Consider the following 57,671-nt stretch of genomic DNA (forward strand, 5'->3'; position numbering starts at 1 on the left):
TTTAAGCCGACTTGTCTAGATAACTCCATTAAAGAAGGAGGATTTTCTAAATTTTGGAGCAAAATTTCTTTGGCGTGGTGAATACGTTCCACATCATCAGGTTTGAGTGCAAAGGTATCATTTTTACCTTGACGTGCAGAGACATCTTCTTCAACCAGCAATACCATTAGTTCTAAAACCTTACTTTCTAAGTACATCCGTTTCATCATTCCCTGGTAGGGACAATTTAAAATTTGTTGTAATGCAATTTGCATTGCTGGAGTCGTAGTACCAGGACGAGAATAATATTCTTGATGATTGTTTCTGACTAAATGAGTTAATTCTTGCGGAAGCTGATTTTTTTCTTTACCCATAAAAAGGCAAAATAGCTCCGTTTCCATGTGAACATTAATCTCAATGATTTTTTCTGATTTAAATGTTTTATATTTCTCCTTTGGTGCTAGTCCACTACCCCACAATCTATTTTGTCCGCTACTAACAGCAAAATGATTATCTTCGTAATAGCCTGCTAGATAAAAGCTGTATTCTAAAGGATGTTGTCGCTCAGGGAGTTTTATAATTAAATCTTCATGTAATTGGTGTTCGGAAATAGATAAATATAAACCATCTCGTAGTTCTATTCCACCAGACAATCCTTGACCTAATTCTTCCGGGAAATAGCAAATAGTATCAAATATATCCCAGCGATCGCCTACGCTTGGACTTAGCCCATCGGACTTTTTTTCTGTTTCTGGTATCTCTACAAATAAATCCCAAAAAGCTTCTTGTGAAATTGTGATTGTCATAAATAGTGGCAATAAGTTATTATATTTGTTGCTAATTATTAGTAATATATTTTAGTAAATACTCAACGTAAAGTCACTTTGATCAGTATTTGTGATAAATACAGCAAGTAGCTGCTTACTGAGATTAATTAGCACTAACATAATTAGAATAGCTTATTTTTATAGCACTAATTTGTTATTAAACATACAAAATTTTTGCTAGATTTTCTCAACTACCGAGATTGCTTGGCAACCTCAAGAATATTACTTGCTGACATAGGGAAGCAGCTTGTCGTTAGACAGCACCAAAAAAATCTCGAATCGTCCAAAGAGGACGACAACAAGGGTGCAAGGTGAAAGCGATGGTTTCCGAACGACCGGAGGCGATCGCTTAATTCAAAATTTATTGAAAATTAGTTGCAATAAATTAAATCATTTGTTAGATTATTGTTATACAAATCTATTACCTCCAACATCAGGCTTTCTTGTGGGAGAACTACTCTCCCACTTATTTTCTGATTGCAAAAATCTCAATACATCACGATAGGTGTTGACTTTAGTGTCAATAACTAGATTTTATAAATTTGAAATTTAGCAACACAAATAATTAATTAAAATATGAGTAACTGCCCTTGCTGTCATGGAAAACTGCTGCAACACATTGGTAGCAGTAGAATTTACTGGTTTTGTCTCGATTGTCGCCAGGAAATGCCAAATATGAGTTCAGTCGTTCATACTAATTGCTTTTCGTCCGCAATATTGTCAGCAAAAGTAGGAAGAAAAGCCTTGTGATGTTTGCAGTCAAAATGCTTCTAAGTAGAAGTAGAATATCAGCTATGCTATTCTAGCAAGAGAATCTAATGCAAATACTTCCTATTTATGGTAAATTTAATTTCTCAAACGGAGTATAAACGCACATGGCAGCAAATTAACCAAAATACTCATTATCTAGAAGCAACTGATAATACCGATTTTATTAATTACTGTCCCCAGCACTTCGGTAGAGGATATCATCGCTGGATTAAGCTACGAGGAATTAATCTGCTGATTGTTGATGAAAAATTTGACGATGATTTGTATGTTGAATATAAAGACATTAATGATTATGAAGACGATATTATAGAATTCGGTTTTAATTTATCAGGCTCATACTCCCAAGGAAATGGTACAGAAAGCTTTTTTGATTGGATTTATATAGATGAAATAGACAAAGTAGAAGATTTTATTATTTTTGCTAACAAGCGACGGCTGAAAGTGGATATTCACCTAGATAATCAAAGTTTACTTCAGAGTTTTATCGTTAATCATCAAGAAAAATTACCTAAAAATTTAATAAATTTGATTGAAGGAAATACTAAAAAAAGATTTTATGAAACCAATATAATTACACCAGAAATGCAGTTACCACTAGAGCAGATTATCAACTGTCCATTTCAGGGAATAAGTAAATATATATATCTGGAAGGTAAATGTTTAGAATTAATCGCACTCAAATTAGAACAATTGGCACAGAATGAAAAGCCAATGGCTAAATCAGTAGTGTTAAAAAAGGATGATATTGAAAGAATTTATGCAGCCAAAGTCATTTTAATCAAAAATATCAATAATCCCCCCTCATTAATCGAACTAGCGCATCAAGTAGGATTAAACGATTACAAGTTAAAAATTGGTTTTCGTCAGGTGTTTGGTACAACAGTTTTTGGTTATTTACATCAACACCGTATGGAATTTTCACGTCAACTGCTTTTAGAACGACAGATGAGTATAAAAGAAATAGCCCGTACCGTTGGTTATATCAACCACGGTTGTTTTGCGGCTGCGTTTCGGAAACGATTCGGTGTTAATCCTAAACACTACCGGCTGAAAAGTTAGCACAGAGTCGCCCTTAAGCCTTCATTAAATCTCTGCGTTTAAAAATAAAACTAATTAATAAGCTAACTAACAGCAAATAGCTATCGATTTCTCCAAAAAATCCGTCAAACGCCGAAAAAAATCCGTCTTGCAGCTGAACAGGTATTCTAAATCATAGGGAATTTATTGTAGTCTTTTTGAAATGGATTCCTAAGTGGTGTGAGAAGAGATGTCAACAAAGCTACAATTATTTGCAAGTTTATGGTTAACTGGGGTAGTAGTTGCAGCTAAACCTGCTTGGGCAATTCCCCATGTGAGTGATGTGGAACTGCCTGCAAATACTGTCAAAGAATTAGTATCACAAACTGCAACTCCCCAATCTCTAATTATTGTCAATGAAGTGCAAGCCAATCCCACTGAGAAAGGTGTAGAGATAATTTTACAGACAACTGTTGGTGAACAACTGCAAATCAGCGATCGCAGTGGTGATAATAACTATATTGCAGATATTCCTAACGCTCAATTGCGTTTACCGAGTGGCGATGAGTTTAGATTCAGTTCCCAGCAACCAGTTGAGGGTATTACTGAGATTACCGTCTCCAACCTGGACGCTAACACTATTCGGGTGACAATCACAGGTGAAACAGGATTGCCGAATGTCGCATTATTTGACACTGATCAAGGGTTAATTTTGAGTTTGACACCTGCTACAACTGCAATGCAAGCACCACAGCAGCCTCAAGTTGAGCAGCCCACAACTGAAGCACCACCAGCAGAACCATCAACGCCAAGTGATCAGCCGATTGAATTAGTGGTGACGGGTGAACAAAATGGGTATCGTGTCAGAGATAGCTCAACAGCAACTAAGACAGATACCCCATTGCGTGATATTCCTGCCAATATACAGGTGATTCCCCGTCAGGTTTTGGAAGATCAAGGGGCTGTACGCTTAGATGAAGCATTGCGTAACGTGGGTGGTGTTACCTACTCTAGTTCTTTTGGTAATCGCGGACAAGATTTTCTGATTCGGGGATTTTCTGCCACCAATTACAGAAATGGGTTGAGAGAAGATACTGGTGGTGGCAGTTCTTTTAACAATCGGACTGCTCAAGAGACGGCGGATGTAGAACGGATTGAAGTTCTCAAAGGCCCGGCTTCTGTTCTGTTTGGACAGGGTGAACCGGGAGGTATCATCAACCTAGTTTCTAAAAAACCACTTTCAACGCCTTACTACAATATTGGCTTCACGGCGGGAAGTTATGACTTCTACCGGCCAACATTGGATTTTTCCGGGCCATTGAATGATGATGGTTCGCTGGCCTATCGCCTGAATATTGCATACGAAAGTGCAGGTAGTTTTCGAGATTTTACCGATTCCAGGCGTTATTTCATTGCTCCCTCCTTAGCGTGGACAATTAGCCCCAGTACAAAGCTGACTCTAGAAGCATCTTATCTCCAAGACAGAAGGACATTTGATCGAGGTCTGCTTGTACTCAATGGTGCAGATCGCCCGGCGGATTTGCCCTTGAGTAGAGCTTTGTTTGATCCCAGGTTCTCGAAAACTAATTATGATGAAACACGAGCTTATGTATACCTTGATCACAATTTTTCTGATGATGTGTCATTGCGTAGTGCATTCCGCTACACGACTAGCTTTGAATCTGACCGCGAAGGGTCATCAGGTCTTAGCGGCGGATTGCTAGACGATAATCGCACTGTAAGAATTGAAGCTTACACTGGTGATCAATTTTTTGAGACATATACCTTCCAAAACGATTTAGTTTGGGGGTTTAAGACAGGAGCGATCGCGCACAAGCTTTTATTAGGTCTAGAAGTGAGGAACTCCTTTGCTCGTTACACTGCTCAACCCCTTGCAGGACAACAGCAGGCCATAACTGGAGGATTGCTCGATATCTTTGAGCCAGACTATAATGCGATCGCCTACACTGGTGGCTATGATTTCTATTTTGGTGGTGAGCAGAAAGAGGAAAAACTCTTTGGTATCTACTTACAAGACCAAATTACCTTATTAGATAACCTCAAACTAGTGATTGGCGGTAGGTTTGATAGTGTTACCTCCAAGCAGCGTTTTGGAGACTTTCGTGAAGATATAGATGATAGTGCATTTTCTCCCCGTGTTGGTATTGTTTATCAGCCTAGTGAAACTCTATCGCTTTATGCCAACTACTCACGGTCATTTGTGCCACAAGGAGGTCAAAGTGCAACCAATACCCCCTTTGAACCAACGCAGGGTACACAGTATGAAATTGGAGCTAAAGCCGATTTTCTCGATGGTCGTCTTTCTGCCACTATAGGCGCGTATAACATCACCAGAAGTAATATTACAACAGCCGATCCTGATAATCCCCGCTTTTCCATTCAAGTTGGTGAACAAAGAGCTAGGGGTATTGATATAGATGTAGCTGGGGAAATTTTACCTGGTTGGAATATTATTGCTTCCTATGCTCTTATCGATGCCACAATTACTCAAGACAACACCTTTGAAGTGGGTAATCGCTTGAATAATATTCCTCAAAATGCAGCTAGTTTGTGGACAACTTATACACTTCAATCTGGTGACTTAACAGGTTTAGGCTTTGGTGCAGGAGCTTTTTTCGTCGGGGAACGAACGGGAGATTTAGATAACAGTTTTACATTACCAGGGTATACTCGCGTTGATGCGGCGATTTATTACAACCGTAATAATTTCCGTGCGGCGTTAAATTTTAAGAATTTGTTTGGTACAGAGTATTTTGCAGGTTCGCAAAATCGGCGCGCTGTTGTTCCTGGCGCACCCTTTGAGGTACAAGGAACAATTTCTTGGCAATTTTAGATAACTACAATCAATGAAGTTTTGGTTCAGAAATATCAAACTGTTGCTGCTGTCAGTGTGTACATTGATTTTAGTTGTAGCCTGTAATAGCAGCACACCCCAATTACCCAGCCGTACCAATTCGGAGAGTGTATTATCAGATTGTCGTGTGATTCAGCATGACGGTGGTGAAACAAAAATTTGCGGCCATCTGCAAAAAATTGTGGCTCTGAGTCCACCGATATTAGATATTTTGTTGTCATTAGGGGTGCAACCGGCAGGTTATGCGGAAGTGGATTTGTTAAAGCAAAAAGTATTTGATAATCCCAGTCAGCAGATACCTTTTTTAGGCGATCGCGTCACAAGTAAACCTGTGAATTTAGGCGATCGCCATAATCCCTCTATAGAAACATTAGTGCAACTCAAACCTGATTTAATTTTGGGTGAAAAATTTCAACTCCAGACCAATTACAAGTTATTCTCTAACATTGCACCAACGGCATTTTTTGACACTGGGGAAAAAACCGGATGGAAAACTGCGATGCAAGCGATCGCACAGGGGTTAAATCGAGAAGAACAAGCAAAACAGGCGATCTTATCCCATAATCAACTTGTGGAAACAGTCAAAAGCCAACTAGCACCAGTGATATCAGGGCAAACCATTATTGTTTTAGGCTGGAACGGACTTTCCAATGAATCATTTATCTTATCGTCTGGTTTAATTACTGGGTTGCTTGAAGATTTAGGCTTTCAGGTCATTGTCGGAAAAGCAGACAGACCGAATATTTCTGTTGAAACCATAGCAGAGATTAAAGCCGATCATATTTTAGTTATGCCGACTACTGGAAGTGACACGATCGATAATGCCAAACAGGAGTGGCAAAACAATCAAATTCTGCGCTTAATTCCCGCCGTACAAGCGGGAAAGATTTATTTTATGGACTATCAACTGGTTCGTATTCGAGGGCCAATTGCAGCTGAGATATTTATCAATCAAATTCGTCAACTGTTGCAGTCTTAATGTATCAGATTTTTAATTATTCATGAGATAATCACAATGCTTAACGAAATAGCTATCTATTCTCAATGTCCTTTGACAATCTCTGCAAACTCCTATCAGAAAAACACCCGCAAAAATTCGCCAGTTGGGTATTAGGGACACCCCAAACAGAGGTTACAGTCCTGAAAACCGAATTGAGTATTGAACCCATCCGCGCCGATTACGTCACCTTTTTACAACTACAAGGCAGGATTTTACACCTAGAATTTCAAACCAAAATCGAATCCACACCACCCCTATCTCTGCGAATGTTAGATTATTGGGTGCGGTTGTATCGGTTGTATCGTTTACCCATCACACAAGTTGTAGTATTGTTACTTCCTCCCAAAGATGAAAGCGAAATTACTACCACCTTTACAGTAGAAAACACCCATCATCAATTTCGAGTAATTCGGATGTGGGAAGAAAACCCCGAACCGTTTCTTCAGGATTCAGCCTTATTACCCCTAGCACCATTAACAGCGACAAATCAACCCCAAATCTTGCTAGAACAAATTGTGCAGCGAGTCAACCAAGTCCAGACAACCCAACGACCGGAAATTTCTGCCTACACCCAAATCTTAGCGGGGTTAAAATTTAAAAAGGATTTGATTAAAAAACTATTTCGGGAGGGTATGATGCGCGAGTCAGTTATTTACCAAGAAATTCTCGAAGAAGGCGAACAGCGAGGGGAACAACGCGGACGACAAGAAGGGCGACAAGAAGGGCGACAAGAAGGGGAACGAAGTCTGGTTTTGCGTCTACTCACTCGCAAGTTAGGAGAATTACCCCCAGAGATGCGCGAACAGGTAGAGACTCTGAGTTTGGAAGAATTGGAAAATCTGGGTGAGGCTTTACTGGACTTTAGCAGTTTGTTGGATTTGAACGCATGGTTAGCCCATCAGTAGAAACTTAACCCCAAGCAAACTAGGGATTCTTGGGGTTTGCTTGGTTATTTATTTTATGACTCTCTACGAGATAATAAAAATGCTTAATGAAATAGCCATGTAATCAATGTCCTTTGACAATCTCTGCAAACTGCTATCAGAAAAACACCCAGAAAGATTTGCCAGTTGGGTATTAGGGACACCCCAAACAGAGGTTACAATCCTGAAAACCGAATTGAGTATTGAACCCATCCGCGCCGATTACGTCACCTTTTTACAACTACAAGGCAGGATTTTACACCTAGAATTTCAAACCAAAATCGAATCCACACCACCCCTATCTCTGCGAATGTTAGATTATTGGGTGCGGTTGTATCGGTTGTATCGTTTACCCATCACACAAGTTGTAGTATTGTTACTTCCTCCCAAAGATGAAAGCGAAATTACTACCACCTTTACAGTAGAAAACACCCATCATCAATTTCGAGTAATTCGGATGTGGGAAGAAAACCCCGAACCGTTTCTTCAGGATTCAGCCTTATTACCCCTAGCACCATTAACAGCGACAAATCAACCCCAAATCTTGCTAGAACAAATTGTGCAGCGAGTCAACCAAGTCCAGACAACCCAACGACCGGAAATTTCCGCCTACACCCAAATCTTAGCGGGGTTAAAATTTAAAAGTGTAGTAAAGTGGCAGCACCCTCTTAGGAAAGGTGTAGTTAATCATATTCCCCTTTCTCAGGGACTCCGCACAGATATCTCGAATTTTGAGTATCCAGATATTTATGATCATGATTATTCTGGTGGTGAAGATTACCCTATGGCTCTGGTATTTCGGAGCGAAGGCGTTCTCAAAGAGCAAATATTTGGTATAAATAAAGACGCTTGTGAACAACCGGGAGAAAGTTATTTATTTTACTATCCTCCAGGAACACGAGAAATTGAGACAAGGATGCCGGGACGCAATGTTAGCGTCAGAATCCGTTTAGAACCGCATCTGGTGAGATTATTGAGCCAGGGTCAGGAAGACTATTTACCTTGCTTACTTAAACCCTGCTTAGAAACTGATACACCGCTTCCATTTTATCAATCACTGGGTAAGATGACTCCGGCGATGCAACTGGCATTACAGCAACTACTGAACTGTCCGTTGCAAGGAATTATGCGCCGGACTTATGTAGAAGCTAAGACTTTGGAATTAATCACTTTACAATTTGCTCAAATGTTGCAGGATGGGACATCCCCACAGCAGTTAACTAATTTGAAAAAACGCGATATCGAGCGGATTTATCAAGCCAAAGATATTATTACCCAAAATATTACCAATCCCCCCTCATTAATTGAATTAGCGCGACAAGTGCAATTAAATGAGCGCAAATTAAAACAGGGATTTCGGCAAATCTTCGATACCACAGTGTTTGGATATTTGCATGATTATCGTCTAGAACAAGCTTGTCAATTTTTGATGACAGGTCAAATGAATGTAGCTGAGGTGTCTTACGCTGTGGGATTTGCTAACAGAAGTTACTTTGCAGCAGCATTCCGCAAAAAGTTTGGTATCAATCCTAAAGATTATCAAGGACAGTGGCGAAAAAAGTCCGCCTAGTGTTCAAAAATGACCCTGTAGAAATCACTTGAAATAACAAAATGCCGTATTGTACCTAACAGTTATTGAAAGTTACTGGCAACTGTTCAGGGAATACGGTGATCATGGTGTGTGGAAATTTGGCTGAAAAATCTCATGTTCTTTTGGCTGTAGGTGTGATTTCAATGCTGATGATGCAACCAGCGCAAGCAGAATCAGATATTTCTAGCCTTCAGGATGTTGTTAATCCTCATAAAAGTGCTGCATTGCTGGCTCAAGAGTCTGGTGTGATAGTTATACAGGTGACAGGAGTTCAAGCAAATCCCACAGAGCAAGGTGTGGAGATAATTTTACAAACAACTCAAGGGGAAAAACTACAAATCACAAATCGCAATACTGAGAATAGTTTTATCGCAGATATTCCTAATGCTCAACTACGTTTACCTAGTGGTGATGGGTTCACATTCCGTTCGGAAAACCCAGTTGAGGGGATTACTGAAATCACGGTAACAAATTTTGATGGCAATACTATTCGGGTGACAGTGGCGGGTGAGGCTAGTGTACCATCTGTGGCTTTATTTGATAGTCCAGAAGAGGGTTTAATTTTCTCGATAGCGGGTGCTGTAGCTTCTACGCCATCACCACAGCAGCAACCAGAGAAACCTGAGAGTGAAATTCAAGCAGAACAACCATCAACACAAGATAATCAGCCGATTGAATTGGTAGTCACAGGTCAGCAAGATGGGTATCGTGTACCAAATGCGTCAACTGCGACTAAGACTGATACCCCATTGCGTGATATTCCCGCTTCGATTCAAGTGATCCCGCGTCGAATCTTAGAAGACCAAAAGACGAAGCGCTTACAAGATGCCTTGGAAAACGTCAGCGGTGTACGCAAACGAGATAACTTCGGAGGTTCAAATGCCGGTGGATATAATATTCGTGGCTTCGATCAAGCTGGAAATTTCCGCAATGGATTTTCTGACAATGACTCTTACTCTTCGGTAGATACAGCAAACATCGATCGCATTGAGGTTCTCAAAGGGCCGGCTTCTGTTCTATTTGGTCAGGCTGAACCGGGAGGAATTGTCAATATTGTCACAAAACAACCCCTTAGCACTCCCTATTATTCAGCTGAATTTAATGTCGGCAATTATGCTTTCTATCGCCCTAGTTTTGATATTTCGGGGCTTCTCACAGATGATGGTTCGCTGTTATATCGGCTGAATGTGGCTTATCAAAACTCTGAGAGTTTTCGAGATTTTAATTTTACCGAACGTATCTTTGTTGCGCCTGTAATTACCTGGAATATTAGCGATCGCACAGGAGGAAAATAGAGAAGAACAAGCTAAACAGGCGATCGCATCCCATAATCAACTCTTAAAAACTGCTAAACACCAATATCCGAGGGACGATTGCGACTAAAATATTTGTTAATCAAATTCGCCAATTGTGACAACCTTAAAAACTAATATTAATTTTTGCCCAATTGCTTGACAAACTCCCCATGTTCAGAGGAATTTAATCCCAACTGCAACACCTCCAACACCTGCGCCATCTGATTGTTTAACAATGCCTCCACCTTTAACCACAAACCAGGAAACGCCTGAGAGCGAATGATGCCATCGGCATCGGGAGATAGTAAGTGATAGTCGCCATCACAAAGGTAAAACCATTCGATTTGATTCTCGTAGGATTGCCAGATGACATACTCCAAAACCCCGTTACGGCGATAAACTTGTTTTTTGCTGCCCCTATCGATGGCGGCACTACTGGCGGCAACTTCCACAATTAACTCAGGTGAACCTTCAATATAATCATCGCTACTTAATCGAGTCTGTCCACCCACAGCAGGTTCAATCAATAGCACCGCATCCGGTTGGGGTTCATTATCTAAATCTAGTCTGACAGTCGGAGCATCACTCAAGTCAACGCCAGGAGTCATTGCTTGATAAACTCCTAACCAGGTCATGACTCGACTGTGAGGTTTACCATGCAGTTCATGTCTTAAGGGAGATGCCACGTAAACGATTCCTTCGATCAATTCTGCTTTTTTAATGTGGGGTGCAGCTGCATAACGTCGCTCAAATTCAGGGCGAGTCAAGCGATCGCCACTTTGAAGCGGGGGAAAATGTTCGTGAGCCGAATTGGATTGTGTTTCGGGCGAGTATTCTCTAACCATTGCTCAATCCTCACAGTTTCCGGATCATCCCCACTGTAGCAAACCTTTGTATATGGAGATTAGGGAAAATAATCAAAATATATTGGCAATAAATAGGCAGATTCGGCGTAGAATACGAAAATTAGCTAAAAAAATTCTCTCCTAAACTCTACGTGATTCTAAAATCAGCCTTCAAAATACGGCTTATTGATAGCTAAAGCTTTATGAAAATTGGAATACAGCAATACTGGAATTTACTTGTAGACTACCTTAAGCCGCAAAAGAGTAGGATGGTCAAATTTGCGATCGCACTACTCGTAAGCATCGGCTTACAAATCCTCAACCCCCAAATTCTACGTTATTTCATTGACACAGCTGTTAGTGGTGGGGATAGCCAAAAATTACTCTTAGCGGCCTTGCTATTTATTGGTGTAGCCTTAATCACCCAAGCAATGTCAATTACCGCCACATTCTACGGTGAAAACGTCGCCTGGACAGCTACTAATAATTTGCGTGCAGATTTAGTAGAGCATTGTTTGACACTAGATTTATCCTTCCACAAATACCGTACACCAGGGGAATTAGTGGAACGTATAGACGGCGATGTGCAGAATTTATCAGAATTTTTCTCGAAATTTACTATTCACATCTTGGGTAATTTACTCATGGTGTTGGGTGTGATAGTAGTCCTGTTTATAGAAGATTGGCGAGCCGGTTTAGCTATTTTATTGTTTGCTCTCACCGCCTTGTCTACTCTGATTAAGTTGCGTAGAATTTCAGTTTTCCATTGGGGAGGGTATCGCCAATTTAGTGCAGAGTTTTTTGGCTTCTTAGGTGAACAGCTAACCGGGATGGAAGACATCCGCGCCAATGGCGCAAAAAATTATGTCATGCAACGCTTCTATACAATAATTCGTAACTGGCTACCCATCTTTCATAAAGCCCGCTTTGCCGATACAATTCTTTGGGTGACAACCAACGGTATATTTACTTTAGGCAGTGTAATTGCTCTCATCGTTGGTGCTTACCTATGGAGTCAACAAACAATTACCATCGGTACAGTTTACCTATTGTATTACTACACTAATATTCTCAGCGAACCAATTGAACAGATTCGCAACCAATTTGAAGACCTCCAGCAAGCAGATGCGAGTATTTACCGCATCACAGACTTATTCCAAGTTCAATCTCAATTGCTTACAAGCGGCGAAAAATTACTTCCCCCAGGTGCGCTGTCTATAGCTGTCGAGAATGTCTGCTTTAGTTACAATGACCGGGAACATGATACTGAAGATTTAGTATTGCAAGATGTATTTTTTAATTTACCTGCGGGTCAGGTTTTGGGTTTACTGGGACGTACAGGAAGCGGAAAGTCTACTTTGGCGCGATTACTCTTGAGATTGTATGACCCACAATCAGGTTCAATTCGATTGGGGGGTGTACCTATCGACCAAACCCCACTCCAAGAATTACCGAGGAAAGTCGGGTTAGTAACTCAAGATGTGCAACTTTTTCAAACCACAGTTCGCAATAACCTAACTTTTTTCAATCCTGACATAACTAGCGATCGCATCTATGAAACAATAGAAATGTTGGGCTTGTCAGAATGGTTGCACTCTTTACCCAATGGCTTAGATACAACTCTAGGGCTAGATAGTAGCGGCTTGTCAGCAGGACAAGCGCAGCTATTAGCCTTTACCCGTGTATTTCTCAAAGACCCTGGCTTAGTAATTCTCGATGAAGCCTCTTCACGTCTTGACCCAATGACAGAAAGACTCATTGAAACAGCTATAGATAAATTATTGATGAGACGAACCGCCATTATTATTGCCCATCGTTTAGCAACCGTAGAAAGAGCCAATCAAATCTTAATTTTAGACAAAGGTAAGGTAAGTGAATACGGTGAAAGAGAACAACTAGCCAAAAATTCTCACTCACGTTTTGCCCAATTATTACAAGCTGGTTTAACAGATTTATTAGTTTAATCGTGATTATATCTATATACCTAACCCGGATTTCTCACCAATTATTGCAACCTCAGTCCAGAGTCAGTAGGGGCGGGTTTAGCGAAATCTTCGTGAATGATTCGAGTATATCTGTGAACCCGCCCCTACTGTTTGTGAGAAATTCGGGCTAATACTTTTATTTTAATTACGAGTTATCATGTCCTTATCAACAAAAAAACTTCCTGGTTGGCAATTATTATGGCAATTAATTTGCTATAAACCCAAACTCTATTTAATTGATACTTGCTTCTGGATTTTTATTATGGGCTTACCTGCCCTACCTGGACTAATTATTCGAGAATTTTTTAATAGTCTCACAGGTAAAGCTCAATTTGGTTTATCATCTTGGGCAGTTATTGCAGGTTTTATAGCTTTAAGTTTGGGGCATATTTTGGTGATAATTATAGGGCGAATCACCAAAACTCAGCATCGTTTTACTATGAGGTCATTACTGAGAAGAAATTTATTAGAACGTCTCTTAAATAATCCTCATGCTCAAATTAAGGTCGCTCATAATGATACTGAAAAAACTGTATCCCAAGGTGAAGTAATCAGCTATTTTCGAGATGATACCGAACACATTGAAGATAATGTAGCGTGGGTATCAGAAATATTTGGAGAAGGAATATTTGCTATCCTTTCTTTAGTTATTTTATTAAGTGTCAATGTACCCATGACACTATTTGTTTTCCTCCCGTTAGTGGGAATGGTAGTAATTATTCAAAAAACAGAAACCCGCATCAAACAATATCGCAAATCTAGCCGTCAAGCAACTCAACAAGTGACAGGAATTTTAGGAGAAATATTTAGTTCTGTACAAGCTATTAAAGTAGCTGGTGCAGAACAAGATGTCCTCTCTTATTTTCGCACTTTGAATGATAACCGTCGGGAGATGATGGTTAAAGACACCCTATTAAAAGCCATTCTCAATTCACTATTTCAGAACATGGTGAATTTCGGCACAGGTTTGATTTTGGTGATGGCTTCTTTTTTGATGCAAAGCGGCGGTAATCAATTAACAGTAGGTGACTTTGCTTTATTTGTTTATAACCTGTCATTTGTTACAGGTTTTTTTGCCTCTGTAGGCGGCTTTATGGCATTGTATAAACAAACGGAAGTTGCTTTTGAACGTATGACTACTTTAATTTCTGGTGCATCAACAGAGACTTTGGTAGCCCCAAATCAACTTTATTTACAAGACTTGGGTAAAAGTAGACAAAACTTACCTCGATTAGAACAACCAACAAATAATGCAAGTCATCAACTACAATCATTAAAACTAACAAATTTAACTTATATTTATCCTGGTACTACTCAAGGAATTGTAGATATCAACTTAAAAATACAGCGCGGTAGTTTGACTGTAATTACTGGGCGCATCGGTGCAGGAAAAACTACATTGCTCAGAGTATTATTAGGATTATTACCCAAACAAGCCGGGGAAATTTATTGGAATAATCATCTAGTTGCAGACCCTGCTAATTTTTTTGTCCCACCTCGCAGTGCTTACACTCCACAAATTCCCCAACTTTTTAGCTATTCCTTGCGAGAAAACATTTTGCTGGGATTGTCTAAGGATGATGCTGATATTGAAACAGCATTAAAAATGGCTGTTTTTGAGCAAGATTTAGCAGCTATGAATGAGAAGCTAGAAACTTTAGTAGGAACAAAAGGTGTGCGGCTGTCTGGTGGACAAATGCAACGGGTAGCGGCGGCGAGGATGTTTGTACGTCAACCAGAATTACTGATATTTGATGACCTTTCCAGCGCGTTGGATGTGGAAACAGAATTGGCGTTATGGTCGCGGATATTTGCTAATACAACTGAACAGGGGGAAAATTCTTGGACACCAACTTGTCTTGTAGTGTCTCATCGCCGTTCTGTTTTACGTCGTGCTGACCAGATTATTGTAATGAAAGCAGGTAGGGTTGTAGCTCAAGGTAATTTTGATGATATTTTAGCTGATGAGCAAGCTGATTGGATTTTTTAACGTAGCGCGAAAGTCCCCACCTTCTCTGCGAGACGCTACGCGAACAGCGTACTCGCAAGGTGGGGATGAATAGCGGTTGATGACGATTGCATCTATGACCAAAATCAACCGCAAGGTTGATAAGGGAATGGGTGCATAAGGAATCAACAATCTTTATTTTTTGGTTCTGGAAGGGTATCAATTAAATCTTCCACTATCTGAGTAATAGTTTTGTCTTTTTCCACAGCTAATAAGCGCAACTTATTAAGGCGACGTTCAGTAATTCGGATATGTAATTCTTTTTTCATTGCCTTGAGACACAATGACGACACATATATGTTAGTGTATTGCTAGGGAAATAAAAAAACAAAAAACAAGGAGGCAAATAAAACAGTGGCTACAAGGCGAATGACTTTTAGGTTATACCCAAATAAACAAATAGAACAGTCTTTGAGGTATCACCGGAAGTTACAAAAAGACTTGTATAATGCCGCAGTCAATAACAGATTTACACAATATCAAAAGTTCAACCATAAGGTTGATTATTTTGAGCAGCAGAATTGTTTACCAGCGTTCAAGGAAGTTTGGACAGAGTATAAACAAATAAATTCTCAAGCTTTACAAGCAACCTTGAAGCGTGTTGACTTTGCTTTTGAACGCTGGTTTAAAGGATTAGGTAAGCGTCCAAGATTCAAATCAATTAGACATTATTCAGGTTGGACTTATCCAGCTAAAAGTGGATATTCAGTAGAGTCTAATGGTGAAAATGGTTATTTGAATTTGTCTAAGATTGGGCAGATTCAAATGAGAGGCAAGGCTAAGTATTGGGGAACTCCAACTACTTGCACAATTGTTTACCGAAATGGTAAATGGTACGCATCTATTACAGTTGATGTGTTAGACCAAGTTCTCAAGCCTGAAGTTCTACCAGTTGGTGCAATTGGTATTGACTTAGGTTGTAAAGCAGCATTATCAATTACTGATGGCGAAAATCATCAACAAATAGATGCTCCTAAGTTTTTGAGAAATGCTGAACAGAAAATCAAAAAAGCTTCTAAGGAGAAGAGACGTAAACGCGCACCAAATAGAAACAAAAAAATCAAAGCTTCTAGACGATATAAAAAAGCCCAATTAAAGGTTACTAAGCTAGTTCGTCAAGTTGGTAATCAACGTCAAAATTGGGTTCATCAGGTAGCAGCAGAAATTGTAAGCGGTAATAGCCTCGTTGCGACCGAAAAACTAGAAGTAAAAAACATGACTAGTAAAGCAAAGAAAGGCAAGCGTAAAAAGCAAAAAGCAGGGCTGAATAAGTCGATACTCGATGTAGGGTTTGGAATGCTTCGCAGTACCATCAAGTACAAAGTAGAGCAAATTGGTGGTGTATTTGTAGAAGTTCCAACTAAGAAAGTAAAGCCTTCTCAAACCTGCCCAAAATGCGGTCATCAGCACAAGAAAACACTCGACATTAGAGTACATGAGTGTGGTGTTTGTGGATATGTTCAAGACCGCGACATCGCTGCTGCCGAAGTTATGCTTTATTGGTCAAAAGGTACTCTACCGGAGTCAGGAACTGGCTTCGCTTCGCGACGCTTCGCGAACGCAGTCGCAGAGTCGCCTAGCTCTACCACATCTACTAGCAAGCGTAAGCAAGCTGGCGAGATGAGGCAACTAGGGGCGAAGAAGCGACAAAAATCTCAAAGTAACTTTGCTGAAAACGGGCTAGAGGTTTCTACGACCTCTAGCTCAGGCGTTCGCGCAGCGTCACGAAGTGAAGCCAGCTAGAGGTAGTTCATATTTTGATATCTATAGTAGCCTCATTATTTCTTGAGCTATTGAAATTATTTCTCAACAGTATATAATCAATAGTAAATAGTATTTGTATCTTAATTTTCCACACACCAGATAGAGATAATGCCAATCACGATTTCGCAACAAGCTTTCTGGGAACTTTTTTCAGAAACTGAAGAAATCCAAAACCAGTGTGCAGATGAGTTTGAGACGATTTGCCCATATCCACAGGAGTTAGGTCAAGGAAATCTCCGATATATTCACTTGCGGGAAGGCTTGGAGTTAACAATTGCTGACTATCAACTCCATGATTATCTGATTCTCAAATCTCCAGAACGCCAACACGGTGTAGAGTTTACCTTTTATCTATCTGGTGGTCACAAAAATCAATCTAGCTCTGCTTTGGCTGGACAGTACGCTATTTGTGGTAGCGGTGTTGCACCAAAAGAATCTTATGAATGGTTAGCAAGTCAGAGAACTCTGTCCATTAATCTCCATATCGAACCGGAGTTTTTTTGCTCATGTCTAGACCTTCGCACTGAGCAAAAATCGGCACAACTTGCCCATTTAGTTGAAAAACCAGAAAACAAATATTATGTGCGTTCCGGTAACACCACGTCTGTGATGACGATGGCTTTGCAACAAATTTTACAATGTCCTTACCAGGGTGTTACTAAGCGTATATATTTGGAAAGTAAAGCTTTAGAGTTAATGGCCTTGCTAATTTCAGAAGAGTTAGCACTAGGACAATCTCAAATAAATGCCTATCACCTCAAACCAGATGACATAGAACGTATTCACTGTGCAAAAGATATTTTGTTACAGAATATAGACAATCCTCCTTCCTTAATCGAACTAGCGAGAATGGTGGGTTTGAATGACTGCACGCTCAAACGAGGTTTCCGTCAAGTGTTTAATACAACGGCTTTTGGCTATTTACATCACCAGAGATTAGAGAAAGCCGGACAACTGTTAGCAATAGGTGAAATGAGCATAGGAGAAGTAGCTCGTGCAGTTGGTTTTGCAGACCGCAGTTACTTTGCAGCTGCATTTCGTAAACAGTATGGGGTTAATCCTAGTGTGTATTTGCGAACCCATCAACAACCAATGAAAAATTCCGCCTAGTCATCAAGAAATTCCGTCTAGCCATCAAGTCGAAACTTCACACCTTCAGACTTTCCTGTAAGCTTCTTGATAGTAATTACTAAATGCTGCACTGAAGATACTTTCCATACTGTCTTAATTAAGCAAGTATTGGAGTCAATTTTTGCAGTTTACAAGACCATTTATTTAGAAAATTTCTCAATTTTTGCATTCGGTTGTGTGAAGTTATGGCTAGTCAACTGCAAAGACTTGTTTTGATGACGATATTAGCCTTGGTGTTAATTAATCTACCTGGGCGGGCAGAAGATAAAGGACATGAAATCGAAAAACCTGTCACCAGTCTTAAACAATCGCTGTCCCAAGCACAAATTCAGATTACCAATGTCAAGTTACAAACAACGGACAAAGGGCTGGAGATAATTTTAGAAACAAATCAAGGAGAAAAGCTACAACCTGTAAATAAGACTGAGGGGAATGTCTATATAGTGGAAATCCCCAATGCTCAATTAAGTCAGGAATTTCGCCAAGAAAATCCTGCTAGTGGCATTACTGATGTTGTTGTCAGCAATTTAGATACCAATACTATCAGGGTGACAGTTACAGGTGAAACAACATTACCAAACGTAGAGTTGTTTGACGGCGACGAGGGTTTAATTTTAGGTGTAGAAGTTGCTGCATCATCTGTTCCACAACCTCCGCAACCAGAAACGCAACAGCCACAAACAGAACAACCATCTGCGGAAGTGGATGAGCCGATTGAACTGATAGTGACAGCGACACGGACAGAGGAAGCAATCACCAACGTGCCGCGTAGTGTGACAGTTATTACCCGTGAAGAAATTGAGAAACAATCAACCATCACCAATGATTTAGGAGATATCTTAGGGCGGATAGTTCCAGGTTTGGGGCCGCCAAACTCACTTAACCGCGCTGGTAATGCTCAAACTTTACGGGGTCGTCCGGTATCAATTTTGATTGACGGTGTACCACAGCAAGGTAATTCCTTTGTGAATACTCAGTTAGAGTACATTTCCCCAGATGCGATTGAACGGGTGGAAGTGGTACGTGGCCCTACAGCCGTCTTTGGTCAAGGTGCATCTGGTGGTGTCATCAATATTATTACGAGAAAGCCAGCTGAAGGATTTACTTCTACTGCTCAAGTTGGTATCAGTGCGGCGGCGGCTGGTGATGCGTTCTTGGGCGAAAACAGCTTCGGCAATTATCTACAATATGGATTTTCCGGTAAAGATGGGATTTTTGATTATGTATTTTCCCTCTCACGTAATAGTGTAGGTAGTTTCTTTGATGCTGATGGTTCGCGGATTCCCAGTAACAACGCCACATCAGATGATACTGTCTCTACAAGTATATTGGGCAAGATAGGAATTGATGTTGGAGAACAACAACGTCTACAATTTACTGTCAATCATGGCAATAATTCCCGTAAAATTAAATTCATCGCTGATCCGATTACGCGTACAATCCCTGGATTGCAAACAACCCGTGCCTTAAAACAAAATCAGGTTTACGAAGGCACGGATGCACCTCGAATTACCAGTACATCTGTTAACCTCAACTATACTAATGAGGCAGTTTTTGCTAGCAAACTGCAAGCCCAAGCCTATTATCGCAGTTCCGAAGAGTTAGGAGTAGGCAGAGATGACCGGGGTCGATTTGCAGATGCCATCAATCGCTTCCGTTCTGAAGAAGAAGCTTTTGGGGGAAGGTTACAGATTCAAACACCCCTATCTACATCTGTATCTTTATTATGGGGAGCTGATTACGAGAAACAACAAGAAGGGGATACCCGCCAAGAGATATTTGATCCCGTCGCTTTTGATGCTAGTAATAATAACCGTCGGATTCTGCGTAAAATTGGCGAACAAGTTTATTACCCTGCCTTTGATTTGAGTAGCTTAGGATTGTTTGCCCAAGCGCAATGGGACGTAAGTGAGCAATTAATTCTCAGTGGTGGTGTGCGTCACGAACGCTTTAACTTTAGTGTGGACGAATTCACACCGTTATTAGACAACAACTTTGATCCCTATGTTGGCCCCAGTGTTGCAGGCGGCGAACTAGATTTCAGTGACACGGTGTTTAATGTGGGCAGCGTCTATAAAATTACGCCTACAGTTAGTGTTTTTGCTAACTTTGCTCAAGGTTATTCAGTACCACAACTTTTCCGCGTCCTCAACTTCTTACCCCCCGGATTCACCATTGACAGAGATGTCCGTTTTCTCCAGCCGCAAAAAATAGATAATTACGAAATTGGTGTCCGTGGGAATTGGAATAATTTCCAAGCAACTCTAGCCGGATTTTTTAATTATTCTGCTCTTGGTCTATCTTCCAGGGGTCAACCAGACGGTACGATTCAATATATTCGCGCTCCGCAAAGAAACTATGGGATTGAAGCAACTTTAGACTGGGAAGCATCAAGGAATTGGAAACTTGGTAGTAGTTTGACTTGGACAGAAGGGGAAGATGATCAAAATGAAGATGGTGATTTTAGAGCTTTGCGGACATTAGAAGTTCAGCCATTGAAGTTAACAGCTTATGTTGAAAATCAAACTACTCCAGGCTGGCGGAATCGGTTGCAATTACTCTATGTCGGTAATCGCGATCGCGGTTTTGAAGCTGGCAGTGATTTTGTTACTATTAGGGATTATCTCGTAGTTGATTACATCAGCAGCTTTCAAATTGGTGCAGGCAATTTAGAGGTAGGTATTCAAAACATATTAAATAACAAATACTCCTCTGTATTTTCTCAAGCAGGTGGCGGACTGGATGAACTGTTGAATAACTTAGAAAGAGGTCGCAGTCTTAGTGTTAATTACCGCATTACTTGGTGATTAGAAACTGGGGAGTGGGGATTGGGAATTTATCACTTTTTTACGGAGGGAAAAATTAAAATTAGAGGTTATATTACTCTATGCTTATTGGGTTTGGTTTCTATCATTTTGCTTTGGGCTTGTCAGCATATTTCTGAGGATAAACCTAGACAACTTGATAGTAGTTTATCCATTTCTCAACCAGTAGTTACACGATTAGTTAAACACGCTGGGGGAGAAACAAAAATTCCCATTAAACCCCAACGGATAATCACTTTACATGATTCGACTATCCTCGATCCTGTTTTGGCTCTGGGTGTAAAACCAATTGGTATAGCGACTTATGTTCCCGAACAAGGAGTTTTATTTCGTGGCATAAATGAACAGCAAGTGAGGAATATTCAACAAGTTGGTAGTGCATTTCAGCCTTCTCTTGAGAAAATACTCATGCTCAAACCTGACTTAATACTAGGGCGTGAATATCAAAAAAATATTTACAAGCAACTTAGCAATTTTGCTCCTACAGTATTAGTTGAATGGGGTAATTTTACCTCTTTTAAAGCTAATTTTTGCTACATTGCCCAAATATTAGGTGAGGAGGAACAAGCCGATAAAGTTTTACATGACTACCAAGAAAGAGTTGAAAATTTGCAATATCGCCTAGGAGAATTACTAGAAAAAATTGAAGTATCGGTGATTGTATTTACTGGACAAAATATCAAGTCATTTAATGGTGATGCTGTATTTAACCAAGTTATTGATGATGTAGGGGTGAAACGCACATCAATTCAAAGAAATCAAAAAGAACCTTATTTACAATTAAGTATAGAAGATTTAAAAAAATATGATGCAGATGTTTTGTTCATCATCAATGAATTCAATGATAGCATCTCATCTTATTTAAAAAATCCTCTGTGGCAGCATTTACGAGCAGTCACAAATAAACAAGTATATGTAGTAAATCAAGGTGATTGGTTTGCTGGTGGCCCTTTAGGAGTCAACAAGATTCTTGATGATTTGTTCCACTATTTACTGGAGTGAGTTTAAATATGCGAATTAACAAGACTCAAAATCATTGCCGTTTTTGTTCAGAAATTTCTCAAGCTAACGGTGAAGACCCTATTGGATCAGCGATCGCTGTGGAACAATATTTAATTATTGAAGCTGCACAACCTTGGCCGATTCCAATTTGGATTGAACCTGATCCCATGCCACAGGGAGTATTAGACGCTTTAAACTTTGTTTGGGAAGGTGGGGGAACAGTTCGACAGCTGGCGATCGCACCAGATAAAGAGTATTCTATTCCAGGTTATAAACACGTATTTCACTATCGTCGCCCAGCCGGGTTATTTGCTGAGTATGAGAAACAAGCATTTCTCGTACCTGATGCTGAAATTGGTGATTTAGCCCTGGCTTTAATTAAAGAACCAGCAAATTTACCAGATTTTGAACCATATCAGCAAAACACTACACATATTAGAGAACTACTTGTCTGTACACATGGTAATGTTGACGCTGCCTGTAGCAGATTTGGTTATCCCATTTACAAAAAATTGCGTGCTGAATATGCTGCAACTAATGTAAACCTGCGCGTTTGGCGATGCAGTCATTTTGGCGGACATCAGTTTGCACCTACCCTAGTTGATTTACCAATAGGACATTACTGGGGTCACGTAAAGCCGGAAATTTTAGATGTATTAGTGTGGCGTAAGGGTTCTGTCGAAGAACTTTATCCCTACTATCGGGGATGGGGTGGTTTATCTTTCTTTGAACAAATTACCGAACGAGAAATTTGGATGCTTGAAGGTTGGAGGTGGCTGGAATATCACAAAGCTGGTCAAGTTTTAGCAAGTGATGAAATTAATCAAGAATGGGCGGATGTTCGCATTGATTACACCACAAACGATGGAAATATTAGCAGTGCATATCAAGCCAGGGTGGAGGACAAAGGCTCAGTTATGACAGCCTGGAAATCAGGAGAAAATCCTACTTTAGAGGAAGTCAAGCAGTATCGTGTCCGTAATTTAGTGAAATTGGCATGATGAAAAGATGCTGATTCGACATGGCGACCAAACCAATATAGTTATAGCTACCCTGATAGCAGACTTAACTTTGAATTTGGCATTGTCAAGCTTTTAGATTATCAAAGCCGATGGCAAGAATTAGAAACCAGCGATAATCCCTTTGCAACAGTGGTAATGGCGCATTTGAAGACACAGCAAACAGCTAAAAAGTTAGGAGAACGTAAAACTTGGAAATTTAGTTTAATTCGCCGATTGTATGAATTAGGTTCGCAGGAAAGGGATATTCGTAACCTCTACCGATTTATTGATTGGGTTATGATTTTACCAAAAGGCTTGGAAGCAGAATTTTGGCAAGAGTTTAAACAATTCGAGCAGGAGCGGACTATGAGCTACATTACCACAGGCGATCGCTACGAGAGGCTAAACCAAACAGACTCTATGCGTACCGTGCTTGAGAGTTACGCCGCATAGCATCAGCTAGCAGCAAGGAAAAAAGGAACTTGTGCTATGACAACTAAAAAGACGGGTAGTGATCTCATGACATCCCTCTTGAGAAAATTATCTAATAGCTGTTAACCTAGTTGTAAATATCACCTTTAAGAGCGTGTAACTAGAGATGGCTGGGATCTTAATCAATAAAAAATATGGATGAAATGTTTGAAGAGACAGCTATTAACGGTAATCAGCCTCATCAAACTGAAAATGACATTGTTTTGAACTATTCTGAGTCTATTGGTAAGGGTTACTGGCAGCGCACGTTCCTACCGGATGGTATTTCTATAGATATTGAAAATAGTCAATTCTTCAACCATATTATCTGGGAAGAACCAGAAGGTGAGGGATTGCCGGAAATAGGTTTTCGTTTGTCAGGAAACCGTAAATTGTATACAGGTGAGGTGATGCAAGGTGGTCAAAACTTCTTGTGCTTATCGGATGTCGGTCACGGAGGTATAACAGAGTGGGCAGGTAATCAAAGACACCTGAAAGTTGATATCAACCTCACGCCGGAAATGTGGGCAATGCTGATTAATCAACAATCACAATACTTATCTCCACACCAGCAACTTCCTCTTTTCGGGGTTAAAAATGCACCTTATTACGAACTGCGAACCACTACACCTGTAATGCAGTCGGTGTTATACCAAATTCTCAATTGTCCCTACCGAGATTTTATCCGAGAGGTTTATCTACAAAGTAAAGCACTGGAACTGGTAGCATTGTGGCTGTCACAAGAACTAGATTATCGTCAGATTAACCAATCTACAGTCAAACTTTCCCCTGATGATATAGAACGTATTTACTATGCCAGAGATATTCTGATTACTAATTTGCTTCATCCGCCAACATTGCTAGAACTATCACGTCGAGTTGCGGTAAATGAGCGAAAACTGAAGCGGGGTTTTCGGCAGATATTTGGGACTACAGTTTTTGGCTACCTGCATGATCATCGCATGGAACAAGCTAAACAAATGTTGGCAGAAAAAAAATTGACTGTTGCCCAAGTTGCCCATGCTGTAGGCTATTCTCACCTGAGTCACTTTGCGGCTGCATTCAGAAAAAAAATAGGGGTAAATCCCAGTGCTTACGGAAAGTAAAAATAGTCCGTCTATGGATAAATAAAATCCCTCTATGGATAGACATAGTAGCCACAGAACCATCAAAATACTTTCAGAATAATTGAAAAGTATTCCTAACTAGCAGGTGAAAAGCTAGTTTTAATCTGCTTTTTAATGTGGTGTAACTGTGGTTTGAGGGTGAGTACGGTGAATCAAAAAATTTTGTATAGTCTGTGCTTAACAGGTATTGTATCGACATTGATTGTGCAGTCTGCGTCTGCTGAGGTAGTTCAGACAAAATCAGGCGTTTCGCAAAATATTACGCACAGAGAATTACGTGAACGTCTTGTTAATCAAGCTGAATTACTTTCTCAAGTACCTAATTCCCCCACACTGGTGGAAGTGACAGCAGTAAAAGCTACTCCCACAGATAAAGGGGTGGAGTTGATTTTACAGACAACTCAAGGAGAAGAGTTACAAATCACCAATCGTAGTGCTGATAATAACTTTATCGCAGATATTCCTAATGCTCAATTGCGTTTACCCAATAGCGATGGTTTCATATTCCGTTCGGAAAAACCAACAGAGGGGATTACTGAGATAACAGTAACAAACTTAGATGCTAATACTATCCGCGTCACAGTCATAGGAGAGGGGGGATTACCTACGGCGGAGTTATTTGACACTGATGAAGGTTTGATTTTTGGCTTGACACCAGTTGTAACTTCTGCCCAGACTCCACAATTACCAGCAGAACCAGAAACTGAAACTCAAACAGAACAACCATCAACTCCAGACCAGCCGATTGAATTGGTAGTAACGGGTCAGCAAGATAGATACAGTGTACCCAATGCCACAACTGCGACGAGGACGGACACACCCCTGCGTGATATTCCGCAATCAATTCAAGTAGTTCCCAGACAAGTGTTAGAGGATCAACAGGCAATTCGAGCATCTGAGGCACTGCGTAATGTCAGTGGTGTCCAACGAGGAAATACTGCTGGTGGTGGATCTCAGGTATTTAATATTCGCGGTTTTCAACAATTTGGAGGGAATCTCCGCGATGGATTTAGAGACGGTTTCTCTGTTATAGAAACGGCAAATTTAGAACGGATAGAAGTTCTCAAAGGACCGGCTTCTGTACTCTATGGTAATTTAGACCCTGGTGGTGTGATTAACTTCGTTACAAAGCAACCCCTCTCAGAGCCTTTTTATGCTGTTGGGTTGCAGGTTGGAAGTTTCGGTTTAGTGCGACCAACCCTTGATTTCTCAGGACCTTTAAACCCAGAGGGTACATTACTCTATCGCTTGAATACCGCTTATGAAAAAGGAGGAAACTTTCGGGATTTTGACCAGGAGATTGAAAGATTTTTTATCTCGCCTGTAGTTACCTGGAAGATTAGCGATCGCACTGATCTAACATTTGAATTGGATTACTTAAACAATAAGCACCCATTTGATCGGGGCGTAATTGCTTTTGGTACAGGCATTGCCAATATTCCCTTTGACCGAATTTTGGGTGAACCAGATGATTTTAACGAAAAGACGGATTTTTCAGCAGGATATCGCTTGGAGCATCGTTTCAACGACAACTGGAAAATTCGCAATCGGTTTCGATTCTCTTCTCTTGACGAGACCTCTTTGATCACTGACTTTGGCAGACTGAATGAGGAGACTGGAGAACTCTCTAGAGAATTTGTTACTGTTGAGGCTGACGATAAAACCTATGCGTTACAAACTGATATCGTCGGAAATTTTTCTACTGGAGCAGTCAAGCACACCCTGGTATTTGGCGTTGATCAATCCTGGCAAGCATCTAATTTATTTGGTACCTTTGCTGATGCTCCCAGTATTAACATCTTTAATCCTGTTTATCGAGTTGAAACCCGACCTGCTAGAGTTCAGTTTCCAGATAGCTTTTCTCGCGTGAGTGAAACAAATTCTCTGGGATTTTTTCTCCAAGATCAAGTTACGCTGACTGAAAACTTAAAACTACTGGTAGGTGGACGCTTTGATATTATTAACCAAAGCTCTCCTTCTGATGAACAAGAAGACCAAGCCTTTACTCCACGAGTAGGCATTGTTTATCAACCTATTCAGCCAATTTCCCTATATACCAGTTTTAGTAGATCATTTGAACCTAACTCTGGAACTCGTGTAGATGGTTCACTGCTTGAACCAGTGCGTGGTACGCAGTATGAAATTGGCATTAGAGGTGAGTTTTTCAATAGTAGGTTGATTACAAACCTAGCTGCTTATGAAATCATCAAAAGTAATCTTGGTGTCACCGATCCAGATAATCCAGATTTCTCTATTCCTCTTGGAGAGCAAAGAAGCCGGGGTATTGAGTTGGATGTCACAGGACAAATTCTTCCGGGATGGAATATGATTGCTTCCTACGCTTACACCGATGCCAGAGTTACTAAAGATGACAATCTACAGCCTGGTAATTTAATTGATGGTGTGCCGTTTAACTCAGCCAGTTTGTGGTCAACCTATGAGATTCAAACAGGTGATTTGCAAGGCTTAGGGTTTGGCTTGGGTTTGTTTTATGTTGGTGAACGCCAAGGCGATTTAAATAACTCTTTTCAAGTACCTAGTTATGTGCGTACTGATGCCAGTGTGTTTTATCGGCGAGATAACTGGAAAGTTGGCATTAATGTTAATAACCTTTTCAATGTAGATTATGTCGAAGCTACCGGACAGCGCAGGAATCGCATTGATCCTGGTGCGCCTCTGACGGTGAGAGGAACGTTGTCGGTGGAGTTTTAGAGTTTTCAAGAACTAAATCAACTTTTAAAAATGTATAAAATTCGTCGTGGGCTTGGGTTCTTTGGGTTAACGCTTTTGGCAATTGTGCTGTTTTCTGCTTGTGCTAATAATGTCTCACAAAAGTTAACTAACTCTGCTGAGTTATTGCCTTCACAGTGCAGAATAGTCAAACACATTATGGGTGAAACCTGCGTTCCTAATAACCCACAGCGAATTATTGCTGCGAGTGAATCCACTCTGGAGGCTGCTTTAATACTAGGCTTTAAGCCCACAGGTACAACTAATTACGCACAACAGAGCGATTACTTGAGAAAAAGATTTGAAAGTACCGCCAGTGTTGGTCTGGATTCACGACAACTAAGTTTAGAGAAAATTCTCACCATCAAGCCAGATTTAATCTTGGCTACAGATGATTATGGAGAACAGCAGGAATTGTATGGTCGGCTATCACAAATTGCTCCTACTGTGATTGGAAAATGGTGGGATGGTAAGAGTATTCGCTGGAAAGAATGTTTCCAATTGTTTGCTGAAGCCTTTGGTAAAACATCTGAAGCTGAAAAAATTGTCAATGCTTACAATCAACGGATTGCAGAATTACAGAAGCAAATGGGCGATCGCCTCCCAAATACTCTAATCTCAATTATCGAAATTTATCCCGATAGAATCCGCCTATATGGGAAAACCAAGATTGTTAGCCTGAGTAGCACCATTATCGAAGACATCGGCTTGCCTCGCCCACCTTCCCAGGAAGAGGGAATAGATATCTCCCTTGAAAGTATTGGGGATGCTGATGGCGATATCATTTTTTTAACGGCACGAGATCCCGAAGCACAACTTTATCAGCAAGTTCTTAATCATCCTCTATGGAAACAACTGAAGGCTGTACAGGCTGGAAAAGTATATAAAGTTGAAAATAGTTACTGGGGTGGAAGCGGTTATATTGCTGCTAATCTCGTTTTGGATGACTTGTTTAAATATTTAGTGTGGCAGTGCGGATCAGCATCAGCTTGATTATCCATGCTTGAAAATTGAATTTTTGCGAATTTCTGTCAGCGTTGCATCTGCCAAAAGAAGTTTCCTAATTTAAATATAAATCTTCTATAGCGATCGCGTTCCAGGAACACCCAGAGGTTCAATCATACAGTGGAGGCGATCGCCTTTTTTTGTTTAAAGGATGACGTTGTTCATTTTTCACCCCACACCATAATCACTCAATTCACGCATGAAAGGAGGATGAAAACCCAGCACAATATCTTGCTTTGGTACACCCAGACTGACTAAATCTGCTGCAATATCATGTTCAGTTGAATTGTAGAAAATCCAAATTTTTTCATTTCTGATATCAAGGTGCATTACACATTGATGAATCCAACGGTTATGCTGCCAACCCAGATGTATAATTTGGTAATGATGTCGTTGTGTATCAAACACAGTTTCCACTTCAATGTCACCGTATGCAGGCTTATTTTGAGAATATTCCATTAGTAAGTCCTGCACAATTTGCTGATAAATAATTAGTTTTTCCGTCATGTTTTCCACTCTGTAATCTGCACTAATTGAATATCATATACCAACAGTTTTACGGAATTTTCTAGTAGCATTGAGGCTGGAAAATCAAGTTGAAAGAAGCTGTTATATACTAAAATCGGCACAGCTAAATAGAGGACGCGATTTGGATCTTCACGACGTAATGCGGCTCGGTAGTTAATAAATTGACCTAGTGCCGTATGGAATTCGGAAATTGCGGATGCACTACTGAGAAAGCTTTTGACCTCAACCGCTATTTTTTCATCTCCGCGTTCTGCTGCCAGCAACCGTTCTGCCCCCAAGTCAATTTCCATATCCACACCACCTACCTTAATCTGTAATGGATCGTGAGTAACATTCCACCCATCCTTAATCAGAGATGTTTTAACAACTTGATGAAAGCGATCTTTAGCAGCCACAACTTATGTTTAATCTTTATTTTGCTACTTTAATCTATCATAATTGCCCCACGAATCTGACAGCATCATTAGCAATAAATTCCTAGAGATAGCGTCCCAGGAACACCTAGAGGTTTCAGTCATACAGTGGAGGAGATCGCCTTTGTTTGTTTAAAGGACAAAGTTGTTCATTTTTGCAGCAAGAAACTGGGTGGATATTGAAAAACGAGTTATATTACCCACCCGACACACAATTTCTAGAATCAAACATCCTCTATGGAAGCAACTGAACGCTGTACAGGCTGGAAAAGTATATAAAGTCGAAAATAGTTACTGGGGTGGAAGCGGTTATATTGCTGCTAATCTCGTTTTGGATGACTTGTTTAAATATTTAGTGAAGTAATCATTAATATGTCAACCAACAAAACTCAAAATAATTGCCGTTTTTGATCGCTCCGCTAAACCCTAGGGCGATCGCACTAAAAATCTGTTGTAGGGTGTGGTTCGGCAAGTTCACCAACCACGTCAGACTGCATAAATCCTGCAAATAAACAGATTATTGATATCTGACGCACCTTACTAATGTGCCAGATGCGTAAGTCCTACTAAATTCTGCAACCTCTAATTCACTCTTTTATCATATCCTTATTGAGAAATATTCTCTAATTCCTGCTAATATAGGTTAGAAATATTACTTTTCAAAATGTGCAACTAGAGATGGCTGGTATCTTATTAATCAAAAATATAGATGAAATGTTTGAAGAAGCACCTAGTAACGGTAATTTAGATCATTCATCTGAAAATGACACTGTTTTGAAATATTCAAAGTCTATTGGTAAAGGATATTGGCAGCGCATATTCCTACAGGATGGTATTTCTATAGATATTCAAAATAATCAATTCTTCAAGCATATTATCTTGGAGGACCCAGAAGTCGAGGAAAAAAGTCCTGAAATAGGTTTTCGTCTATCGGGAAACCGTAAATTGTATACAGGTGAGGTGATGCAAGGTGGTCAAAACTTCTTGCGCTTATCGGATGTTGGTCGCGGAGGTAAAACAGAGTGGGCGGGTAATCAACGACACCTGAAAGTTGATATTAACCTCACGCCAGAAATTTGGGTAACTTTGATTCAGCAACACTTACAATACTTATCTCCACACCAGCAACTTCCGCTTTTCGGGGCTAAAAATGCACCCTACTATGAACTGCGAACTACTACATCTGTAATGCAGTCGGTGTTATACCAAATTCTTAACTGTCCCTACCGAGATTTTGTCCGAAAAATTTATCTCCAAAGCAAAGCACTGGAACTTGTGGCATTGTGGCTGGCGCAGGAACTAGAGTATCGACAAGTTAGCCAATCTACAGTTAATCTTTCTCCAGACGATATAGAACGTATTTACTATGCCAAAGATATTCTCATTACTAACTTACATCATCCGCCAACATTGCTAGAACTGGGGCAACAAGTTGCTATTAATCAACAAAAACTGAAGCAAGGTTTTCGTCAGATATTTGGAACTACAGTTTTTGGCTACCTGCATAATCATCGCATGGAACAAGCTAAACAAATGTTGGCAGAACAAAAATTAACTGTTGCCCAAGTTGCCCATGCTGTGGGCTATTCTCACCTGAGTCACTTTGCTGCTGCCTTTAGAAAGAAATTCGAGGTAAATCCCAGTGCTTACCGACAAAAATAGTCCGTCTATGGATAAATAATTGTCCAAAGTCCAAAAAAAAACTCCCTCTATGGATAGACGCAGTACCCGCATAACCATCAAAATACTTTCACAATAATTGAAAAGCATTCCTAACTAGCAGGTTAAAAACCTAATTTTAATCTACTAGTTAATGTGATGTAACTGTGGTTTGAGGGTGAGTACGGTGAATCAACAAATTTTGTATAGTCTTTGCTTAACAGGTATTGTATCGACATTGATTGTGCAGTCTGCGTCTGCTGAGGTGGTTCAGACCAAATCAGGCGTTTCGCAAGATATGACGCAAAAAAAACTAGGTGAACGTCTTGCAACTAAAGCTGAATTGCTGTCTCAAGTACCTAATTCCCCCACACTGGTGGAAGTGACAGCAGTAAAAGCCACTCCCACAGATAAAGGGGTGGAGTTGATTTTACAGACAACTCAAGGAGAAGACTTACAAATCACCAATCGCAGTGCTGATAATAACTTTATTGCGGATATTCCCAATGCTCAATTGCGTTTACCCAGTGGCGAAGGGTTCATATTCCGTTCCGAAAAACCAATTGAGGGAATTACTGAGATAACAGTAACAAACTTGGATGCTAATACTATCCGCGTCACAGTCATAGGACAGGGGGGATTACCTACGGCGGAGTTATTTGACACTGATGAAGGTCTGATTTTTGGCTTGACACCAGTTGTAACTTCTGCACAGACTCCACAATTACCAGCAGAACCAGAAGGTGAAACTCAAACAGAACAACCATCAACTCCAGACCAGCCGATTGAATTGGTGGTAACGGGTGAGCAAGATGGATATAGTGTACCCAATGCCACAACTGCGACAAGAACGGACACACCCCTACGGGACATTCCCCAATCAATTCAAGTCGTTCCCCGACAAGTATTAGAGGATAGACAAGTGATTCGCGCCTCGGAAGCATTGCGTAATGTCAGTGGCGTGCAACGGGGAAATACAGTTGGTGGCATATCTGAGGTATTTAATATTCGTGGATTTCAACAATTTGGAGGGAATCTCCGCGATGGTTTCAGAGACACTTTCACTCCTCTGGTGGAAACGGCAAATTTGGAACGAATAGAAGTCCTCAAAGGACCAGCTTCCCTACTCTATGGTAATTTAGATCCTGGTGGTATTATTAACTACGTTACCAAACAACCGCTTTCAGAGCCTTTTTATGCTGTTGGGTTGCAAGCTGGAAGTTTTGGTTTAGTGCGGCCAACCCTTGATTTATCAGGACCTTTAAACCCAGAGGGGACATTACTCTATCGCTTGAATACAGCTTATGAGAGAGGCGGAAACTTTCGGAACTTCGACACAGAAGTGGAAAGATTTTTCATTTCACCTGTAGTTACTTGGAAGATTAGCGATCGCACTGACGTAACATTTGAATTTGAGTACTTAAATGATCAGCGCCCATTTGATCGGGGATTAATTGCAATTGGTACAGGCGTTGCCAATATTCCCTTTGATCGAATTTTGGGTGAACCAGATGACTCTAGTGAAAGAACAAATTTGTTAGCAGGATATCGCTTGGAGCATAGTTTCAACGATAACTGGACACTCCGCAATCGGTTTCGATTTTCTTATGAGGACTTTACTTTAGCTAACGCTGATCCTTCAAGACTAAATCAGGAAACTGGTGAACTGTCTAGAGATTTTATCATTAGTGATAGTGAAGCGAGAACCTTTGCATTGCAAACCGAGCTAATCGGAAAGTTTGCTACTGGATCAGTCGAGCATAAACTTTTATTTGGTGTTGATTTGTCTTGGGACACAAGAGAAGGTGCAGTTCTATTTGCTGCGGCTCCTAGTATTAATATATTTAACCCTGTTTATGGAATAGCACCCCTACCTCCGAGAGATCAGTTCCCATTTAACTTTCCTAACCGGACTGAAACAAATTCTTTCGGTATATTTTTGCAGGATCAAATTACGCTGGCTGAAAACTTCAAGCTATTAGTGGGAGGACGCTTTGATAACATTAATCAAACTACTCTCACCAGTGAACGGGAATCCCAAGCCTTTAGTCCACGAGCTGGCATTGTCTATCAACCGATTGAGCCAATTTCTCTATACGCTAGTTTCAGTAGATCCTTTCAACCTAACATTAGAACTCGTGTAGATGGTTCGTTGCTTGAACCCGTGCGCGGTACACAGTATGAAGTGGGTGTTAGAGGTGAATTTCTCAACAGTAGATTGATTACAAATTTGGCTGCCTATGAAATCACTAGGAGTAATCTTGCTATCACTGATCCTGATAATCCAAGATTTGCCATTCCATCAGGAGAGCAAAGAAGCCGGGGTATTGAGTTGGATGTCACAGGACAAGTTCTTCCGGGATGGAATATTATTGCTTCTTACGCTTACACCGATGCCAGAGTAACCAGGGATAACAACCTACAACCGGGTAATTTGCTGGATGGTGTGCCGTTTAACTCCGCCAGTTTGTGGTCAACTTATGAAATTCAAACAGGTGATTTTCAAGGCTTAGGATTTGGCTTGGGTTTATTCTATGTTGGTGAACGCCAAGGTGATTTGAATAACTCTTTTCAAGTGCCTAGTTATGTGCGTACTGATGCCAGTATATTCTATCGACGAAATAACTGGCGGGCTGGTATTAACATTAACAACCTTTTCAATGTAGATTACATCGAAGCTACTGGCCAGCGTCGGGATCGCATTCATCCTGGTGCGCCGTTCACAGTCAGAGGAACGCTGTCAGTGGAATTTTAGATTGTCCTGCACTTCGAGTAGAACTAAATCAAGATTTCAAAATGTATAAAATTCGTCGTGGGCTTAGGTTATTTGGGTTAACACTTCTGGCAATTGTGCTGTTTTCTGCTTGTGTTAATAATGTCTCACAAAACTTAACTAGCTCTAATGAGTTATTGCCTTCACAGTGCAGAATAGTCAAACATCTCATGGGTGAAACCTGTGTTCCTAATGACCCACAACGGATAGTAGTGCTAGATGAACCAAGCTTAGAGATTGCATTAACTTTAGGTCTCAAACCTGTAGGTACTTCTGTCTTCTTTGGAGATGTATCTGCTGGAAATATACCTGCTTACTTGCGGAAAAAAGTGCAAGAAGTGGCGATGGTTGGTGAGTCTGGAAAACCGAATTTAGAAAAGATTTTAACGCTCAAGCCAGACGTAATTCTTTCTGTTTCTAATTTCACACAAAAAGGAAGTTTATATAATCAGCTATCGCAAATTGCACCGACAGTTACCTGTGAATGGTGGAATGGTAAAATTGTTCGTTGGCAGGAATGTTTTAAATACTTCGCTGAAGCATTGGGTAAATCATCTGAGGCAGATATTGTCATCAATAATTATCAGCAACGGGTAAAAAAGTTACAACAGAGATTAGGCGATTCTCTGAACACCACAGAGGTTTCACTCGTCAGAATTTACGCAGATAGGATTCGCCTGCGGGGAGAAGGACAAGGTATATCTAGCATGATCATTCAGGATGTAGGCTTACCTCGTTCTCCCATTCAAAAAGAGGGAATTGATATGTCGATGGAGAGTATTAAATATGCAGATGGGGATGTGATGTTTCTGCAACGGCATCCACAAGCAGATAAATATCAATACATTCTTAACCATCCTTTGTGGCTTCAATTAAATGCAGTTAAGTTAGGCAAAGTCTATGAGGTAGGTGATGATTATTGGCACGGTGGAAGTTACATCGCCGCCAATCTCATTCTTGATGACTTGTTTAAATATTTAGTGAAGTAATCATGAATATGTCAACCCAAAAGACTCAAAATAATTGTCGTTTTTGTTCCGAGATTTCCCAAGCTAACGGTGAAGACCCCATTGGTTCAGCAAACAACGCCGAACAATACTTCATTATTGAAGCTGCACAACCTTGGCCGGATAACATTTGGATAAACCCTGACTCCATACCACAGGATGTATTAGACCCGTTACAATTTATTTGGGGAAATGGTGGGTCAATTCGACCACTAGCGATCGCACCAGACCGAGAGTATTCCCATCCAGGTTATACTCGTGTATTCTACTATCGCCGCCCAGCAAAATTTTTTGCTCAATTTGAGAAACATGAGTTTATTGTACCTCATGCTTTACTGGGTTCTTTGGCATTAGCTTTACTCAAAAATCCCGAAGAACTACCAAACTTTGCACAATATCGCCAACAAACAAACCATATTCGAGAATTATTTGTTTGCAACCACGGCAATGTAGATGCAGCTTGTAGTAGATTTGGTTATCCAATTTATCAAAAATTACGTTCTGAATACGCTGGTGCAAATAATAATAACTTGCGTTTTTGGCGATGTAGTCATTTTGGTGGACACGAGTTTGCACCTACCTTAGTTGACTTACCCCAAGGACAATATTGGGGTCATTTAAAACCAGAAATTTTAGATTTATTAGTCCGGCGTAATGCTTCAGTCAAAGAACTTTATCCATACTATCGAGGTTGGGGTGGTTTATCCTTCTTTGAACAAATTGCCGAACGAGAAATTTGGATGCTTGCAGGTTGGAGGTGGCTGGAATATCACAAAGCCGGTCAAGTTTTAGCCAGTGATGAAATTAATCAAGAATGGGCTGATGTTCGCATTGATTTCACCACAGCCGATGGAAATATTAGCAGTGCATATCAAGCCAGGGTGGAGGTAAAAGGTTCAGTCATGACAGCCTGGAAATCAGGAGCAAACCCAACTTTAGAGGAAGTCAAGCAGTATCAAGTTAGTAGTCTAGTGAAATTGGCATGATCAAAATTGGATTACAGCCCTGGCGATTAGAAATCGCGGCTATACAAACTAAGTCCGCCTGCGCGGACTAACAGAAAATCAAGATTTTTAACCCGCGTAGGCGGCCTTCCCAGAGGTCAGAAGGTATACGTCATGCCTGTGTAGCAGTGACTTTCAGCCGCCTGTTGCAAGATGTAATCACTTATCGCGCAGCTTTTCTAACTTCTGCAATGTCTAATTCTAGTGCTTCTGCTACCTGTTCCAAAGTTAACCCCAATTTCAATAACCGAGGTACTGCTTCGAGTTTACCTTCAAGTTTACCTTCTTGGTAAACCTTGGTTTGTTTCAAATCGCCTAATCCTAACATTGCCTGAATCTCCGCTTGACTCTTGTGAGGAAACTTATAAACAATGATTGTCTCTATTAATTCTACTAATTTTCTCCTGACTTGTTCATCAGGAACTTGTCTACTCCTCTCAATTAAATTCCGAGCTTTTACACTCGCCTGTTCTGGTGGTTCAACTACCAACGTAAGAGTTCCTAACCCAATTGATTGATTAGTTAAGTCTCTCAACTCATCTAGGTAAATTACTTGCACTCGTTGACCTTTTTTGAATTCAAAATGCAAAATTCAAAATTCTGTTAGGAAGAATGGAAATAATTTTGAATTAATTAATTGTGGGTACAAGAAAGAGCCACAATCTTCTCTACGAGACGCTGCGCGAATGATTTGGCGGTCTTCCCTACGGGACGCTACGCGAACAATTAGGGGTGAGTTCAAGCTCCCACTAATTGTCTTTAATTTTGGATTTTGAATTTTGAATTTTGAATTGGAGCGTTCGCGTAGCGTCTCGTAGAGAAGCGACTTGACTTCTACTGATAAAAATTCATAGGCTTCCGCTTCCACTGGCGATTGACCGAGCAATTCAAAGAAAACGCCAGGAAATGTTTTGAACAGTCGATAGAGAATTGAATCAGTTTTCACGCACTCAATAAAGCTACATAGATAAATTACTATATCAAAATATATTCGCATTAAATAGGCATAATTAAGCGGAAAATATGAAAATTGGACTACGGCAATACTGGAATTTACTTGTAGATTATCTTAAACCCCAAAAGGGTAGAGTTGTTAAGTGTAGCGACCTGCAATGCTAATCGCTCAAACCTGCAATCATGACATTTACAAACCAGGATTAAATGCAACTATAATTACGCTTCAGCCAGGATTATTTGCAACTGAGCCAGGATTATCTGCAACCAACCTGCAATCATCGGTTTGAGCCAGGATTATTTGCAACTATAAATGAACCTGCTGGAAATTGCGCTTTCAATTAGTTCAAAGTGGCAATCCCGCCGCCAACATTTGCTCCTGCAACTCCCGCGCACGCATTGGGTCAAGTTGACCACGAAACAACAACTTAATTTCAGCCGGTTTGGCATTGAACTGTTCAGCCAAATCCCTCACGTTATAGCCATGCCGAGTGAGAGTTGGTTCCAAATCATCAAGAAGCTTCGATAGCACCGACTCAATAATCACCGTAGTAACAGGCTTGACTGCAACTCGGTACGCAGCCTCTAAAGCTAGTGTCAAATGTTGTTCGATTTGTAGTGGAGTTCTCAACCGCGCAGCAAGTAATTCAATAGCAGAGGCCTCTAGTATGTCACTGATAGAAGTATCATCCGTAGTACATTCAGATACCAACCATTCAATATATTCTCGTTGATTACCGACAATCCCCTCCAAAGAGAAGACCGTCGCCCGATACCCAATTTCCTCCATCGTGGGACGGCGCAAATCATTTTTCAGTTTGGGATGACCAGCCAGCACTACCGAAAGTGTGCCACCACCGTCTTCAACTACCTCGATTAAACGTTTAAGTCCCGTCAGCGTACTGTAATGTAGGTCATGAGCCTCATCCACAAACAGTGCTACAGGCTTTTTACCTTTTCTAATCAGGTCACGTAATTCCCGTTCCCGTTTTTCGCCGTCTTTCGGAATTTTAATTTCCTTATCTGTGGATAAATCATAGAATAAGGCAGCAATCAGAGTGGGTAGTGTCGCTCGGTCTTTATCCACAGAAAGCGATTTTGAGACGGTAATTTTACCTTCTTTCTCCAAAACGTCAAACAAACGTCGTAAAGTCGTTGTTTTACCACACCCGATAATTCCTGTAATGGCAACCAACTTCCCCGAATGAATTGCCACTTTAATATCCTTGAACATTTGTTTTTGGTGTTCAGTCTCGTAGTACCCAGCTTTGGGAAACTCCTTAACCAAACTAAAGTGTTCCATGACCTCAGTAAGCATTTTGTTCCCCTCCTTTTGGCTTTTGGAAATACTCCCTTACCCGGTCAATAATCACTTTTTTGTTGAGGGTTTCAGTTAGCAGTGCATTAATAAATGCCATTTGTTCAGGAGATAATTTGGCCAACGGCTGCGCTAGATAATCTGAAATCGCCAATTTAGCGAATATTATGCTGGGATATGTAAATTCTTGGAATGGGTCTGGGTCGTTAAAAGGTGTGACAGTCGGCTCAAGTTCTTTATACTTGTCCACTAGAAATTGGAGATCGGCATTTTTGTCCAATGCTGTCCGTGGCAAACCCAGTTTCTTTGCTAAATCCGCAATCCTGTCTGCCCGTTCTTCGGTTTTAGTTTTTTTGTGTTTGCGATAGCGATGTAATGGAATTGGCCCATCAACCGGGTAAAATGGGCCGTAGCGGCGATCGCTAAACTCAACATATAGCTCGTTGTCAAATAAACCCCACCAAAGGACGACAGTTTCACCAGCCAAGTCTGGCTCTACCTCATAAGCTACGCCTTCAATTGATACCCTGGCATCGGAACCAACCTTTCTACGTTGCGGTTCGCGGGCAAAGTTACAGAATCGCTCCCAACTGCACATTGCGCGTAAACCTGACTTGGGGAGATTTCGCAGCCAATCTTCTATGCGCGAATGTGGGGACTCTCGGTGTGGCTTATCGTTGTAAAGCAACAGATACTGGCGCAACCAAAGGTTAGCCTCTACCTCGTTTTCCGGTTCGTGAAAGTGATACAGAGTTTCGTAAGCTTCTTTTACCGTCCGAAACGGTCTTTCTACTTTGCCCTTGGAACGAGCTGTCACCCGACGACCATCCTTGCCATTGGGCAGATGCGTGACTAGCTTGATTCTTAGGCAGTCCATGACATTCGCTATAAAGCATCAGCAGGGGATTACCTTTACCCGCATCCACCCACAATGGCTGCTTTACGTGTTTCAAATCAGACTGACTCAGGTCGAAATGCCAACATTCATTGCTGTATTCTGCCTGAAAACGCACCGCCGGAGGTTGCCGGGTCATTCGTTCATTGTCATATCCCCATACTTTCAAGTAATAGTTGACGGTACTTCTAGTTAACGTACCCTTGCTCGGTTGGATAAAGCCATTTGGTGTATCCATCCCAAAATCTTCCAGTAGTTCAATCGCCCGTGCAGTTGAGAGGTGTCGCCCTTTCTTATTACTGGTGCGGATTTTCATCGCCGCAATGATTTCACAGTAAAGTTCCATTTCAGCCTGTGATAGCTTTCGAGGTGTTCCACTATCTGAGCGGTTGATGGATTTGGGGCGTGATAAGTTACGCAGAGCGCGATACAGAGTATCTGTTGACACACCGTATAGAGCAGATGTCTGTTCAATGAGAATTCGACGCTCTTGGCAACGACTTGGTAATCCGTCGAGGCGGTGGCGTAAGTTGATGAGTGCCTCTACCGGGATTTCCTTGTGTGCCATGTTATGTTTTTATCTCAGCGATGTAGTTATAGAGAGTTGGTTTAGAAATCCCCATGAGTCTACAGATTTCAACAATGGTGTGTTGCCTTTCGGTATAAAGCTTTACTGCTAATTGGCGTTTTGCTCGGTCTAGTGCTTTTGGTCTACCTCCCTTATGACCACGCGCACGCGCTGCTACAAGACCCGCCGTTGTGCGTTCACGGATGAGATTGCGTTCAAATTCTGCCAATGCACCGAACAGATGGAAAATTAGCCTGCCACTGTAGACATCTCCAAAATAGTATTATTCTGTGATAAAAGAACATTAAAGCGTTATTTTGACACAGAAGCATGAGCAATATACTGAATTACATTGAAGAGAATCCTAAACAAACCCAAAGGTTAATAGGTCTGGAATATGAACAGTTACAACAATTAATCATAAATGGGGAAAGATTATATCATGAAAAAAAAGCTTTACTGGAATCTAAGAAAGTGAGAATTATTGCTGGTGGAGGAGGTCGGAAACCAAAATTATCTATTTCTGAACAAATCATTTTAACTTTAGTGTATCTCCGACATCTGACAACCTTTCAACTTCTAGGTATTCAGTTTGAAGTAAGTGAGTCTACAGCCAACGATACGTTTAACTATTGGTTGCCTAACTTGCGAGAATTACTGCCATCAAGTTTGCTTGAACAAGTAAAAAAAAAACGCTTCTGACTATGAAGTAGTAAAAGAAATGCTCACAGAATATGAATTAATAGTAGATAGCTATGAACAAGTCAGAGAAAGACCTAGAGACAATGATGAACAAAAGAAATATTTTTCAGGTAAGAAGAGTAATCATACATTTAAAACTCAAATGATTATTTTACCTGATGCTAGTGATATCGTTGATGTTGTGGCAGGTGAACCTGGTCCAAAAAGCGATATAACTTTGTTCCGAGAATATCGTTCAGAGTTTGATGCCAAACAAAGATTTAAAGGAGATAAGGCATATCTTGGAGAAGATTTAATTACAACTCCAATTAAGAAACCAAGAAATCAAGAACTAACAACTGAACAGAAAGAACAGAACAAAATATTTTCATCTAAACGAATCTTTGTTGAACATCGAATACGGTCAGTCAAAATCTTTCGAGTTGTCCAAGAGAGATTTAGGTTAAATACCCGCAAATATAAGCAAGTAATTTTGACGATTTGTGGGCTAGTAAGGTTACGGATTCGAGGGCTAATATTACCATTAGAAATATCAGCTATATCATCAGGTTAAAATTATCGCATATAACTAGATATTTTTGCCTAATTATCAACAGCAAATATCTCAAAGTCTTATTTCATCGTACAGAATAGCTAATTTAAGATGATTGCATTTAGTGGCTACAGCCTAGCCAAACAAAGGCTTTGACTGTTTTCGGAGATGTCTAATTAGTCAACCCGCAAATTCTCCGTTATTTCATAGACACAGCCGTAGCTGGTGGTTCTGGGCGAAACTTACTTTTAGCCGCCTTACTATTTATAGCTGTAGCTGTCATCACTCAACTCATCACCATTACTGCTACCTACTACGGCGAAAACGTCGCTTGGAGAGCCACCAACGCCTTACGATCTGACTTGGTTGAGCATTGTTTGAAACTAGATTTATCCTTTCATAAATACACTACACCCGGTGAATTACTAGAGAGAGTAGACGGAGATGTTCACACTCTTTCGCAATTCTTTTCCAATTTCAGCATTTACATCTTGGGCAATTTGCTGTTGATGTTAGGTGTAATTGTAGTGCTATTTGCCGAAGATTGGCGTGCAGGTTTAGCGATCGCCTTTTTTGCCTTAATAGCCTTATCTACTTTAATACGTCTGCGTTCCATAGCCGTTCCCTATTGGAGAACTTATCGCCAAATTAGTGCCGATTTTTTTGGGTTTCTAGGTGAACAACTCGTTGGGATGGAAGACATCCGCGCCAATGGTGCTAAAAGCTATGTGATGCAACGCTTCCATAAAATTTTGCAAGGCTGGCTACCTGTATATCATCAAGCCCGTTTTGCTAGCACTATTCTTTGGGGTACAACCAACGGTATCTTTACATTAGGAACTGCGATCGCTTTAAGCGTCGGTGCTTACCTTTGGAATCAAAATATTATCACCATCGGCACAGTATATATACTGTACTACTACACCAACTTACTCAGCGAACCGATAGAACAAATTCGCAACCAATTTGAAGTCCTCCAACAAGCAGAAGCCAGTATTTACCGCATTCAAGATTTACTGCAAGTCAAATCCCAACTTAGTGCAGGAGGCGAACAAAGACTTCCTCAAGGCGCACTTTCTGTAACTTTTGAGAACATTTCCTTTAGCTACAATGACCGGAAATCGGAAGCAGGGGATTTGGTACTGCAAGACATATCCTTTAATTTACCTGCGGGACAACTATTAGGTTTATTAGGGCGGACAGGTAGCGGAAAATCTTCCCTAGCGCGGTTATTACTGAGATTATATGATCCAAAATCAGGCTCAATTCACTTGGGAGGTGTGCCAATTAATCAGACTCTTCTCACAGATTTACCTCAAAAAATCGGATTAGTCACCCAGGATGTACAACTGTTTCAAACCACAGTGCGGAATAATCTCACCTTTTTCCATCAGAACATCAGCGACGAACGCATATATGAAACCTTAGAAATATTAGGCTTATCGCCATGGTTGCATTCATTACCCCAAGGCTTAGATACAAACTTAGGGCCAGATAGTAGCGGCTTATCTGCTGGACAAGCGCAATTACTTGCTTTTACGCGCGTCTTTCTCAAAGATCCTGGTTTAGTCATATTAGATGAAGCCTCCTCTCGCCTCGATCCCATGACCGAGAAACTGATTGAAAAAGCCGTTGATAAATTATTAACTGGACGTACAGGAATAATCATTGCCCACCGTTTGGCAACTGTAGAAAGAGCCAATCAAATATTAATTTTAGAACAAAGTCGAGTTATTGAATATGGTCAACGCGAAAAATTAATTAAAAATCCTCACTCACATTTTGCTCAGTTATTACAAACGGGCTTAACCGATTTATTAACCTAAGACCATTCCTAAAATTACGAATTTAAAATTATTATGATATCAACAAAAAAGCGCAAGCATTGGAAATTATTATGGCAACTTATGCGCTACACGCCAAAATTATACACAATTGATTTCTGCTTCTGGATTTTAATTATGGGTTTGCCAGCCCTCCCCGGCTTAATTATTCGAGAATTTTTCAACAGTTTGACTAATGAGGCAAAATTTGCATTATCACCTCTAGCTTTAATTGCGTTATTCCTAGCACTGAATTTAGGACAAATTACAGCTTTATTTGCTGGGCGTATTACCAAAACGCAGTACCGTTTTACTATGCGGTCATTACTGCGACATAATTTGCTAGACAGCCTTTTCAAGAATCCCACAGCACAGCCAATGGTAGTTAATAAAGAGGCTGAAACGAATATATCTCAGGGTGAAATAATCAGTTATTTTCGTGATGATGCTGAACAAATAGAAGAAAATGTGGCATTATTCTCACAAGTTGTAGGACAAGGAATATTTGCTGTTATTTGTTTAGTAATTTTATTAAATATCAATTTACAGATGACAATGTTTGTATTTCTGCCTTTAGTAGGGATGATAGTAATTGTTCGCCAAGCAGAAACTCGGATTAAACAGTATAGAAAAGCCAGCCGCCAAGCTACTGAAAAAGTGACAGGGATTTTAGGTGAAATATTTGCTTCAGTTCAAGCGATTAAAGTCGCTGGTGCAGAAGAAAATGTCCTCAATTATTTTCGTACTCTGAATGACAAACGCCGCCAGATGATGATTAAGGATAGTTTATAGTTTAATCCCAGGCGATCGCACAATTCTTTTTGTCTCAAACCTTTCTGGATGTTCATGAGAGGATTAATTGGGGATAAACCATTGGCATTAACTGATCGAGAATTAAACCCAGCATTCGAGTTCCATTACCAGAATGCCAAAATTGATCCACCTCATACACTTGATGATTCTGCACTGATTTTAGCTGTCTCCAAAGGGGGTTCTTAGCTAACTGCTGAGATAGTGGAACTGGTGAAGGTGGATAAGTCTGCACAAAGATAATATCTGGATTAACTTGGAGAATTTCTTTAAGTGATAAACTTGTGAAACCTGGCTCATGATTTTTGGTCATAGGCTCAGACCAAGGATATTGAGCTAGTTGTTTAATCACACTACCAAAAGTCCCTGCGTCTGTCTCAATGATGAACTTTTGGCTGAGACAGTTAAGAGTAGAACCACCCATCATCAACACAATTTTACGCTCATGTTCTGGGATAGCAAGACGATAAGCCTGAATTTTAGCTTCAATCCGCATGATAGCTGCTTCAGCTTCAGCCATACGCCCTGTTAATTGGGCAATGTCACGTAATCTGCGTAAAGTTGCATCAAATCCACTACCACCCATGAGATATATAGGGGCAGTATTTCGCCACCACCAGCGATAAAACCGATGGGGAAATACCCAGCCGATGATCAGATCAGGCTGAGTATTTTGAATAGCTGAAAAATTTGGCATCATCCAAGACCCTACAGACATGAATTGTTGTGAGCTTTCCCCATAAAATTCTGGTCTGGAGGCTATTCCTTGAGAGAGATAGCCAACAGGTTCTAAACCAAGTTCAACTAAGATATCAAGACCGGTTGCAGTTAAACAGACAATTCGCTTTGCTAATTGCGTTAACTTAATTTCGGTATGTGTGACATCAACAGCACAATATTGCTGTGGTTTAGATCCTGTTTCTAGGTTTGGTGCATTGTTCATTCAGTGATTTTTCAGCTACGGTAATCAGATTTTAGTTTTTTCTATCCCGTTCTAGGATCAGGTTAAACTAATACAGGTGTTTTTTCCATATCTGGACTGTACTTACCTACACTAGCAGCACTATTCAATTTAGCCCGATGATAAAGTAGTTGTTGTGCAGCTTGGGTATTGGCATCATTGCCACGCCAGTATTCTAAAGCGGATTGTTGAATTGCCCGTGCATAGGAAAATGTAACACGCCAAGGCAGGCGATCGCCATATCTAGCATTCATTGTATTTAAATGCGCCGATGACTGTTCATTGGTTTGTCCACCCGATAGAAATGCTACACCTGGAACTGATGCAGGTACATTATTCAGTAAGCATTCGATAGTTTGGTCTGCTACTTGATCTACGGTTGAAGGAGTAGAACAATTAAGTCCAGCGATTACCATACTGGGCTTGAGAATCATTTGATCAAACGCTACTTTGTGCAACCGCAGTTGAGTAAATACTGCTTGCAAAGTTTGATCTGTAACTTCATAACAAAGCTCAATAGTATGGTCTCCATCAATTAGCACTTCTGGTTCGACAATCGGTACTAATCCACCTTCTTGACACAGTACCGCATAACGAGCTAAAGCATGGGCATTGGCTTCAATGCAAGTACGACTAGGAATACCTTCACCGATGGTAATTACAGCCCGCCACTTGGCAAATCTCGCACCCATTTTATAGTATTCAGCAATGCGCGAACCTAATTCATCCAGTCCTTCTGTCACCTTTTCGCCAGGACATCCAGCTAAATCTTTTGCCCCTCCATCTACCTTGATGCCAATAATTATCCCCGCCTGTTGCATGATTTGGGTAAAAGGTACACCTGTTTGTGATGATTGACGAATGGTTTCATCGTACAAAATTGCACCACTAATAAACTCACTTAAGTTAGGAGTCGTCAAAATTAGCTCTCTGTAAGCACGACGACGATCTTCTGTGGTGGGAATCCCTAGCTTATCAAACCGCTTGTTACAAGTACCATTACTTTCATCCATTGCCAAAATTCCCTTACCAGGAGCAACCATTGCTTGGGCAGTAGCTCTCAATTCTTGAGCATAATTACTCATATTTAAGTCCTCTAAAGTTACAACTATTATGAAAGATTTGCACAATTATTGCAAGTCTTTATCAAAAAGAATATAATCCTGATTAATGAAGATGTGTTCTATGTTTGTCTAATATCAGATGGTATGTAGCCTGCAAAGAAGCTAAAAAGCTTGCTATCAAAGGATAAAGAGATTGATTTACCAGAAAAAATTTATATTCATGTCATTTATTTCTCCAAGATTTATGATAAAAAATCTCAATACTAATTTTTGAATAGCCCCAAATGCTACTGTTCCTCAGAACATTCTGTAGGTACAGTCCAAAATCTAAAATTCTGTGATTGGGAGTAGAAGCCGTGAATGCGAATGAAAAAGTCAACAGTTGGAATATGGTGAGTAAAATTGCTACTGTGATCAATCTCTTTAAAGCCGAATTTCCCGATAGTGTCGCAGATTTAAGTCCCTGGTTAAAAAATCCAGAAACCGAAAAATTCCATGATCCATACTCGGTGGATTTAGCTTTTCATTTTTCTAGACGTAGTTGTCTTTGCCAGAGTTATTGTATTTTGATGCAAATTCGGCTGTCCTCAGCAAATGAATCTGCAATGCAAAGAATTATAGAAATTGAACTTTCTGGACATGACTATATGGGACAACAATGGCAATTTGCTACTATAGAACACGGTAAATTCCACGGTGTGATGCTACCTTTGCCAGAAGCTGAACAAAAAATTAGACATATTTGTCGTCAGATTCTGAGTTTTTGGAGTAACGTCGATTTTTGACATAACTTTGACTTGGCTAAGGCAAGTTTGAAGACATTTATTTTAGCTGATGAGCAAATTGATTGGATTTTTTAGTTACTATGATTAATCACAGGCGATGTATCGCCGTTGCTAGACAACATGATTGCATTCTGATAAACTTACACTCAAAGCTATTTGAGAAAGTTTATCTATAGCCTTCTCAGTTAAATGAGATGAGGTGTTTTGTAGGATAGGGCATGGCGAATATTATTTCACTCGCAGATTACCAAGAATTTTGGAGAGAACGCAATCAAAAAACTAGACAACCAGACCCATCAGACCCATCTGATATTATTAATATATGTCCTCAACAATTTGGTAGTGGATATGAACGTTGGATTGAACTGCGGGACATTAGTTTATTAATTATTGATGCGGAATTTCATCACGATTTAGTAATAGAAAGAAAGTATTCAGATAGTTTTAGTGGTGGACTAGAATTTGGTTTTCATCTCTCAGGCTATTGGAATAATATTCATGCTGGGAAAAACTTCTTTCAAAGTGGAGGTTTAAACCAGAATAACACATCAGAATTATTGCGATCGCAGCGACTTTTAAAGGTAGATATACATTCCGAATCCCCTGAATTAATCCATAGTTTTATTACAGGTGGCTTAAATCCCATATCCTCAGAAATGCTCAAAAAGCTGATTGAAACTGATCAAGAGCCATATCGTCAAATAGATCATACTACTCCAGAAATGCGAGTTGCCCTAGAACAAATTATCAATTGTCCCTTTACAGGCTTAACCAAAAAAATTTATTTAGAAAGTAAATGTTTAGAAATAATTGCCTTGAAAATTGAACAATTAACCGCCATAGAAAGTAATTCCACAAAAGCCTCTGTTTTAAAGGGAGATGATATTGATAGAATTTATTATGCCAAAGAAATTTTAACGGGAAATTTAGACAATCCCCCTTCTTTAATAGAACTAGCCAGACAAGTAGGATTAAACGACTATAAACTCAAGCTAGGCTTTCGCCAAGTATTTGGTACAACTGCATTTAGCTACTTACACCAACAACGCATGGAAAAAGCACGCCAATTACTTTTAGAAGGTCAAATGAATGTCAAAGAAGTAGCGCGTGCTGTTGGCTATACTAATCAAAGCCATTTTGCTACAGCCTTTCGTAAGCAATTCGGTACTAACCCTAAATCCTATGATTTATTACTAAGAGCCTGAAATACAGCTATTTGCTGTTATTTTTCGTAAAAATCCGTCTTTGGTTCAAAAAAATCCGTCTTCGGTTCAATCAGGTCTTCAAAGTCACATCCATTGTAGATTAAGCTTCTTAACAAAGATTCTTAGCTGTAAAAATTACACCCTCTGGTATGAGAGGCTGGTCTAGGTGAGGAGATTATGAGGCGACAACCGCAATTATTGATGGGTTTATGGTTAGCAGGGATAGTAGTCACTGTACAACCAGCTTGGGGTAGTGGAAATCCTCCCTTGTCTGAAAGCGGTAGTATCTCTACAAATCCTCAGAGATTACTATCTCAAGCATCCACACCGCAATCTCCCATTCTGGTAAATGGAGTGCGGATTGATACTACAAACCAGGGTATAGAAGTAATTCTAGAGACTAAGCAAGGTGAAAAATTACAAGTAGTCAATAGCAATTCAGGTAATAGCTTAATAGCTGAGATTACCAATGCTCAACTAAGTTTACCTTCAGGAAATACATTTCGGCAAGAAAACCCTTTTGCGGGTATTACTGAAGTTACAGTTATCAACCAAGACAGTAATACTATCAGAATAACTGTCACCGGAGAGGTGGGAACACCCACTTATGAACTATTCGATAGTGATGCAGGTTTAATTTTAAGTGTGACACCTGTATCACCTTCCGCATCTCAACCAGAAACGCCACAACAACCACCGGAGGAGAAACCAACTACAGAAACTCCGACATCACAACCAACAGCTGAAACTGATACACCCATTGAACTGGTAGTTACAGGTGAACAAGATAGCTATCGAGTCAGGGAAGCAACAACCGGCACAAAAATAGAAGTTCCTTTGCGTGATGTTCCCGCATCTATCCAAGTTATACCTAAAGAAATTATTCGAGACAGACAAGTAGTTAGACTCAACGAACTAGCAGAAAATGTTAGCGGTGTGCGTCCTCAATCAACTTTAGGCGGACTAGCATCTCAAGGTTATTTTATTCGTGGTTTTGCTACAGGTTTTGAAAACCTGCGTGATGGTTTTAAAGATTTTGGTTTTACCAGTCCGCGTGATGTAGCTGGTGTTGAAAGAGTAGAATTTCTCAAAGGGCCTGCTTCCGTTTTATATGGAAGTGCTACCAGTCCCGGTGGCATAGTCAACACAATTACTAAAAAACCTCTATCAGAACCCTTCTATCAAATTGGTGGTACATTTGGGAGTTATGATTTTTATCGTGGCACAATTGATCTCACCGGTCCACTCACAGAAAATCGGGCAGCACTTTATCGGCTCAATGTAGCTTATGAAAACGCTAACAGTTTCCGGGATTTTGTAGAAAACGAAAGTACATTTATTAATCCTGTTGTTAGTTTGAAAGTAGGAGAAAATACCGATCTCACATTTGCTTATGAATATCAGAAATACAACTACGTCTTTGATCGAGGTTTTCCTTCTAACAACACAGTAATTTTTGATCTTCCCATTAATCGATCTTTAGATGAACCAAATCTTCAGGATTCTGAATATAAATCCAATAACTTTACCTACGTTTTAGAAAGCCGATTTGGTTACAACAATAACTGGAAATTTCGCCAAGCCTTTAACGTCTTGAGTGTGAATGGTGCTTCCCAAGGTGTACAACCTGACTCTATTAATGAAGATGGACAAACAGCCCGCCGCAGATTTCGTCGTTCTGAAAGTGACCAAACAAACCTTGCTTTTCAAAATGAAATTAGCGGTAAATTTAACATAGGCTCAATTAGCCATAATGTCTTAGTTGGATTGGAGTTGACTAGTAATCAATTCCAAAGCAATTTTTTCCGGGGTAATATTGCAGACTTAAATATATTCAACCCAGTATATGGCGCACAACCAGAACTTATACGTCGTACTTACGCTGGGGAATATGGCGGGGAAAATGTTGCATTTTACTTACAAGATTTAATCGAAATCACCCCCAATCTTAAATTATTAGCTGGTGGTCGTTTTGACTGGGTAAACTCCTACGACAGATACGAAGATGACCCAGATTTTAACACTAGAAACTCAGATTCAGAATTTTCTCCCCGTTTAGGTATAGTTTATCAACCTACAGACACCACTTCAATTTATGCCAGTTGGACAAATGCTTTCAACCCGCAAACATTTGGCAGAAACCGCAATAATGAACCATTTAAACCAGAAACATCAGAACAATTTGAAATAGGAATTAAACAAGATTTTCTGGATAATCGTCTCTCAGCTACTTTAGCTTTTTTTGATATTACCAAGAATAATGTATTAACTCCTGATCCAGTAGATTCTGATTTTAGTGTCCAAACTGGTGAACAAAGAAGCCGAGGAGTTGAGCTAGATGTAGTTGGAGAAATTTCACCAGGTTGGAAAATCATTGCTACTTATGCTTACACAGATGCTTATGTAAGTAAAGATAATAACTCTGATTTATTAAATGATCGGTTAGCTGGTGTACCTTATCATGGTGCTAGTTTGTGGTCTACTTATGAATTTCAAAAAGGAAATTTACAAGGGTTGGGACTAGGATTAGGATTAGTTTATGCAGGTGAGCGTGAAGCCTCTTTACCAAATCAAATCCAAATTCCTTCTTATTTAAGAACAGACGCTAGCATTTTTTATAAGCAAAATAATTGGCGCGCGGCTGTCAACATTAAAAATATGTTTGACACAAAGTATTATGAATCCCAAGGTTTTTTCGTTGTTCCAGCCGCACCTTTCACTGTTTTAGGAACTATTTCCTTTGAATTTTAAGGTTATTAATTAACAAGAATTACGCAAATTTATTCACACTAGATTGTCCACATAGAAATTACCTTAGAAGATATTTCTAAAGTAAATATTAAGTAGGGGAGGCAAAAAGCGGTGTGGATTTTCCTCCCGCTTTATTGCCGTTGTGTTACGGCCGTTTCAGGATTTGGGAGTGTGAGCAAATGATATCTAGCCGTAACGCACCAACATCATAAGGTGCGTTACACATTGCTTTAACGCATCTTACACATTTAATGTTTACTTGATAATTCATGTATTATATTGAGAGATAAGGTAATAATTATATTTAGATAGTATCCTTTACATTAAAAATATGCTGGTATAGAGTGATGGGCAGTAATTCATTTATAAAAAGTAAGCGGTTTTTAAATTACATTATATTGTTTATACTGGTAGTCATTCTATTATTTATATTCAGTATTTATTATAAATTTTCACAATTTAATTTACCAGAGCCAAAAATATTAACCTCAAAATGTCGATTAATTAAGCATGAATTAGGCGAAACTTGTATTCCTCTTAATCCACAACGCATTATTGTTACAGAACAAGTATCACTAGAAGCTTTAATCGCATTAGGTTTGAAACCAATAGCAACAGTAGATACAGCTTTTGTAGCTAGCAAAAATACTTTTCTGAAAAATCAGATGAATGGTATAGCTTATATAGGAAAAGAAAATCAGTTTAATTTAGAAACAACACTGAAACTACATCCAGACTTAATTATTGGTACATATGGTATTAATTCAGTAAATTATGATTTATTTTCGCAAATAGCACCTACAGTTAAATTACAAAATGTCCATAGTCAATGGAAGGAAACTTTGATAAATCTTGCTGAAATAGTAAATAAAACTGCGACAGCAAAGACATTATTAATCGAATATCAACAACGTCTAGAAAAATTACGCACTGCTTTGGGGGAGGAAATTAATCAAATAGAGGTGTCTGTGAGTCGATTTCACGGTGGTAATAAACTTCCTGCCTTTCGTTCTCAATATTCTTTTCCTGGCAGTATTTTGGCAGAGTTAGGAATTTCTATGCCAGTTCATCAACGTCAATTAATTAAGACTCCTGATGATACTTTAGTAACCCTCAGCTTAGAACGAATAGACTTACTGGATGCTGATGTTTTATTTGTAGCTGTAGACCCTGGTGCTAGAGATTTATTCCAGAAATATCAAAATACTCGTCTTTGGCAAACCCTGAATGTAGTCCAGAATCAACGAGTTTATAGTGTTGATTCTAGTTACTGGATTTTTGGTAGTATTTTCTCAGCTAATGCCATAGTTGATGATTTATTTAAGTATTTACTCAAATCAACGTGAATTGAATTTATTACTTCAACTGGCTATACTCTTCATCATGGTCGGGGAGAATATCTTCCACATCCCGCAGCAGACGCACAGAAAATAAAATCACTTCCACCCCTTTATCAGTGGGATTTGCTTTCACTTCCGTAATTGTGACAATACTTCCCGGAACAACAGGGGGATTGCTGGGAGTTGGGGGAGCATCCCACTTTGGCAAATATATCTTTTCTGTCTAACGTTGCAATCAGGTTATTACAGCTTAAGGTGCGTTGACGAGGTATTTGTAGAGATCATCAAGGACAGCATTTGCAGCAGGTAAACTTGCACCATTCCAGGTTGAGGGATCAACTAAATAAACATGATTTTTCTGAACTGCATTAAGGCGTTTCCAAAGGGGTTTTTTCTGAATTCTTGCAAAAGCTTTTTCGGCGTTATTGCTCAAGATAGAAACAAATAGCACGTCTCCATCAGCCTTCTCTAATTCCTCTTCAGAAATACTGATTATTCCATAGGGAGCATTAATATTCTGTGCTGTTGGACGCTGTAAGCCAACAGTATCTAAAATAGAACCAGCAAACGAGTTTTTTACATCACTCTCAACACCACGATTACCAGAATGTATGTGGATAAATGAAATTTTTTGTCCCTGGTAGCCATTCTTCTTTAGAGAAGCCGCGTCAATGCCCAAAGCTATTTTCAAAGTCTCAATTTTTTTGTAGTAGTTCTTCCACGCTTCTTTAGCTTCTTTTTCCTTGCCTAAAACCTGAGCGACAAAATCAAAGTGCTTTGACCAATCCAGAGGTTCTTTAAACTTTCCCAACACGGTAGGAGCAATTTTTGAAAGTAAGGGGTAAACACTCTTGTCCATCCTTTCCCAGCCCAAAATCAAATCTGGCTTAAGCAAGGATATCTTCTCTAAATTAGGTTGAGAACGTCCCAGAAATTCTATCCCATTGCTGATAAGTAACTTATTATCGTCTAGAAAATAAGTGCTGCCAAGGGGTTTTACTCCCAGAAGAAGGGCATTATTGAGAGTTGGGGCAGATAATGTAATGACAAGTTTCGGGGCAGTAGGAATACAAGTTTCACCCATAACGTGCTGAAACGAATGGCACTCTGCAATGCCCGATTCAATAGGTATTTGAATGTTGTGGCGATCTTTAGGAGTACAGGCTGTGACAAGCAAAAGTCCCATCACGCCCAAAGATAGCCAAGTGACGAAGCGGCTTATGTATCTTCGTCTCTTTCCTTGACTGTTAGAATTGCCAAGAAATCGTACCTTGAATTGTAAGGTCTTCTCCAGCAAAAAGCCGATTTCGATTAAAAGAACTTTCAAAGTAGTCTACCCCGAATAGATTCCTGACATTGAGTGCTGCTCTCCAATTATCTTGTTTGTAAAATATGGCAGCATCTGTCCGTAAATAGCCAGGTATCTCAAAGGAATTTCCCAAATCACCTTGACGTTCACCAACATAAAAAAGCCCTAAGCCAAAACCCAGTCCTTTTAAGTTACCCGCTTGAATTTCATAGGTTGTCCACAAGTTGAAAGAATGTTTTGGTACATTAGAAAGTCGATTTCCTACAGGCAGAGCATTATCTTCTTCGATGCGAGCATCAGTGTAAGCATAGCCAGTAATGATATTCCATCCTGGTAAGATTGCACCTGACAGATTCACCTCTATACCTCTGCTACGTTGTTTCCCTGTTTGAACAGAAAAGTCAGGATTGACTGGATCGTCGGTTAAAACATTGGAGAGGAGTAAATCGTAAAATGCAAGTGTTGCAGATAATCTGTCATTTAAATCTGCTTTTACCCCAACTTCATATTGTGTACCTCTTTCTGGTTGAAATTGTGCGTTTTCAAAACTGCGCCCATCAACAGGAGAAAAAGATTGGCTGTAGCTAGCATAAAGGGAAATCGGTGGAATGGGTTGATAAACTATACCAACACGAGGACTAAAAGCACTTTCCGATTGATTTTGTTCGGTGTCACCTACTCGATCTTTAACCGTCTGATTGAACGTATCAAAACGTATACCTAGTAATAGCTTCAAATTTTCCGCTATTGTAATCTGATCTTGAGCATAGATTCCTAATGCTGTCCTATTTGTAGCATTATCAGATGCGAAGGCAGGAGTAGAGTTAAACGGCTGTCCAAAAACAGGGTTGAATATATCAATCGGTGAGCCAGTTATTGCAGTGGCGGTATCTCTATTATAGAAATTGTTAAAATCAAATCCAATTGTCAACTGGTGTTCTATTGATCCAGTTGACAATTTCCCAGTTACATCCGATGCGAGTACGTAAGAAGTAATATCGCGTGTTGTGTCCAGGAATAGACGATTTAAAGTTCGATTGTCAGAGCGTAGACCAGTTGGAATAACAAGATTGGATGTTTTAAATTCATTAAATGATGCAAAAAATGCATTACGTAGTGACCAGGAATCACTGAACTGATGTTCTAATCTATATCCAACTCGCGCTGTATTCGCTTGTTGACTGGCGTTAGACTCGTTGTAGTTGCGGTTACGTGATATTTTTCCATCAGGATTAAAAAGTACAGATCCCAGAGCTGGCACACCCGTTGGGGGAGGAACACTATCGTTGACATAATCGCCTTCGAGGGTCAACTTTGTTCTATCACTAATCGCCCAACTCAAGACAGGAGCTATCTGAAAATTTCTATTTTTTATGAGATCAATAGAACTACCAGCATTTCTATAGGATGTATTTAATCGGTATAGAACATTGCCACGATTGTCTAGTGGACCAGACAAATCAATTCCACCTTGGTAGAAATCATAATTGCCAATTGTTGCATTGATCTCATAGAACGGTTCACTTAACGGCTGTTTTGTGACGAAATTGATGGTTCCACCGGGACTGCCCTGCCCAAATAAAACGGAGGCCGGACCTTTAAGGACTTCTACTCTTTCAACATTGGAAAACCCAGTTGAAAGACCACCCACGAAGTCAGGTATGCCATTTATCAGATTATTACCTGCAGAATTTGGGATAAAAAAACCGCGAATTCGGTAGAAACTCCGTTCAAAGTAGGGAGGAGTTCCCGTAACCACACCAGGGATATTTCTCAGAGCTTCTTCTTGACGGGTCACATTTTGATCGCGCAGCACCTCTTGCGGTATAACTTGAATCGATTGGGGAATGTCTCGCAATGGTGTATCCGTCCGTGTCGCCGTACTGGCATTCGGTACGCGATAACTATCCCGTTCTCCTGTCACCACCAACTCAATCGGCTCATCCGGCTGCACTGATGCTTCTTCTGGTGGTGTTTCTGGTGGCTGCATAGCCGTTATCTCAGATGTCACGCCAAAAATTAAACCCTCGTCGCTATCAAATAATTCAACCTTGGGCAAACTCGTCTCACCTGTGACTATCACCCGGATAGTATTTGCATCAAGATTACTTACGGTCACTACCGTGATTCCATCAATGGGCTTTTCTTGACGAAACTCACTACCAGAGGGCAAATTTAACTGAGTATTAGGAATATCCATAATAAAATTATTATCTTCACTCTTACTTACAGGCTGCAACTGATCTGAACCTGTAGTCTCTAAAATTACTTCTAGTTTCTTGTCTGTTTGCCCTAGTTTTACACCCGTTACCTGAATTATTCCTTGGGCAATCCACTGTTTTACTGTAGTCGCTGGGCGTTTAACTTCGTTTAAATGAGGGATTTTTTGACTACTTTTAGCCGCAGTTGCCACAGACGTATTGAGACCAGGATTAATACGGTCTAAACTTGTTTCCGCCCCAGCTGGCAAGGCAACTAATCCCCAGAAAGAGCCAAGCATCAACACTTTCAACCAGCAATAATTTGACACCACTGCTCACACCATTAATAAAAATTACTTTCAATAAAAATACCGTGAAACTCTGTGTTAACCAAGACTAATCCGATAGGTAGACGGAATATTTTCGATAGCTAAACGGAATTTTTTTGCAGTTTTTGGTATTCTTTGGGATTCAAGCCAAACTGTTTGCGGAATGCAGCAGCAAAAGGACTGCGGCTGTTGTAACCCATTGCATGAGCAATTTCGGTAATTTTCATCTCTCCTATTTCCAGTAGTTGTCGCGCTTGTTCAAGTTTGTAATTACGCAAATAGCCAAATACTGTTGTGCCAAAACAACAACGAAAGCCCCGTTTTAAGGTGCATTCATTTAAACCAACTTGTCGCGCTAATTCGTGTAAGGAGGGTGGATTGTCCAAGCGTTGCAGGATGATTTCCCTGGCGTGGTGGATTCTATCGACTACATCTGGTTGTAAAGGCTGAATATTGGTTTTACCATCACGCATCTCTAGTTCTTGCCCTAAAAGTATTCCCATCAATTCCAGCACCTTACTTTCTAGATACATCCGTTTGGCAATACTCCGATAGGGACAGTGTAAAATTTGCCGTGCTATTCTCTGCATCGGTAAGGTGGCAGTGCCACAGCGATGGTAATACTGCTCACAGGGTCGAATTAAGTGCTGCAACCGTTTTGGTAATTCTCCTTCACTATTTCCTGCAAAGGAAAGCAGTACATCAGGCTGCATTGTAAATTCAATCTCAAGAAATGGTTGTTCGTGATAACACTGAGTTTTTTTTTGAGGAGCCAAACCACTGCCTTGGAAAATATACTTTCCGCTACCTATGGATGTATATTTATCTTCATGTTCCCCTGAAAAATGAAAATGGTAATTTAGCCAACATTCTGTTTCTGGGTATTCAGAAATCATGCGATCGCACAACCGCAAATCACCAATAGCTAACTGCAAACCCTGACGCAGCTTGATTTCTCGCCAATAGCCTTGTCCCAGTACCTTTGGGTAATCATATATCACATCTAACTGATCATCGGGATCTGGATATTCGGAACTGTTTTCTGTCTCTTGATACAACAGATCCTCGAAGGATTGCTGGGAGATAGTGAGCGTCATAGTTAATTTTACAGTTAATAAAAGTAAAATTTATATCAAAAATTACGTAATAAATTGATCGCAAATTGAGCTTCAGTTTTAATTAAATGAGAATTATTTTTAACCTTGTTGCATATTAACAGTGTAGTGGGCAATTACTCATTCCCGGAAATAACTGATGATTTCCTGACATAGATTTTTGACCCACTGGCAGCGATACAATAAACACAAATCCATAAAAAGCGGTCTTTATGGCGACACAACTCGATAAAACCAAAGAGCTACAAAATCTGGTAATCTCTTGGGAAGCGTTGCCGGATGATTTTCAACTAGAGGATGAACCAGTGGAAAATATAGGTCAGCCAAGATTGGCTGACGCTTTGCGTGAAAGCTTAGAAATTAGCGGTTTCATCCAACCGCAGATGTTGATTGCTTCCAATTTTAGTCTTTGTGCAACTGTTAACGGATTGCTGTACTTATACGCTTCTTTGTAAGACAAGCCTGTAATCATCAAAAAAAGTTAGCAAGAATTAATGAATCCCAGACTGTACGCGCCACAAACTGGTATAAATTCCATCAATTGCTAGTAATTCTTCATGCTTACCCTGCTCGACAATTTGACCATGATCCATCACATATATACAATGACTGTGGCGAATTGTGGAAAGACGATGTGCGATCGCAATTGTCGTACGATTTTGGGTAATTATCTCCAACGATTTCTGAATCGCCGCTTCCGTCTCATTATCCACCGCAGAGGTAGCCTCATCCAAAATCAAAATTGCTGGGTCTTTGAGAATAGCACGAGCGATCGCAATCCTTTGTCTTTGTCCACCCGAAAGTTTTTGACCCCGTTCGCCGACAATGGTATCGTATCCTTGGGGTAGTTGCAGAATAAATTCATGAGCTTCAGCTAATTTCGCAGCATGGATAATTTCTGACTCAGTAGCATCAAAACTACCGTAACAAATATTTTCTGCCACCGTACCGTGAAATAAAAACACATCCTGACTCACCCAACCAATACAACGCCGTAAATCGCATAAATTGAGGTCGCGGATATCAATGTCGTCAACTAAAATGCGTCCACTTTGTACTTCATAAAACCGTAGTAAAAGTTTAACTAACGTACTTTTACCAGAACCCGTTGCTCCCACAATACCGATTGTAGCTCCGGCGGGAATCTGGAGAGATAAATTTTTGAGTATATCGTTGCGTTCGTTGTAGGCAAAGGTAATGTGATCAAATTGCACTTGACGGGCTATAGTTGCAATTGGTAAGGAATTATTGCCTCCGGGAATTGCGATGGCAGTATCCAATAATCCCATGACACGCCGCACCGATGCCATCGCTCTCTGATATTCATCCATGATTTCACTCAGTTCTGTGAACGGCCAGAGTAAATCTTGCACAATAAATACCATGAAGCCATAAGTACCCACAGTCAGGCTACCCTGAAGCACTTCCCGACCACCCAGATACAGAGTCAGCA

Annotated in this window: 46 protein-coding genes and 4 pseudogenes (2 of these 50 cut by a window edge); 33 read left to right on the top strand and 17 right to left on the bottom strand. The window is 40.2% G+C overall.

Going from position 1 to position 57,671, the window contains the following annotated elements; genetic code table 11:
• Positions 1-785, bottom strand: partial view of a helix-turn-helix transcriptional regulator gene (locus L6494_RS19850; protein WP_237989475.1) — the 5' portion only. It extends 259 nt beyond the left edge of the window; the window shows 785 of its 1,044 coding nt (coding positions 1-785); the start codon lies at positions 783-785; the stop codon falls past the left edge of the window.
• A gap of 858 nt (positions 786-1,643) precedes the next feature.
• Between L6494_RS19850 and L6494_RS19855 the strand changes: the two genes are divergently transcribed.
• The 7 genes and pseudogenes from L6494_RS19855 to L6494_RS19885 all read left to right on the top strand — a co-directional run bounded on the left by L6494_RS19855 (position 1,644) and on the right by L6494_RS19885 (position 10,278).
• Positions 1,644-2,636, top strand: coding sequence for a helix-turn-helix transcriptional regulator (locus tag L6494_RS19855; RefSeq protein WP_237989477.1), 993 nt, complete (start codon positions 1,644-1,646; stop codon positions 2,634-2,636).
• A gap of 208 nt (positions 2,637-2,844) precedes the next feature.
• Positions 2,845-5,448 (top strand): TonB-dependent siderophore receptor, encoded by a 2,604-nt coding sequence (locus tag L6494_RS19860; protein WP_237989478.1) that lies wholly within the window; start codon positions 2,845-2,847, stop codon positions 5,446-5,448.
• A 13-nt stretch (positions 5,449-5,461) separates the two neighbouring features.
• The gene (locus L6494_RS19865) at positions 5,462-6,448 is read left to right on the top strand and encodes an ABC transporter substrate-binding protein (RefSeq protein ID WP_237989479.1); all 987 of its coding nucleotides are present in this window, start codon (positions 5,462-5,464) and stop codon (positions 6,446-6,448) included.
• A 65-nt stretch (positions 6,449-6,513) separates the two neighbouring features.
• On the top strand, positions 6,514-7,374 hold the full coding sequence (locus tag L6494_RS19870) for an Rpn family recombination-promoting nuclease/putative transposase (protein ID WP_237989480.1): 861 nt from the start codon (positions 6,514-6,516) through the stop codon (positions 7,372-7,374).
• Between the two features lie 106 nt (positions 7,375-7,480).
• Positions 7,481-8,035, top strand: a pseudogene (locus L6494_RS19875) (Rpn family recombination-promoting nuclease/putative transposase); the annotation flags it as partial.
• A gap of 543 nt (positions 8,036-8,578) precedes the next feature.
• Entirely contained in the window at positions 8,579-8,962 is a 384-nt protein-coding gene (locus L6494_RS19880) for a helix-turn-helix domain-containing protein (protein ID WP_237996163.1), read from the top strand.
• A gap of 104 nt (positions 8,963-9,066) precedes the next feature.
• Positions 9,067-10,278 carry a TonB-dependent receptor plug domain-containing protein gene (locus L6494_RS19885; protein WP_237989481.1) on the top strand — a complete coding sequence of 404 codons (1,212 nt, stop codon included), beginning with the start codon at positions 9,067-9,069 and terminating at the stop codon, positions 10,276-10,278.
• A gap of 137 nt (positions 10,279-10,415) precedes the next feature.
• Here the strand turns inward: L6494_RS19885 and L6494_RS19890 are convergent, their stop codons facing one another.
• Positions 10,416-11,123: a Uma2 family endonuclease gene (locus tag L6494_RS19890; protein ID WP_237989483.1), complete on the bottom strand. Its 708-nt coding sequence runs from the start codon at positions 11,121-11,123 to the stop codon at positions 10,416-10,418.
• Between the two features lie 203 nt (positions 11,124-11,326).
• Between L6494_RS19890 and L6494_RS19895 the strand changes: the two genes are divergently transcribed.
• Positions 11,327-13,087 (top strand): ABC transporter ATP-binding protein, encoded by a 1,761-nt coding sequence (locus L6494_RS19895; protein WP_237989485.1) that lies wholly within the window; start codon positions 11,327-11,329, stop codon positions 13,085-13,087.
• A gap of 178 nt (positions 13,088-13,265) precedes the next feature.
• The gene (locus tag L6494_RS19900; RefSeq protein ID WP_237989486.1) at positions 13,266-15,098 is read left to right on the top strand and encodes an ATP-binding cassette domain-containing protein; all 1,833 of its coding nucleotides are present in this window, start codon (positions 13,266-13,268) and stop codon (positions 15,096-15,098) included.
• Between the two features lie 143 nt (positions 15,099-15,241).
• Here L6494_RS19900 and L6494_RS19905 read toward each other — a convergent pair whose 3' ends face one another.
• Positions 15,242-15,409, bottom strand: a complete 168-nt coding sequence (locus tag L6494_RS19905) for a hypothetical protein (RefSeq protein WP_237996320.1) — start codon at positions 15,407-15,409, stop codon at positions 15,242-15,244.
• Between the two features lie 76 nt (positions 15,410-15,485).
• Between L6494_RS19905 and L6494_RS19910 the strand changes: the two genes are divergently transcribed.
• The 9 genes and pseudogenes from L6494_RS19910 (at position 15,486) to L6494_RS19950 (ending at position 28,160) form a co-directional block, all read left to right on the top strand.
• Positions 15,486-16,859, top strand: a complete 1,374-nt coding sequence (locus tag L6494_RS19910) for an RNA-guided endonuclease InsQ/TnpB family protein (RefSeq protein ID WP_237989488.1) — start codon at positions 15,486-15,488, stop codon at positions 16,857-16,859.
• A 129-nt stretch (positions 16,860-16,988) separates the two neighbouring features.
• A complete protein-coding gene (locus L6494_RS19915; protein WP_237989489.1) occupies positions 16,989-17,990 on the top strand; it encodes a helix-turn-helix transcriptional regulator in 1,002 nt (333 codons plus the stop codon).
• Between the two features lie 206 nt (positions 17,991-18,196).
• A complete protein-coding gene (locus L6494_RS19920; RefSeq protein ID WP_237989490.1) occupies positions 18,197-20,818 on the top strand; it encodes a TonB-dependent receptor domain-containing protein in 2,622 nt (873 codons plus the stop codon).
• A gap of 93 nt (positions 20,819-20,911) precedes the next feature.
• Positions 20,912-21,838, top strand: a complete 927-nt coding sequence (locus L6494_RS19925) for an iron-siderophore ABC transporter substrate-binding protein (RefSeq protein WP_237989491.1) — start codon at positions 20,912-20,914, stop codon at positions 21,836-21,838.
• A gap of 8 nt (positions 21,839-21,846) precedes the next feature.
• Positions 21,847-22,839: a sucrase ferredoxin gene (locus L6494_RS19930; RefSeq protein WP_237989492.1), complete on the top strand. Its 993-nt coding sequence runs from the start codon at positions 21,847-21,849 to the stop codon at positions 22,837-22,839.
• A 6-nt stretch (positions 22,840-22,845) separates the two neighbouring features.
• Positions 22,846-23,241 (top strand): annotated as a pseudogene (locus L6494_RS19935) (hypothetical protein); the annotation flags it as partial.
• Between the two features lie 224 nt (positions 23,242-23,465).
• A complete protein-coding gene (locus L6494_RS19940; protein ID WP_237989493.1) occupies positions 23,466-24,416 on the top strand; it encodes an AraC family transcriptional regulator in 951 nt (316 codons plus the stop codon).
• Positions 24,417-24,584: 168 nt separating this feature from the next.
• Positions 24,585-27,149: a TonB-dependent receptor gene (locus tag L6494_RS19945; protein ID WP_237989495.1), complete on the top strand. Its 2,565-nt coding sequence runs from the start codon at positions 24,585-24,587 to the stop codon at positions 27,147-27,149.
• Between the two features lie 30 nt (positions 27,150-27,179).
• On the top strand, positions 27,180-28,160 hold the full coding sequence (locus L6494_RS19950; protein ID WP_237989497.1) for an iron-siderophore ABC transporter substrate-binding protein: 981 nt from the start codon (positions 27,180-27,182) through the stop codon (positions 28,158-28,160).
• A gap of 180 nt (positions 28,161-28,340) precedes the next feature.
• Here the strand turns inward: L6494_RS19950 and L6494_RS19955 are convergent, their stop codons facing one another.
• Positions 28,341-28,679, bottom strand: coding sequence for a XisI protein (locus L6494_RS19955; RefSeq protein WP_237989498.1), 339 nt, complete (start codon positions 28,677-28,679; stop codon positions 28,341-28,343).
• Positions 28,676-29,095 (bottom strand): XisH family protein, encoded by a 420-nt coding sequence (locus L6494_RS19960; protein ID WP_237989499.1) that lies wholly within the window; start codon positions 29,093-29,095, stop codon positions 28,676-28,678. Before L6494_RS19960 ends, L6494_RS19955 begins: the two co-directional genes overlap by 4 nt.
• Positions 29,096-29,285: 190 nt before the next feature.
• Between L6494_RS19960 and L6494_RS19965 the strand changes: the two genes are divergently transcribed.
• The 5 genes from L6494_RS19965 (at position 29,286) to L6494_RS19985 (ending at position 35,538) form a co-directional block, all read left to right on the top strand.
• Entirely contained in the window at positions 29,286-29,477 is a 192-nt protein-coding gene (locus tag L6494_RS19965; RefSeq protein ID WP_237989501.1) for a hypothetical protein, read from the top strand.
• Positions 29,478-29,791: 314 nt separating this feature from the next.
• Positions 29,792-30,775 (top strand): AraC family transcriptional regulator, encoded by a 984-nt coding sequence (locus tag L6494_RS19970; protein WP_237989502.1) that lies wholly within the window; start codon positions 29,792-29,794, stop codon positions 30,773-30,775.
• 184 nt (positions 30,776-30,959) lie between these two features.
• Positions 30,960-33,527 carry a TonB-dependent receptor gene (locus L6494_RS19975; RefSeq protein WP_237989503.1) on the top strand — a complete coding sequence of 856 codons (2,568 nt, stop codon included), beginning with the start codon at positions 30,960-30,962 and terminating at the stop codon, positions 33,525-33,527.
• A gap of 41 nt (positions 33,528-33,568) precedes the next feature.
• Positions 33,569-34,534, top strand: coding sequence for an ABC transporter substrate-binding protein (locus L6494_RS19980; RefSeq protein WP_237989504.1), 966 nt, complete (start codon positions 33,569-33,571; stop codon positions 34,532-34,534).
• 8 nt (positions 34,535-34,542) lie between these two features.
• Positions 34,543-35,538: a sucrase ferredoxin gene (locus L6494_RS19985; protein WP_237989505.1), complete on the top strand. Its 996-nt coding sequence runs from the start codon at positions 34,543-34,545 to the stop codon at positions 35,536-35,538.
• Between the two features lie 181 nt (positions 35,539-35,719).
• Here L6494_RS19985 and L6494_RS19990 read toward each other — a convergent pair whose 3' ends face one another.
• Entirely contained in the window at positions 35,720-36,115 is a 396-nt protein-coding gene (locus L6494_RS19990; protein WP_237989507.1) for an Rpn family recombination-promoting nuclease/putative transposase, read from the bottom strand.
• 33 nt (positions 36,116-36,148) lie between these two features.
• Entirely contained in the window at positions 36,149-36,553 is a 405-nt protein-coding gene (locus L6494_RS19995; RefSeq protein ID WP_237989509.1) for an Rpn family recombination-promoting nuclease/putative transposase, read from the bottom strand.
• A gap of 115 nt (positions 36,554-36,668) precedes the next feature.
• On the opposite strand from L6494_RS19995, the gene L6494_RS30885 reads away from it, so the two are divergent.
• On the top strand, positions 36,669-36,800 hold the full coding sequence (locus tag L6494_RS30885) for a hypothetical protein (RefSeq protein ID WP_269139265.1): 132 nt from the start codon (positions 36,669-36,671) through the stop codon (positions 36,798-36,800).
• A gap of 56 nt (positions 36,801-36,856) precedes the next feature.
• Here the strand turns inward: L6494_RS30885 and L6494_RS20000 are convergent, their stop codons facing one another.
• The 3 genes and pseudogenes from L6494_RS20000 to L6494_RS20010 all read right to left on the bottom strand — a co-directional run bounded on the left by L6494_RS20000 (position 36,857) and on the right by L6494_RS20010 (position 39,520).
• A complete protein-coding gene (locus tag L6494_RS20000) occupies positions 36,857-37,828 on the bottom strand; it encodes an ExeA family protein (RefSeq protein WP_237989512.1) in 972 nt (323 codons plus the stop codon).
• Positions 37,818-39,276, bottom strand: a pseudogene (locus L6494_RS20005) (IS481 family transposase). Before L6494_RS20005 ends, L6494_RS20000 begins: the two are co-directional and overlap by 11 nt.
• A gap of 16 nt (positions 39,277-39,292) precedes the next feature.
• The gene (locus L6494_RS20010) at positions 39,293-39,520 is read right to left on the bottom strand and encodes a helix-turn-helix domain-containing protein (RefSeq protein WP_330911029.1); all 228 of its coding nucleotides are present in this window, start codon (positions 39,518-39,520) and stop codon (positions 39,293-39,295) included.
• A gap of 101 nt (positions 39,521-39,621) precedes the next feature.
• Here L6494_RS20010 and L6494_RS20015 point away from each other — a divergent pair, with 101 nt between their 5' ends.
• The 4 genes from L6494_RS20015 to L6494_RS20030 all read left to right on the top strand — a co-directional run bounded on the left by L6494_RS20015 (position 39,622) and on the right by L6494_RS20030 (position 43,140).
• Positions 39,622-39,993, top strand: a complete 372-nt coding sequence (locus L6494_RS20015; protein ID WP_237989128.1) for a helix-turn-helix domain-containing protein — start codon at positions 39,622-39,624, stop codon at positions 39,991-39,993.
• 19 nt (positions 39,994-40,012) lie between these two features.
• Positions 40,013-40,546 carry an HARBI1 family protein gene (locus tag L6494_RS20020; protein WP_237989127.1) on the top strand — a complete coding sequence of 178 codons (534 nt, stop codon included), beginning with the start codon at positions 40,013-40,015 and terminating at the stop codon, positions 40,544-40,546.
• Between the two features lie 185 nt (positions 40,547-40,731).
• Positions 40,732-42,351, top strand: a complete 1,620-nt coding sequence (locus tag L6494_RS20025; protein ID WP_237996165.1) for an ABC transporter ATP-binding protein — start codon at positions 40,732-40,734, stop codon at positions 42,349-42,351.
• A gap of 33 nt (positions 42,352-42,384) precedes the next feature.
• Entirely contained in the window at positions 42,385-43,140 is a 756-nt protein-coding gene (locus tag L6494_RS20030) for an ABC transporter transmembrane domain-containing protein (protein WP_330911030.1), read from the top strand.
• Positions 43,141-43,192: 52 nt separating this feature from the next.
• Here L6494_RS20030 and L6494_RS20035 read toward each other — a convergent pair whose 3' ends face one another.
• Positions 43,193-44,101 (bottom strand): ABC transporter substrate-binding protein, encoded by a 909-nt coding sequence (locus L6494_RS20035; RefSeq protein ID WP_237989513.1) that lies wholly within the window; start codon positions 44,099-44,101, stop codon positions 43,193-43,195.
• A 62-nt stretch (positions 44,102-44,163) separates the two neighbouring features.
• On the bottom strand, positions 44,164-45,204 hold the full coding sequence (locus L6494_RS20040) for a class I fructose-bisphosphate aldolase (protein WP_237989514.1): 1,041 nt from the start codon (positions 45,202-45,204) through the stop codon (positions 44,164-44,166).
• 335 nt (positions 45,205-45,539) lie between these two features.
• Between L6494_RS20040 and L6494_RS20045 the strand changes: the two genes are divergently transcribed.
• The 4 genes from L6494_RS20045 to L6494_RS20060 all read left to right on the top strand — a co-directional run bounded on the left by L6494_RS20045 (position 45,540) and on the right by L6494_RS20060 (position 51,270).
• The gene (locus L6494_RS20045; RefSeq protein WP_237989515.1) at positions 45,540-45,968 is read left to right on the top strand and encodes a hypothetical protein; all 429 of its coding nucleotides are present in this window, start codon (positions 45,540-45,542) and stop codon (positions 45,966-45,968) included.
• 218 nt (positions 45,969-46,186) lie between these two features.
• Positions 46,187-47,173: a helix-turn-helix transcriptional regulator gene (locus L6494_RS20050; protein ID WP_237989516.1), complete on the top strand. Its 987-nt coding sequence runs from the start codon at positions 46,187-46,189 to the stop codon at positions 47,171-47,173.
• A 177-nt stretch (positions 47,174-47,350) separates the two neighbouring features.
• Positions 47,351-49,924 (top strand): TonB-dependent siderophore receptor, encoded by a 2,574-nt coding sequence (locus tag L6494_RS20055; protein WP_237989517.1) that lies wholly within the window; start codon positions 47,351-47,353, stop codon positions 49,922-49,924.
• Between the two features lie 398 nt (positions 49,925-50,322).
• Positions 50,323-51,270 carry an iron-siderophore ABC transporter substrate-binding protein gene (locus L6494_RS20060; RefSeq protein ID WP_237989518.1) on the top strand — a complete coding sequence of 316 codons (948 nt, stop codon included), beginning with the start codon at positions 50,323-50,325 and terminating at the stop codon, positions 51,268-51,270.
• Positions 51,271-51,280: 10 nt separating this feature from the next.
• On the opposite strand, the gene L6494_RS20065 is transcribed toward L6494_RS20060, so the two are convergent.
• The 4 genes from L6494_RS20065 to L6494_RS20080 form a co-directional block, all read right to left on the bottom strand.
• Complete coding sequence (locus L6494_RS20065; RefSeq protein WP_237989519.1) at positions 51,281-51,472, bottom strand: hypothetical protein; 192 nt, start codon at positions 51,470-51,472, stop codon at positions 51,281-51,283.
• Positions 51,473-51,514: 42 nt separating this feature from the next.
• Complete coding sequence (locus tag L6494_RS20070) at positions 51,515-52,591, bottom strand: iron-siderophore ABC transporter substrate-binding protein (protein WP_237989521.1); 1,077 nt, start codon at positions 52,589-52,591, stop codon at positions 51,515-51,517.
• Positions 52,512-55,073, bottom strand: a complete 2,562-nt coding sequence (locus L6494_RS20075) for a TonB-dependent siderophore receptor (protein ID WP_237989523.1) — start codon at positions 55,071-55,073, stop codon at positions 52,512-52,514. Before L6494_RS20075 ends, L6494_RS20070 begins: the two co-directional genes overlap by 80 nt.
• Before the next feature lie 131 nt (positions 55,074-55,204).
• Positions 55,205-56,200, bottom strand: a complete 996-nt coding sequence (locus L6494_RS20080) for a helix-turn-helix domain-containing protein (protein WP_237989524.1) — start codon at positions 56,198-56,200, stop codon at positions 55,205-55,207.
• Between the two features lie 230 nt (positions 56,201-56,430).
• Between L6494_RS20080 and L6494_RS20085 the strand changes: the two are divergent.
• Positions 56,431-56,646, top strand: a pseudogene (locus L6494_RS20085) (hypothetical protein); the annotation flags it as partial.
• Between the two features lie 63 nt (positions 56,647-56,709).
• Here the strand turns inward: L6494_RS20085 and L6494_RS20090 are convergent.
• A protein-coding gene (locus tag L6494_RS20090) for an ABC transporter ATP-binding protein (protein ID WP_237989526.1) crosses the window boundary here: on the bottom strand, positions 56,710-57,671 show its 3' portion. Its footprint extends 811 nt past the window's final position; only the last 962 of its 1,773 coding nucleotides appear in the window; its start codon lies off the right edge, out of view; the stop codon is at positions 56,710-56,712.

The organism is Nostoc sp. UHCC 0870, assembly GCF_022063185.1.
Classification (GTDB): domain Bacteria; phylum Cyanobacteriota; class Cyanobacteriia; order Cyanobacteriales; family Nostocaceae; genus Trichormus.

What these genes read in the sequence shown, in the direction of transcription:
- L6494_RS19855 (WP_237989477.1), top strand. Translation starts at nt 1,644, where the DNA reads ATGGTAAATTTAATTTCTCAAACGGAGTATAAACGCACATGGCAGCAA.
- L6494_RS19860 (WP_237989478.1), top strand. Translation starts at nt 2,845, where the DNA reads ATGTCAACAAAGCTACAATTATTTGCAAGTTTATGGTTAACTGGGGTA.
- L6494_RS19865 (WP_237989479.1), top strand. Translation starts at nt 5,462, where the DNA reads ATGAAGTTTTGGTTCAGAAATATCAAACTGTTGCTGCTGTCAGTGTGT.
- L6494_RS19870 (WP_237989480.1), top strand. Translation starts at nt 6,514, where the DNA reads ATGTCCTTTGACAATCTCTGCAAACTCCTATCAGAAAAACACCCGCAA.
- L6494_RS19880 (WP_237996163.1), top strand. Translation starts at nt 8,579, where the DNA reads ATGTTGCAGGATGGGACATCCCCACAGCAGTTAACTAATTTGAAAAAA.
- L6494_RS19885 (WP_237989481.1), top strand. Translation starts at nt 9,067, where the DNA reads ATGGTGTGTGGAAATTTGGCTGAAAAATCTCATGTTCTTTTGGCTGTA.
- L6494_RS19890 (WP_237989483.1), bottom strand. Translation starts at nt 11,123, where the DNA reads ATGGTTAGAGAATACTCGCCCGAAACACAATCCAATTCGGCTCACGAA.
- L6494_RS19895 (WP_237989485.1), top strand. Translation starts at nt 11,327, where the DNA reads ATGAAAATTGGAATACAGCAATACTGGAATTTACTTGTAGACTACCTT.
- L6494_RS19900 (WP_237989486.1), top strand. Translation starts at nt 13,266, where the DNA reads ATGTCCTTATCAACAAAAAAACTTCCTGGTTGGCAATTATTATGGCAA.
- L6494_RS19910 (WP_237989488.1), top strand. Translation starts at nt 15,486, where the DNA reads ATGACTTTTAGGTTATACCCAAATAAACAAATAGAACAGTCTTTGAGG.
- L6494_RS19915 (WP_237989489.1), top strand. Translation starts at nt 16,989, where the DNA reads ATGCCAATCACGATTTCGCAACAAGCTTTCTGGGAACTTTTTTCAGAA.
- L6494_RS19920 (WP_237989490.1), top strand. Translation starts at nt 18,197, where the DNA reads ATGGCTAGTCAACTGCAAAGACTTGTTTTGATGACGATATTAGCCTTG.
- L6494_RS19930 (WP_237989492.1), top strand. Translation starts at nt 21,847, where the DNA reads ATGCGAATTAACAAGACTCAAAATCATTGCCGTTTTTGTTCAGAAATT.
- L6494_RS19940 (WP_237989493.1), top strand. Translation starts at nt 23,466, where the DNA reads ATGGATGAAATGTTTGAAGAGACAGCTATTAACGGTAATCAGCCTCAT.
- L6494_RS19950 (WP_237989497.1), top strand. Translation starts at nt 27,180, where the DNA reads ATGTATAAAATTCGTCGTGGGCTTGGGTTCTTTGGGTTAACGCTTTTG.
- L6494_RS19955 (WP_237989498.1), bottom strand. Translation starts at nt 28,679, where the DNA reads ATGACGGAAAAACTAATTATTTATCAGCAAATTGTGCAGGACTTACTA.
- L6494_RS19970 (WP_237989502.1), top strand. Translation starts at nt 29,792, where the DNA reads ATGGCTGGTATCTTATTAATCAAAAATATAGATGAAATGTTTGAAGAA.
- L6494_RS19980 (WP_237989504.1), top strand. Translation starts at nt 33,569, where the DNA reads ATGTATAAAATTCGTCGTGGGCTTAGGTTATTTGGGTTAACACTTCTG.
- L6494_RS19985 (WP_237989505.1), top strand. Translation starts at nt 34,543, where the DNA reads ATGTCAACCCAAAAGACTCAAAATAATTGTCGTTTTTGTTCCGAGATT.
- L6494_RS19995 (WP_237989509.1), bottom strand. Translation starts at nt 36,553, where the DNA reads ATGCGAATATATTTTGATATAGTAATTTATCTATGTAGCTTTATTGAG.
- L6494_RS30885 (WP_269139265.1), top strand. Translation starts at nt 36,669, where the DNA reads ATGCTAATCGCTCAAACCTGCAATCATGACATTTACAAACCAGGATTA.
- L6494_RS20000 (WP_237989512.1), bottom strand. Translation starts at nt 37,828, where the DNA reads ATGCTTACTGAGGTCATGGAACACTTTAGTTTGGTTAAGGAGTTTCCC.
- L6494_RS20015 (WP_237989128.1), top strand. Translation starts at nt 39,622, where the DNA reads ATGAGCAATATACTGAATTACATTGAAGAGAATCCTAAACAAACCCAA.
- L6494_RS20020 (WP_237989127.1), top strand. Translation starts at nt 40,013, where the DNA reads ATGCTCACAGAATATGAATTAATAGTAGATAGCTATGAACAAGTCAGA.
- L6494_RS20030 (WP_330911030.1), top strand. Translation starts at nt 42,385, where the DNA reads ATGATATCAACAAAAAAGCGCAAGCATTGGAAATTATTATGGCAACTT.
- L6494_RS20035 (WP_237989513.1), bottom strand. Translation starts at nt 44,101, where the DNA reads ATGAACAATGCACCAAACCTAGAAACAGGATCTAAACCACAGCAATAT.
- L6494_RS20040 (WP_237989514.1), bottom strand. Translation starts at nt 45,204, where the DNA reads ATGAGTAATTATGCTCAAGAATTGAGAGCTACTGCCCAAGCAATGGTT.
- L6494_RS20050 (WP_237989516.1), top strand. Translation starts at nt 46,187, where the DNA reads ATGGCGAATATTATTTCACTCGCAGATTACCAAGAATTTTGGAGAGAA.
- L6494_RS20055 (WP_237989517.1), top strand. Translation starts at nt 47,351, where the DNA reads ATGAGGCGACAACCGCAATTATTGATGGGTTTATGGTTAGCAGGGATA.
- L6494_RS20075 (WP_237989523.1), bottom strand. Translation starts at nt 55,073, where the DNA reads ATGCTTGGCTCTTTCTGGGGATTAGTTGCCTTGCCAGCTGGGGCGGAA.
- L6494_RS20080 (WP_237989524.1), bottom strand. Translation starts at nt 56,200, where the DNA reads ATGACGCTCACTATCTCCCAGCAATCCTTCGAGGATCTGTTGTATCAA.